Source organism: Phycisphaerales bacterium (assembly GCA_035627955.1).
Classification (GTDB): domain Bacteria; phylum Planctomycetota; class Phycisphaerae; order Phycisphaerales; family UBA1924; genus JAEYTB01.
Genome location: DASPKU010000001.1, coordinates 114,711 through 172,381 on the forward strand (window position 1 = coordinate 114,711; position 57,671 = coordinate 172,381).

Here is a 57,671-nt window from a genome sequence, read left to right on the forward strand (position 1 = left end):
TCATGCCACCACCCCCTGTCGGATGAGGTTGGCCGCCGCGGCGGTGCTGGCGAGTGTCTCGCGGAGCTTGGTGCGCCCGCGGTGCAGGTGACTCTTCACTGTGCCCTCGGGCATCTCCAGGTGCTGAGCGATCAGCCAGATCGGCCAGTCGTGCTGGTGGAACAGGACAATCACCTCGCGCTGCTCAAGGGTCAGCTGCATCAGTGAGCGCTGCACGGCGTCGCGCGTCTGGCACTGGTCCTCGGTTTCGTCCCAGCTCTGACCGATCCCGCAGCTGCGCCCGCTCACCTCTCCCACGCGCTCGCTGTCGCTCACCGGCCGACGCTTCTCGCAGACGTTCAGGAACACCCGCCGGGCGATCGTGAACAGCCATGTGGAAAAGCGGTACTGCGGGTCGAACCGGTCAAGGTTCGTCAGCACCCGAACGAAAGCTTCCTGCACGATGTCCTCGGCGACGTCGGCCCGCCCGCTCAGCCGCAGGATGTAGGCGTAGACCGAGGTCTGATGAAGCTTAATGAGCTCCCCCGCGGCCTCGCGGTCACCCGCCGCGGCTTCACGGATCAGCTTCTGCTCCCGGCGTTGGTCCAGAGACTTCATGCTTCACCCGGCCTTGCGGAGGGGGCCCCACGAGAACCCTGAACGAGTGTACCGCGTGCGGCGTGGACCGGTTGCAGCGGGTTCAAAGGCGATGGAGAAGAAAAAAAGCCCCCGGAGCTGAGGAGCTCCGGGGGCCGAGTTGCAAACCGGGATCAGGGAGTCAGGACTCAGCAGGCGCTGCCGCCCAGGACGCGGAAGAACGCCTCGATGTCCTGGTCGGTGCCGATGTCACCGTCGCCGTTGAAGTCGGACGTATCGCACGTCGCGCAGCAGGTGCCACCCAGGCAGGCGAAGAAGGCTTCGATGTCCTGGTCGGTGCCGCTGTCACCGTCGTGGTTGAAGTCCTGCGAGCCGCAGTTGCTGGCGCAGGGACTGGTGGAGCAGTCGGAACCAGCGCCACCCCAGACGCCGCCCTGCGTGGAGCAGTCGGCCTCGGTGAGCACCTGGCAGTACTGCGCGAGGCAGCAGTTGCCGGTGGCGGGGGCGCAGCCGGTGCCGTTGCCGCCGGTCAGCACGATGGTGTAGGTGCCGGTGTCGCCGCCGCCGGTGTCCCAGCTGGCCAGGGCGCCAGCGGCGCCGGGGCCGTCGGGCGACCGGACGCCGGTGAAGGGCGAGTTCGCCCAGATCAGCCCGCCGGAGCTGAGAGCGTCGGTGTTGTAATCGCTGATGGCGATGTAGTACTCGCCGGGGGTGAGGGCCTGAACGATCGGGCCGTCAATCTTCGAGAGGGCCGAAGAGGCCTGGTCGTCGTTGAAGGCCACGCCAGTCCCGTCGGCGCGGAACATGAACAGCTGCGAGTCGCCGAGGGTGCCGCCGCCCGTGGCGACGGTGGCCGAGAAGGTCGCGGGATCGCAGACGTAGATCTTCCACATGTCCACGTCGTTGCCGTAGCCGATCCCGCCGGTGATGGTGTCACCGGTGAAGGTGCCGGCGCCGGCGACGGTGTTCAGCGCGTCATCGACCCGGATCGCGATCGTGCCGTTGCCGGAGCGAGACTGCGCGTCCGTCGCGGTGAGGGCGACCGTGTAGCTGCCGACGGCCGTGCCGGAGGGCATGGTGTAAAGGTACGAGAAGACGTTGTCACCAGCCGTCGCGTCGCCGTTGGTGCCGTCGTCGTAGAGGGCCTGAGCCGGCGCGCCGCCGATCGCGGTGAGGTCGCCGGTAACCGTGATGCCGGTGCTCGTGGGGTTGATGCCAGGAGCGACGTTGGCGCGCAGGAGGGTGGCGGCGCCGGCGAGGGCCTCGACAGCCACACCGGTCACGACGGGGGGCGTGGGCTGGTTGTTGGGCTCGAGCGCGATGCAGAGGTTCCACTTCGCGTCCAGGCCGGAGTCGTTGAAGCTCTCGAAGGTCTCGATGGTCCAGGTGCCGGCGTTCGCGACGATGTTGCCCGGGATCGGGACCACGCGGTCAACCACGTCGAAGGTGTCCCAGCCGCCACCGGTGGTGGTGTTGGGCTGCACGTTGAACGCGGCGCCGCCAGGGGGCGTGATGCGCCACTGCGCCTCGGAGCGGTAGGTCGCGGTGGACTGGGCGTAGCACCGGCCGCTGATGTGCAGGGCCAGCACCGGATCGGAGCTGGTGAAGGTGAAGGTCTGCACCGAGTTGGTGGCGGTGCCCGCCAGGCCGTCGGAGTTCAGGCCGGTGAAAGACTGAGCCTCGATACCGGGGGGGCAGGAGGGCGGCGCGGTGCGAACATTGAGCGCGGGGAAGTTGCCGCCGCTCGTGCGGCTCTCGCCGTCCACAATGGTGAAGGGCACCGTGTAGCTGCCGGCGGCGCTGGGGGTGACAGAGGCGCCGAAGTTGTTGTCGCCCGCGGCGCCGTCGCCGTGCAGGCCGTCATCGAACAGGCTGATCACGCCGCCGCCGAGCGAGGTCGTGTCGGCGGACACGGCGAGATTCGTGCTGGTCGGGTTCACGCCGGGCGTGACCTGAACATTCAGCTGCACGTTGCTGCCGGCGTCAACGGTCCCCGAGGGGTTGCGCGTAGCGACGCCCGTGGGGTTGGTCGGCTGGGTGTTCTGGATCACCGTGAAAGCCACGAACACAATGTCGTACGCGGCCGCCTTGGTTGCCGCCACGGGGAAGCTGCCCAGCGGATCATTGATCACGAGGCCGCAGTTCACTGCAGCGGTCGTGTTGCTGTTGGTCATGACGTTGGGGAAGTCGGTGCGCGCCGCGCCGGTGGACCGATCGCCGGCCTCCACGGCCGCGCTGGTCGCGGTGTTGAAGTTGCTGACCGCGATGTAGTAATTGCCGGGGGCGAGCGTCTGGGTCAGTTGGCTCTGGGTGCCGGTGAGGGGGGCCGGAGCGTCGTCGCTCAGGCGCAGCAGGTTGAAGTTGCTGTCGAAGAGGAAGATCTCGGTGTCGTTCGAATGGCCCTGGCCGTAGGTGGAGATGGTAATGGCGCCATCAACCACGGTGGGGCCCGCGATGGCGGTCACCGGCTGGCGGTCGTACGTCGCGGTGTAGTTCCCGGTGGTGCCCGAGGCGCCCTGCATCCGGAAGAAGATCTCTTCCTCCTTGCCGAAGCCGTACCACTGCGACATACGGGCAGGGGTGCTGGCTGTCGAGGAGGTCTGAACGGTGGTGAGATCGGACGCGGTGCCCGCGGCCGGCACGCCCATCAGGGCAGCGCTGTGGCCGGCAGTACCGGTAGTGGTCACCACCAGGCGGTGGCGGTAGATGCCCAGCGCCGCCGCGGCGGTCTTAACGCGGAAGAAGTCCGCATTAGCGGTGCCCGCCCCGGTGGTCGTGGTGCCCGTCGTGAGACCGGTGAGGGTGTCACCGATGTTCACGAGGGTGGCGGGGGTGGCCGTCGCCTTCGTATTGTTGGGCTCGACCTCGGGCGTGCTCTGCGCACCGGCGTAACCGGCGAGCAGCATCGTCGCCGTGACACCCGTCAGGCTCTTCAGGAACGTCGTCTTCATTTTCAGCATCTCCCCAAAAAGGTTTGCAACCTGACCTCCGGCGCAGACGAATATCCGCGTCGGGGCCGACTCGTACGGCTAGATGTACCATCAACTGGCCCGCGGTGTCAAAGCAAAATAACGCTTCCTTGACCCACTTTTGGTCTTTTTTGCGCCTTGAGGTCCGCGTTCCGCTGCGCCGAAGGTTCTGAGACCAAACAACTTCCGTCTGGGCGCCGATCCCGGGCGTGGTTCCTTCTGCACCTGACGCAATCCAAAAAGAAAGACCCCCGCGCCTTCAGGTCGCGGGGGTCGCTGGTGTTTCTTCGGATCAGCTCAGCCGATCAGCAGGGGTTGCCGCCCAGGACGCGGAAGAACGCCTCGATGTCCTGGTCGGTGCCGAAGTCCCCGTCGCCGTTGAAGTCGCTGCCCTGGCAGAAGCAGGTCTCGCAGCAGGTGCCGCCCAGGCAGGCGAAGAACGCCTCGATGTCCTGGTCGGTGCCGCTGTCGCCGTCCCCGTTGTAGTCCTGCGGGCCGCACTCGTTGCCGGCGCAGGTCGGGCCGCAGACGGGTTCTGACACCCAGGTGAGCAACTGAGAAGCGAAGTTGAAGCCGGCGCTGGGGATGCTGTACGCCAGCGTTCCGTTCGCGTTCTCGATGCCGATGGTGCAGTCACCGCCGCTGGCGTCGACATTGGTCCCCTGACCGGTTCCGCTGGTGTTCACCGGCGAGCAGGGGCCGTAGACGAACTCGATGTTGTTGCTGCCCTCGTGCAGGATGACCTGGAAGGTCTCCGAGGTCGCCGGGAAGGCGCTGGCCTGACGGTACTGCGTGACGTTGTTCCACTCGATGATGAAGGTGCGGTTGGGAGCGGTCCCGAGCTCCTGCGTGTAGATATCGCCGCTGCCCTCGGCCGTGTTGATGGTGTTGTAGTCGTCCCACAGCGGGTAGATGGCGTTGTTGGGAACGGCGGCGGCAGGGATGCCGGTGTTCTGATAGGCCGTGCTCGGGGCGGCCACGAACTGCATGGTTCCGTTGGAGACCACGCCCACGCTCGTGTAGGAGTTACCGAAGAAGTTGAAGCTGAAAGGCAGGGTCACGGTCTGCGAGCAGTCGTCGCAGTTCGAGACGGTGGTGAGCATGGTGCCCGTGCCCGAGATCGACGAGAAGGTCGTCGGGCTCTCCGCCATCGTGTAGGTGATCCCGCCGCAGTCCGACCCATTGCCGCGGTAGGTGCCGCCGCCCTGGACGCAGTTGTACTCCGTGCTGATGGAGCAGACGCCCGCGGTGCAGCAGCCGCCCTGGGGCGGGGCGGTCAGGGTCATTGTGATCGCGCCCGTGCCCGTGCGGTTCTGGTCATCGCTCACGGTGAAGGGGATGCTGCGGGCGCCCGCCGTCAGCGGCTCGACCAGGGTGGCCTGGAAGCTGAACACGTTGTCACCCGCGGCGACGTCGCCATTGGTGCCGTCGTCGTAGAACTGCTGGGTCGAGGAGCCGTTGATGCTGGAGAGGTCGCCGGTGACCTCGAGGCCGGTGCTGTTGGGGTTGAGGCCACCGGTGACTGTCACGGTCAGCAGGGTGCTGGTCGTGATCTGCGCCGTCGCGGGGGTCGCGAGGCCCGTGCCGCGCGGGTTGGTCGGCGCGGTCAGCGGCTGCACCTGGAAGCGGACCCACTGCACATCGAAGAAACCGGGCTTGGTGAGCGGCACATCGACGGGGGAGCCCGTGACGTCAGTGAACCGCACGCCGATGTTCGTGGACGTCGCCGTGCTGCTGTTGGCGACGATGTTGCCGAAGTCGAGCACGTTGCTCCCGGTGGAGGTGTCATCGGACGCGGCGGGCTGGTCGTTGCTGGTGTTGAAGTTCGACCACGCCAGGTAGTACGTGCCGACAGGGAAGGTGCGCGTGAGGGAGTTGGGGGTGTCGTTGGCGAAGTCGGGCACCGGCGCGAAGTTCGCGTCAAAGACGATGAAGTCGACGTCCACAGTGTGGCCGGCGCGGTCAATGGTGATCTGCCCCTCTGCGAACGTGCCGGCGTCCACGGGCGTGATCCCCTCGCGCGTGTACGTGCCGGTGTAGGGCGCGGTCGTGGCGGTCGCGCCGGTCACGCGGTAGTAGAGCTCCTCCTGACGCCCGAACCCGTACCACTGCACGCTGCGCGCCGGCGTGGGGTTCGTGGCGGTCGTGGACGAGGTCTGGAACGCGATGTCGGAGTTCGTACTGATCACGCGACCGGTCTGGCTGAGGCCCCGGATGGTGCCCGTGTGCGAGTTGGTGGCGCTGTTGAGGGTGATGCGGTGGCGGTAGATGCCCAGCGGAGCCGTCTGGGTCTTGATGCGGAAGTTGTCGGCCGAGCCGTTGCCGGCGGTGACGGTGCTGGCGCCTGTGGTCGTTCCGGTGATGGCCTGGCCGGGCGCGAGCGACTGGATGAGGTTCGCGCGGATCTTGGTGTCGTTGTCCTCAACTTCGGTGTACACACCGCTGCCGTCAGCCGTCAGCGTTGCGGGCGGCGTCACCACGTTGAACGCGATGTTGCGGGTGGACGCAAGGTTCAGGCTGTTGGTGCCGGTGACGGCAAGGTTGTAGCTGCCCAGCGCGGTGCCGGAGGGAATCGTGTGTGCCAGCGAGAACACGTTGTTGCCGGGCACCGCGTCGCCGTGCGTGCCGTCGTCATACATGAGGGCGGTTGCCGAGCCGCCGATCGCCGAGAAGTCAATGGTCGTGACCAGGCCCTGCGACCCGCAGTTCGCCGCGGTGGCGGTGAAGAGGACCGACGCGTTGTCCCACCCGGAGCCCGGGGTCGCTGCCGCGGCAGAGAACAGGGGCGACTCGGTCGCCGTGCCGTAGTTGACATCGAGCTGCATGGCCCCGCCGGCGCCTGTGCCTCCGGTCACCGCCCAGGGCGTGCCGAAGTTATCGGGGTTGTTGCCGCCCGTCGCGTTGTAGCGGCAGATCGCGATGTAGTACTCGCCGGCGGGCAGGCCGCCGTCGCGTCCGTCGAAGGCGACGCCATCGGGGCCGTTCGCGCGTACCTGGCAGTTGGAGCCGTAGCTGAGCGCGCTGCCCACACCGGGGCCGTCGTCGTCGTCGAAGCTCGTGCCGACGGCGCCCGAGGCGAAGTTGCCGGCAGAGTCGTACAGCGCCATCTCCGTATCGATCGTGGTGGCGCCACCGTTGTGCGTACGGATGTCCAGGTAGTTTGTCGCGGTGCCCGTCTGCACAGCCACCGGCAGCGTGAGCTTGTACCACAGCACCGTGCTGGGCGAGATCGTGATCGCGCGGTTGATGTTGGTGGGGTTGGTAAGCGAACCGAAGTCTTCGTTGACGGTCGGCTGCGCGTACGCGGCGGCGGCCAGCAGCAGGGCCGCGGAGGCGCCCGCCTGACGGATCATCTTCTTGTTCATAACGACTCCCTCACGATGTAGGTTGTTAAGCGCGCGCGGACCCTCCGCGCCGAGGACATTGGTCTACCAGAAGGGGTCCGTGAGGTCAAAGAGTTTCCGGGCACATCGGCGCAGCGCGGAGTTATTCGCCGCTTCCGCCCCACGCGCGGGTGTGGAGGGCCGCTCGCCCGGGCTCCGCCTGCCAGGGGAGCATGGGGCGGGGCCACGCTGAGCGCACCCCGCGGGCGTCGGTGCGCACAATCCCCAGCCGCAGCGTCCCGTCGTGTTCCACCGCACCGGGGGGGGGATTGAACCTGAACGACCACCGATCGACGGCGCGCGTGACCTCGGTTTGCCCAGGCGAGGGGGCGAGTTCTGGTGGAAGGTTGAGGTCGGCGGGCAGCACATTCCGAACGCCGCCAGTCATGTCAATCCGCAAAATGGCCGTGGGTTTCCCCGGAGAACCGAAGTAGAGCATCACCGCCTCCCGCTTGAGCGTGTCTGGGTCAATCGCAGAGGGGAGGCGGCACTCGACCACCAGTTCCCAGCGGCGGGATTCCAGCCTGGACGGCGGCGCGGCCGGGTCGGGGGCGGGCCGGTGCAGCAGCGCCGCGGTGGCCCAGTCTTCTTCGGTACGCAGTTCGGCCAGGCCCTCCGGCCCGCGGAGCCAGGCCTGCATGCTGTAATCCCGGACGAGCGGCCCGATTGTCAGCCCGGGCGGCTGCACGGGCACGCGGTCGCACAGCACCGAAAGGCCGGTGGCGCTCCGCCCGATGTGCGCCCGCAGTTCCGCGGCGAGCACACCCGCGGTCTCACACCCCGGCACGGGCACGAGCAGCTTCAGCGAGCTCAGCGAGAGCAGCGGCAGGAAGTCAGAGTCTTCGCGCGCCTGCGACTCGACCCACACCCGCGTGGCGACGTCGCCGAGGTTGGCGAATCCGATGGTGGCCACGGGGGTGCGCCGTGCTTCATCAAGTACGCCGGAATCGTCAATCACCCACGCGACGCCGCTTGGTTGGTCCATGAGCCATGCCCGGGCGAGCTCGACGCGGCGCTCGGGCGTGATGCTCGCGTTTAGCAGGCTGGCGAGCAGCAGGTCGAGGGCCGCGTGGTCCAGCGGCCACGCGGGCGCGTGCACGCCCGCGCCGAAGTCGACGACTGCGGCGACGCGCTGCTTCAGTCGCCACGCGAGCTCGGGGTCGGCGCTCCACAGCCACGCGAGGGCGACGCGCCAGCGATCCTCATTCTGTCGGGCGATCGCCTCGATCACCGGGTCCTTGAAACCGACGGGCTCAGCGCCGGCGGGCCTAGGCGCGAGGCCATTGAACAGCAGCTTGTACCGCCAGCGCGTGAGCGGACTCTGAGCTTCCGAGGACACGCGCCGCAGCAGCCCCGGGTCAGCTCGGGCGCGGTCATCGGCAACGGCAGGCCACGGATTCAGCAGCGGCTCGGGCGCCTCCTCGTTAGGCACCGGCAGCAGCGAGACATCCGGCAGCCAGTTGAGCGCATAGTCGCGCCCGGCGACGGTCATTGTCTTTGCGTCGCTCTCGCGTGGCGTCTGCACCACCACCACCCAGGGGGACACGCCTTTCGCTGCATCCTTCGCGCGGATGGAGCCCCACGCGCCGGCAGCGGGCAGCCATGCCTCGCCATTGGCACCTTCCGAGCGGTTCACGAAGATGCGGAACACTTCGGCTTCGAGCCGCGTCCCGTCGTCGAGCGTTGCGCCCGATGGTGGGGGCTCGGCCTGCGGTGGCAGGGTCACAACGACCCGCGAGTCGCGGAACGCGTCCAGTCGCGGCAGCGCCGCGGGGTTCACCGCCTGCGGCGCGGCGCGAGGTCCGCTCGAGCATGCCGTGAGCATCACGACCACCGCGCCGAGCACAGCAGCGATCGCCGTCCGTATCACGCCCCCTCCAGCGGCAGCGTCGAGACCATGTTGGCGACTACCGTGTCGGCCGTGAGGCCCTCGGCGTGGCTCTCGAAGTTCATGATGAGGCGGTGCCGCAGCGCGGGGATCGCCACCGCCCGCAGGTCATCGGTCGACACGACGCTGCGGCCATCCAGGAGCGCCCGGCACTTGCCCGCGAGCACCAGGGCCTGGGCCGCGCGGGGCGAGGCGCCCAGCCGCACGAACTTATTGACCATCGGCGTGGCGTACTGCCCGCCCGAGCTCGTCGGGTGCGTCGCCAGCACCATCCGCACCGCGTAGTCCTGCACGTGCGGCGCGATCGCCACGCGCCGGATAAGCCGGCCGTGCGCCAGGATGGTGGGGCCGTCGAGCACCGGCCTGATTTCCGCTTCCGAGGCCGTGGTGGTTCGGTTGAGGATCTCAGAAAGGTCCGCCCGTCCCGGCGTTGTAGACAGCAGCTTGAAGAAAAAGCGGTCCAGCTGCGCCTCGGGCAGCGGGTACGTGCCTTCCTGCTCGATGGGGTTCTGCGTCGCCAGCACCATGAACGGCTCGGGCAGCCGGTGCGTCTTCCCGCCCACCGTCACGCTCCGCTCCTGCATCGCCTCCAGCAGCGCGGCCTGGGTCTTGGGCGTGGCGCGGTTGATCTCGTCGGCCAGCACGATCTGCCCGAAAATCGGCCCGGGCTGGAAGGTGAACCGCCGCTCCTTCCCGCCGCGCCCGTCGTCAAACTCGGCGACGATGGTGGTGCCGGAGATGTCCGCCGGCATCAGGTCGGGGGTGAACTGGATGCGCGAGAAGCTCAGGTTCACGCACCGCGCCACCGTACGCACCAGCAGCGTCTTGCCGATCCCGGGCACGCCCTCCAGCAGCACGTGCCCGCCCACGAAAAGGCAGGTCAGCACCCCGTCCACGATGTCCAACTGCCCGACTACCGCCCGCCCGATCTGCTCCTTCACCGCCGCGTAGTCGCGCCGGAACTTCTCCGCCGCCGCCTGCACTTCCTGGGGTGTGGCCGGGTCCGCGTACGCCTGAGTCGGGGTGGTCATCGGGGCGGATGGTAACCTCACGGCACCCGCGCATCTGTCCCCGAGATCCCATGGCTCCTCGGGGTGCCCCTCGCCCTATCCCCCAGCGCAACAAAAACCGAGACCTCCGCAGGTCTCGGCTCAGTTCTGGCTGGGAGCGGTCTTTACTTGTCCGCGACGTTCAGGGAACGGCCCGCGGCCCGCTTGCGGTTGATCAGCTTGCGGCCGTTCTTGGTCTTCATCCGGGCGCGGAAACCGATGGCGCGCTTGCGCTTGATGCGGCTGGTGCGGTGTGGGTAGTGCATAGAAACCTCGTCCTTGGCTCAGTTCAGGGCCGGAACAATAGACACCCACCGCAGCCCCGGCCAGCCCCTTCCCAAATCCCCCTGCAAATCCGCCCACCTATCCGCGGGGGTAAGGTACGCTCTTGACCGGGTCGCTATCCTCGACCCGTCCCTTGGTGGGGCCACTGCTCTCGCTTTCATGCCGCCCGCCCCGGCCCGTAGCCGGGTCCGCGAGTCGGCGTGCAAGCGCCAGCACTGGCCCGCCCTTCACGCCCCGGTGGGCCCTCCGTGCTCTATGGACGAATCTTCGCGCGCCAGGGTCGAGGCGCTCCTCGGCCACAACTTCAAGGACCCCGCCCTGCTCGAGCTTGCCTTGCGGCACGCCAGCACCGCCGATACACCGCTCTCCTCCAACGAGCGGCTCGAGTTCCTGGGCGACGCCGTGCTCGGCATGGTGGTGTGCGAGATGGTCTTCCGCCGCTACCCGGCCCTGCGCGAAGGCGACATGACCAAGATCAAGAGCCACGCCGTCAGCCGCGAGATGTGCGCTGTCCTCGCCCGCCAGCTCGGCCTCGAGCAGTTCCTGGTGCTTGGCAAGGGCATGCAGAGCGGCGCCGCCATGCCCCCTTCGCTCGCCGCGGCCGCGCTCGAGGCAGTGATCGGCGCGATGTACCTCGATGCGGGGTTCGACAAGACCGCGGAGTTCATCCGACCGCTGGTCACGCCTGTGGTCGAGAAGGCTGCGCAGAGCGGGCACCAGCAGAACTTCAAGAGCGTGCTGCAGCAGCACGCCCAGCAGGCGTTTGGGTCCACGCCCGCCTACCGCACGCTCGACGAGCAAGGCCCTGATCACAGCAAGTGCTTCAAGATCTGCGTCGACATCGGCGGCCGCCGCTTCGAGGGCTGCTGGGGCCAGACCAAAAAGAAGGCCGAGCAGGAGGCCGCGCTGGCCGCGCTCAAGGAGCTGGGCGTGGTGCAGGAAGGCCCCGAGGGTGAGCTGCGGATCGTTCCGGCGGTCACGTGAGCACGCGGCCGCTAGTTCCTCTTGTATTCGTTGGACACGAGCTTTCTGAGGACCGGGTCGATCTTTGTGGTGCTGACGGCGTCACTACCGGCCGTAACGAGCACGATCAGGCCATCCTTCATGGATCCTTGGGCGCCGTTGCCGACGTTCACGGACAGGTCTGGCAGCACGAAGTGCGTTCCGAGTTTCACGTCGGCGACGATTACCTCGCGCTTGAAGTCTCGTTCAAGAACGATGTAGGGGCTGTCGACGACGATGACGAAGTACGGCGGGCTCCCGCTCAGGTCTTTGAACCGGAGGCGCGGAGACTCGACTCACCTTTCTCCGCCGCGCCATGGGGCGAAGGCATCCCGTAGTGCACCGTCGCCGAGGACACGGTTACCCCTGAGACAACGGTTGTCCGGGTGGCCGCGCGCCGGTCGCACCCAGGCACCAGCAGGAGGCACAACAGCGGCCAGATAAACTTGGTCATCACTCTCTCACCGGTCGACGTCAGCCCGGCAGCGTACCCAACTACCCGCAAACGTGATCGGCACCGCGGGGCGGGCCGTTATGCTGGTGGGCGGGAGGCCTCATGCTCGCACCGATCCTGCTCGCGCTGCTCGGCGTCATGCTGCTAGGTACGCTGCTCATCGTCCTGGGCGTCCGCGGCAAGCGCCTCAACGACCACCCCACCTGCCGCTGGTGCGGGTTCGACCTCGAGAACATCTACCCCGCCAACGTGACATGCCCCGAGTGCGGCGCGGGGCTGAAGCGTGAGAAGGCGGTGCGGATCGGGCAGCGACGCAAGCGGCCGGTGTTCATCCTCTCGGGTGTGCTGTTCGTGCTGATGCCGCTGGCGCCCATCGGCGTGGTGCTGTTCGCGTCGATCACCGGGACCGACGTCAACCGCTACAAGCGGCTGGGCCTGCTGCTGTGGGAGGTCGACCGCGTCGACAGCAAGAGGGCGGCCCTGATCGCCGGAGAGTTCTTCAACCGTCTTGCTGCGGCGAATGTCGACATCGCCCAGGAGCAGCGCATCCTCGCGTACACACTCGACCGCCAGGCCGACCCTGCGCGGGCGTGGGGCAAGGAGTGGAGCGACGTCATTGACCGCGTGCGGCTGAATGGGCGGTTGATGAAGCAGGACGAGCAACGGTTCCTGTCCCAGTCGGTCCTCCCCAAACTCAAGGCCCGCCCGCGCGTGACTGCCGGGGACGTCTTCCCGGTGGGCGTTGCGCACGAGCTCCGCGCGGGGGGCGACCAGGCCATGGCCTCCATCTGGCTCGAGACCGCGACCATCAATGGCGAGAAGCTGAACAGGACGTGGCCCGAGCCGGGAAGCGAGAACATCTTCGGTGCCGCGGCCGCGCCCAACATGCCGCTGGCTCACATCATGATCATGCCGCAGGCCGCGGCATGGGGAATGCCGCAGAACAACACCTCTGTCGCCGTGTTTCGCACCAAGTCGGACCTGCCCCCCGGGCCAGCGGTGATCGAGCTCGAAGTGCTGGTCTACGTGGAGAAGTGGACGTCAGCGGTGGGGGTCATGAGCTTCGGGGCGGGCAAGCCGAAGCCGACCTCTCCGCGTGTCCGCAAGGTGAAGCTGAGTGTGCCCGTGGAGGTCATGCCGGCGGGGGTGGCGAGCGTCGAACGAGTCCCCGCGAGCGAGCAGCTCGCGGCGGAGCTTGCGCAAAAGCTCCGCCCCTCACACTTCACCGTCAACCGCCAGCTCTTCGGCAGCTACGTGCACGCCGACTTCAGCATCGGCGATCTGCCCGTGCCCATCGTTTTCGACGTCATCGCCCGAACCCACAACCACGTGGAGGGCGTGAGCAAAGAGGTGAACCTGGGTACGCTCAGCAGCGGCGCGGCTGACTTCCAGGGATACGCGGGTTCTCCGTGGGGATCAGACGGCGCGACCCGGACCCTGTGGTACAGCGGCCGCCTCCCGAAGGGGAAAACCATCGACCTCGTACTCCGGCCTCGCCCGGAGCTTGCGCAGCGCACGCTCGACCTCACCCGCGTCTACGAGGGTGAGGTGATCATCCGCGGGGTGCAGGTCGACGGCGGTCCCAAGCCGGTCGTCACCAGCGTGCAATCGGCGATCCCCAGCGATGACGAGTCCGATGATGCCGAGACTCCTGGGGCGGACCAACCCTGACGCCGACCACGATCGATCAGCTCCTGCCCTTCTCCGTCAGCGCCTTCTCGATCGTCTCGGCCAGCTTCTTGCCCTTCAAGTCCCCGCCGGTGGCGATGATCTTGCCGGTCGTGCCATCCACCAGCACGGCCTTGGGGATCGACTGCACGCCGTACATCTTCGCCACCCGCGCGTCCCAGTAGCCGCCGTCGTACACGTGCGGCCACGGCATTTTCAGCTCCTTGGCCTTGTCCGCGATCTTCTGCTCGGCGTTGGGTCGGTCCAGGCTCACGCCCAGCACCGCGAAGCCGCGGTCGTGGAACTGCTCATACGCGGCCACTACGTTGGGCATCTCCTTGATGCAGGGCGGGCACCACGTCGCCCAGAAGTCCACCAGCACGATCTTGCCCTTGTAGTCGTCGGGGAACTTGACCTTCTTGCCGTCCAGCAGAGTCGCCTCAAACGCGATCGCCTGCTTGCCGGGGCTGAGGTCAACGGTCTTCTCCTCAACGGCCGCCTCCATGACCTTCTCGCTCTTCTTGACCGCGAACGAGAGCCCGTCCTTGCTGACGTCGGCCACTTCCCAGATCGTGCCGTCGACTTTGAATGGCTTGCTCGTGTCGAACGTCTCCGTGCGCTCCCACTTGCCGTTGCCGTTGACGTCGATGGCGATCTTCGTGCCCTTGGCCGTGAAGTCCCCGCCCGCGCGGTCGTCCACCAGCATCGCCTTGTATGCCTTGTCCGCGAGCTTCACCTCGCCCTCGGTGGCGTAATCGCGGTAGAACAGCAGCTTGTCGGCCAGGGCCGCTCGCTTGGTGTCAGAGGGGTCGAAACGGTACATGCTCAGGCGCAGCTTGTAATCCGGGGCGGCCTCGATCATGCCGCCGCCCGAGTACATCGTGTACGTCTTCTCGTCCTCGCCCTTGCTCTCCTTGCCGGTCCACTCAACCTTGGGATCGTCCGTGAGGTCGCCATTGCCGTTGCTGTCGATGTACAGCTTCGCGGGCTGCCCCGCCGGCTCATCAACCACCACGAAGAACGCACGCTCGCCTTTCACGGTGAGGGGCAGCTTGCCGAACATCGGCGCCGTCACGCCCTCGGGCAGCTTCTTGATCTCCGCCGGCTTCTCCTTCGAGAGATCCACCCGCACCGGCGAGTAGTAGCCGAGTTCCTTGGAGACCCCCTCGGACTTCAGCTTCATCGTGACCGTGCCCTGGCCATAGGCCAGGCCCGCGGCCGACACGAGAACGAGAGCAGTGAGAGCAAGAGTGCGCATGCGAAAACCTCCAGGTGCAGCCTACCTCAGACCTTCGCCCGCCGGTAGGCCTTCACCAGAAACACCACCACGGCCACCAGCACGACGACGCCGAGCATCCTTCCCACGGTGCGTCCTCCGCCGCGAGCCTCATGAAGAGCCCCGGCGGGCGCGAGTGTACAGAAAGCCCGTCAACCCCGTGCAGGGCCGCGTCTTAGCGCCGCCGGCGCGCCACCGCGAGCCCGCCCAGCCCCAGCAGCAGCGCCGAGGCTGGCGCCGGGACCGTCGTGTGCATCGAGAAGTCGTCCAGAGCCCACAGCTTCGCGTTGTTCACGCCCCCGGAGGACTCAAAGAACAGCCGGTTGAGGTCCGCCATCGGCGCGGCCAGCGGCGCCCCGCTCAGCAGCACCGAGTAGTTCGTCGTGAAGCCGTCGTAGTACCCGGCCGTGACGGTCTGGGCCGCCAGGTCCAGGCGGATGTCCCAGCGCGAGTACACGCCGCCCGCGGCGATGGCCGTCAGCGTGTAACTGCCGGTGTTCTTGAAGGCCACGTAATCGGTCGTGGTGCCGGGCTGGTGGATGCCCACGCTGAAGCCGACGTTCCCCGCGCTGTCCACGAACTCCACGGTGTCACCGATGGTGCCCGCACCGATCCCGCCGCCCTCGCCCGTGCCAAACAGCTGTGGGCGTGTCCAGAAGCTGACGGTCACAGTTTGCCCCGCGGTCATTGCCGGTGACACGCCGTTGAGGTCGCGGGCGTCGAGCCGGTACCCGTACTTGAGCGCCGGGCCGCCCCAACCGTCGCAGCCGGTGGTGATCATCATGCCGTTGGAGCCACCCATGCCCACGCCGCCGTGACCGGTGGCGTAGGCCGTGTTCCCGCCGTTGAAGTTCGGGTACATGGTGCCCTGGATCCCGTACCACAGCCCCGAGCCCGGCGTGATCGCCGTCTGGCTGCCCCCGGGACCGCCGTTGTTGGTGCCGTACTGGCCCTCGTTCCAGTGCCGCACCTCGGAGAGGAACCCGCCGTAGCCATCGCCGGCCTCGAAGCCGCCGAGGTACGCGTGAGCGCCGGCGGAGAATGCCAGCACCGGCGCGGCGAGCGCGCCCAAATGAATAACGCGGTTGAACGTGAAGCGCATGTCTGTCTCCCTCTCGGAGCGGTCAGGCCCCGAATATGCGGGCGCGGAAAGCCCGTGCTGGGGAGACTACCAGTTGTTCTGGCCGTGTAAAGACCAATGAACGACGGCCCGGTCGTCAAACCGGGCCGTCGCAAGTCATCGCTCAAAGGTCGCGCGTGTCGCGATCAGCAGGGATTCCCGCCCAGAACACGGAAGAACGCCTCGATGTCCTGGTCGGTCCCGGTGTCGCCATCGCCGTTGAAGTCCGCCCCGCCGGCGTAGCAGGTGGGGCAGCACGTTCCGCCCAGGCACGCGAAGAACGCCTCGATGTCCTGGTCGGTGCCGAAGTCGCCGTCGCCGTTGAAGTCGGATGTGCCGCACGCGGTGGTCGGCGTCCCCGCCAGCGCCGTCACGCTCGTCTCCGGGCTCTCGGCAGTGGGGGGCTTGAACAGGCCGATCGCCACCTGCCCCTCACGCGGCGGCACATTGGCATCGAACCGGAAGTTGTACAGCGTGCCCCAGCGGATCGCGTTGGAACTGTTGCCCAGCGTGGCCGCGTCATAGGGAGCACAGGCCCAGCGGACCTCACCGCCGACCTTGCTGCCCTCCCAGTTCGCGGGGTTGAGTGCCGTGTTGGGGTAGGGCTCGCCCGAGTGCGCGAACACGCCGTGGAAGCCGATGTTGGTCACCGTCGCCCACGATGCCACCGGCACCGTGAACGAGCCGCCGCAGCGGTCAGAGTTGTCGTTGTACACGGCGTACTCGTAGTGCCAGGTGCCGTCGCCGTTGTCGGTCACCTTGCTGCCCACGATGAAGCGGCTGTTGATGCCCGCGCTGCTGACGCTGCGGTCCACGTGCACCGCGTTGCTCAGCTGCACGCTGGGGTCCAGGTCCTTCCACGCGTGGATGCCGGCCTTGTACCGCACGGTGTTGCCGGCGAAAGTCGGCGTTCCGCCCGCGAGGCTCGCAGGGCTCACGAGGCGGTACGAGTGGTTGTTCCACGCGTTGATCGCGGGGGAGGCGCCCGTCGTGAACCGCGCGTCGTCCTGCGTCACATAGTGGCCATCGACGACGTACGTCGCGCCCGGGTTGAGCGCGGGCGTCACATCGTTCGTGTACACCTGCAGGCGTCGGCCGATCGTGGCCTGCGCTGCCGGCGGGGTCATGTACGGCGCTGGCGGGGTCGTGAACGGGTGCGGGTAGTAGCCCGTCGCCGCGTTTACGTGGCTCCGCGGCCCCAGGCTGCCCTGGCTGCCGTTGAGGCCCGAACCGTACAGGTCCGAGCAGTTGACGCCCAGCTGATCACCGCCCATGGGGGGCGGCTGGCACGTGGTGGAGCAGAACTGGCTGTTGGTCGACACGAAGCCGTGCTTGAGCCAGCTCTGCCCGATCTGCTCGAAGCGCCCGTCCTTCAGCCGGTACATGTTCTGCGCGATTGTCGGGTGCTGGTTGCTCTGGTACCCGGGCGTGCTGTTGTGATCGATCCACAGCACCGGCACATCGCCCAGGTTGCAGGCGTTGGTGCCCACGGAGTACGCGCTCACGTTGACCGTGGCCGCCCCGGGATCGACGTCCACGGTGCCGTACGCGCTCATGTCGCTCAGGTCGCCGACGTATACATCGGGCCCGGCAGTGGGGCAGGCGGTCACATTGAAGCTCAGCTGCCCGTTGAAGGACCGCGACTGCGCGTCCACCACTGTGAACGGGATCACCTTCGTGCCGATAGCGGTCCCCACCGGCACGCTCGCAGCGAAGCTGAAGCGGCCGTCATTCGCGGTGGCGTCGCCGTGGGTGCCGTCGTCGTAGAAGGCCTGCTCCGCCGATCCGCCGATGGTCGACAGATTACCGATCACCGCCATCCCCGTGCTCGGCGGGTTGAAGCCCGAGCTCGTCACCACGCTCAGCACCGTCGAGCCCGGCGCGCTGCACGCAAACACGTTGCTCGGCTGCGCGCTGCCCGTCCCCTGCGGCGGGATCGGGTCGTTCGTGCACGTGAAGGTCAGCTTGAGGCCCGGCGTGAGGGTCGCGGTGTTGCACGAGAACTGCGTCACCGGGAACTGCGTGTGCTGGATGCCCGAGGTCGCGCTGACGCCCGCCTGCGCCCCCTCGCCGTAGATGAACTCGACTTTGCTGCCGTCCTCGAACAGCCGCACCTCGAAGTTGCAGTTGTTGCTGGTGCCGCGGTAGATCGTCCGCCACTCGATGTTGAGCACGCGGTTGGGCGCGGTGCCCTCGATCGAAGTGAACACGCCCAGCGTGCCGTTGTTGCCGGTGGCGATGTTGGTCCGCAGGTCGTCCCAGTGCGGCAGCACCGCGACGCCCATGGCCGACGCCCGCAGGCACGAGTTGATCCACGTCGTCACATTAGTGGTGAACTGGAGATTCCCGTTGGCGCCAACGTTCGCCTGCGTGTACGTCTGGCCGTAGAGGGTCACGGGGAAGGGCAGTGCGAGCACGGTCGTGCCGTCATCGCTGTGGTTGCCGATGTCGGTGGTCCCGGGCACGATCGTCGCGCCCGTGGACGTTGTGAGGTTGAAACCGGTGCACTGCGCGCTCACCGAGCCCGCCGTGCCGGCCGCCGCCGCCAGCGCCGCAACAAACCAACGTCCGCTCATGACCGTCTCCTTCGCAAACGAGCAATACCCACGCCCGGAACCGGGCCCCGACGACGACCGCAACCAACCCCGCTGGATGCAGTCTACCTCGGCCATTGGGGTGCGCACAGACGAAAAAGGGCCCGGTCCTGCGACCGGGCCCTTCACTCATGCATTCAGGACCTGAGGATCAGCAGGGGCTGCCCCCCAGCACGCGGAAGAACGCCTCGATGTCCTGGTCCGTCCCGATGTCGCCATCGCCATTGAAGTCGGCGCCGCCGCTCCAGCACGTCGGGCAGCAGTTGCCGCCCAGGCAGGCGAAGAACGCCTCGATGTCCTGGTCGGTACCGCTGTCACCATCGCCGTTGAAGTCCTGCGGGCCGCACTGGCTGGGGGGCGCCAGCGGGGCCTTCACCGCCGCCGTCACGCTCGTCGCCGGGCTGGCCGCGGTCGCGGGCTTGAAGAGGCCAACGGTCACCGGCGAGTCCTGCGGCGGGCGGTCGCAGTCGAAGCGGAAGTTGTACATCGTGCCCCAGCGGATCGCGTTGGAGCTGTTGCCCTGCGTGGCCGCGTCGTAAGGAGCGCAGGCCCACTTCACCTCGCCGCCGACCTTGCTGCCCGCCCAGTTGGCGGGGTTGAGCGCCGTATTGGGGTAGGGCTCGCCGGAGTGCGCGAACACGCCGTGGAAGTCGATGTTCGTCACGGTGGCGCTCGGATCAACCGGCACGCTGAACGAGCCGCCCGCGCGGTCGGAGTTGTCGTTGTACACGGCGTACTCGTAGTGCCAGGTGCCGTTGCCGTTGTCCGTCACCTTGCAGCCCACGATGAACCGCCCGCGGATGCCCGTCGGGTGGATGCTGGTGTCGAGGTAGGTCGCGTCACCCAGGATCACCGTTGGGTCCAGGTCGCGCCAGGCGTGGATGCCGGCCTTGTACCGCACGGTGTTGCCCGCGAACGTCGGGTCACCCGCGCCGCCCAGGCTGGAGGGGTTCACGAGCCGGTACGAGTGGTTGTTGAACGCGTTGACGGCGGGGTTGCCGCCGTTAGCCCACTGCGCGTCGTCCTGAGTCACGTAGTGGCCGTCAACGATGTACGTCGCGCCGGCATTGAGCGCCGGCAGCACGTCGTTGGTGTACACCTGCAGACGCCGGCCGATGGTCGCCGGTGCCGCCGGTGCGGTGAAGGGGTGCGGGTAGTAGCCCGTCGTCGCGTTCACCTGGCTCCGCGGCCCGAGGCTCCCCTGGCTGCCGTTGAGCCCCGCGCCGTACAGGTCGGAGCAGTTCACGCCCAGCTGGTCGCCGCCCATGGGGGGCTGCACGCAGCTGTTGGAGCAGAACTGGCTGTTGGTCGACACGAAGCCGTGCTTCAGCCAGCTCTGCCCGATCTGCTCGAAGCGGCCGTTCTTGAGGCGGTACATGTTCTGCGCGATGGTCGGGTGCTGGTTGCTCTGGTAGCCCGGCGTGCTGTTGTGGTCGATCCACAGCACCGGCACATCGCCCAGGTTGCAGGCGTTGGTGCCAACCGAATAAGCGCTCACGTTGACGGTGCCGGGGCCCGGGTCAACATCGACGGTGCCGTACGAGTCCATGTCGCTCAGATCGCCGACGTACACGTCAGGGCCCGAAGTCGGGCAGGGCTGCACATTGACGGTGATCACACCGCTCGTGCTGCGGCTCTGCGCGTCCGAGAGCGTCCACGGGATGGTCTTGGTGCCCACGCTCATGCCAGACGGCAGCGAAGCCAGATAGCTGAAGTTGTTGTCGCCGGCGGTCACGTCGCCGTGCGTGCCGTCGTCGTAGAACGACTGCTCCACCGATCCGCCGATCTGGGCGAGGTTGCCGACGACGGTCATCCCCGTGCTCGCTGGGTTGAAGCCCGGCGAGGCCTGCACCACCAGGCGCGTCGTGCTGTTTGAGCACGCGCCCACCGTGGAGGGCGAGGCCGTGCCCGAGCCCTGCGGCGGCAGCGTGCCGTTGCTGCAGGTAAGGGTGAGCTTCAGGCCGGCGGCCAGCCCGGCGCTGTTGCACACGTACTGCGTGGCGGGCATGCTGGTGTGCTGCGCGCCGACAGTCGCGCTGTTGTTCTGGCCCGGATTGGCGCCATAGATGTACTCGACCTGGCTGCCGTCCTCAAACATCCGGATCTGGAAGTTCAGCGACCCGCCGCCCGAGTAGTACAGCGCCCGCCACTCGACGTTGAACACCCGGTTGGGGGCGACGCCCGTCACCGAGGTGAAAATCCCCAGACCACCGTTGGTTCCGTCGGGGTTGTTCGTGCGCAGATCATCCCAGTGCGGCAGCAGCGCGACGCCCATGTTCGCCTGCGGAAGACAGAAGTTCGTGTACGCGTTGCTCGCCGTCGTGAACTGCATCGTGCCGTTGCTGGACACCGTCGCCGTGTTGTACGAGACGCCGTAGAGCAGCACCGGGAACGGAAGCGCGATGTTTGTCACCACGTCATCGCCGTGGTTGCCCACGTCGGTCGTGCCGGGGACGATCGTCGCCCCGGTCGTCGACGACACCGAGAACCCGGTGCACTGCGCGTTGACCGCCTGCGCCAACCCCGCCGCGGCCACCAATGACAGCGCCACGCCCACATGATGCTTCTTCATGCCACGAACTCCTCTTTTTGCGCGACCCACACAATGACACCACGAAACGCCCCGGAGCCGGGACGGCGGGACACCGGAATGACCCCCTGAGTCGCCTTGCGCGCCCCGCAACTCCGCTCAAGGCTCACGCCAGCATAACTGCCGGCTCAAAAAGCACAACCCGCCCCGCCCCGTTTCCCCGGACCGGCATGCGGCGCTCAACCCCCGCTTTCACGTTTCCGGACTTCTCAGCCGCTCACACCCAAACCTGTACGATCAGGTTGGGCTCCCGCCCTTGCTTGCCGGTCCAGTCGCCCACCGTCGTGTTCACGAGCTTCACCTCGTACTGCGGGTGTGCGTCCAGCCACTCATTGATCTGCTGGTCCATGAACTCCAGCGACTCATTGTTGAGCTTGCAGTGGAAGCTCTTCACGTGGATCGCGCCCTTTCCCGTGACGTTGGGCGACCGCTTCCACTTGTCCTCATGAGAGCCCTTGCTCCCCAGCCGCTGCTCGAATGCCTGGATCTTGGGTGATCCGGCATCGAGCCGCACCGAAGGGGGCGCGGGGGTCGCGGTGCCGCCATTCGCGGCCGGGGCATCGGGCGAACGCAGGGGACCAGAGTCGTGAGGCATCGGGCAGCTCCCTTCAGGATCGGGGCGACAGGCACAGAACGCGCCAGACCGAAACGCACACGCAAGTCGATCACCAACATACCGCGCCGGGCCGGCGCGTCGAGGCTTTCCCGAACTATCGGCCCGGCACCCGGTCGAAGCTGAACACCCACGTGGTCCCTTCATCTCGACCCACAAATCGATGCTCCACCGCCCCCGCCCCATCGAACCGCACGACTACCTCCATCTCGCCAGCCCTTTCGACAACCGACAGGCATTCCCCACTCGCCACCCGCAGGACCCGCCCGCGCCCGCCGCTGACCGGCCCCTCATACTCGAGGTACTCCCGCCGGTGGTCCGGCGTCCGCACGGCCGCAAACTCCTGCGGCTCCGATAGATCCAGCGCCTGAAGGATCCGAAACGACACCAGCTTCCCGCCCGCCTCCTGCGGGCGCTCAAACATCCAGTCGTAGTGATCGCTTTCCCCCATCCCAGCCTCCCGGGGGATCGCGTGATGCCACAGAATCACACAGCGAGCCACCGCTTCATACTCCTGCCTGTCGGATGCAGCCCGCACCCTCCGCCAGTCGATAAACTCGCCCCCGCGTGCCCAATTATCGCACGCCCAGCCGCGACGGACGCGGCCTTCCCAGGAGTGACGGATCATGAACCCGCGCAAGACTTGCCTCTGCCTCACCCTCGCCCTCCTCGCGGCAGTGGGGGGCTGCACCAACCAGCGTCCCCTCCACATCGTTAAGGAAAACGCCGAGTTCGCCGCCCAGCACTCCCGCTACGACGTCGCGAAGACCGACTACGAGGAGTACGTCCGCCGCAAGCCCGATGATGTCGAGGTCCGCTACGCCTACGCCCGCACCCTCATCGACGCCGGCGAGCCCAAGGCCGCGATCTACGAGCTGAACACCTGCCTCGACGTCTACCCGCTCAACGATACCTACCTCGACGCCCTGTGCGAGGCCATGTACAAGGCCGGCGAGCGTGAAGCCCTCACCGCACTCCTTGCCCGCAACGCCAGCGAGCGCGGGCGCGTTTCGGACTTCCTCCGCCAGGGTATCTACGCCGCCAAGATCGGCAACGCCGACGAAGCCCAGCAGGCTCTCAAGACCGCCGCGAAGCTCGATGGCGGCAAGACGGTCGCCCCACAGCGCGCCCTCGCCGACTTCTACGGCAGCCTCGGCGACCGCCCCAAGCAAGTCCGCCACCTCCGCATGGCCTACTTCATCGAGCCCGCAAATCCGGACACCCTCAAGGAGGTCCGACGCATCGGCGAAATCCCCGGCCCGAGCTTCGCGCTCGCCCCGGACGATGTCGTCCTGACCGCCGAGCCTGTGAAGGACTGAGGCCCAAGTCTCCATTGACCCTTCGGCAGCTCGCTTCTATCCTTCCATCCGGATAAACGGATGAAGCGTGCCGACTCTGCCAACCTCACCCGGGTCACGGACCGCCTCGCGGCCCTTTCCGACATGACACGCCTCCGCATTCTCCGCCTGGTGGAGTGCGAGGCGTTGTCCGTTGGCGAGCTGGCCCAGGTCGTGCAGCTGCCCCAGTCCACCGTGAGCCGCCACCTCAAGGTGCTGGCCGACGCCGCATGGGTGGTCCGCCGCTCCGAAGGCACGGCCGGGTTCTATCGCCTCGTCCTGGACGACCTGCCCACCGAGTCGCGCTCGCTCTGGCTCGCCGTGCGCGAGCAGATCCCCGGCACGCACGAGGTCGAGGAAGACCAGCGCCGGCTCCGCTCCGTGCTCGCGGAGCGACGCACCGACAGCCTCAGCTTCTTCGGCCGCTTCGCGGGCGAGTGGGACCACCTCCGCAACGAGCTCTTCGGCGCCCGCTTTACCTCGCTCGCCCTGCTCTCGCTGATCCGCAGCGACTGGACCATCGCCGACCTCGGCTGCGGCACCGGCAACGCGTCCGAGCTGCTCGCGCCCGTCGTCGAGCGCGTGGTCGCGGTGGACGTCTCCGGCCCGATGCTCGAGGCCGCGCGTGAACGGCTGAAGGACGCGCCCAACGTGACTTTCGTCGAGGCGGTGGCTGAGAAGCTGCCGATCCCCGACCGGACAATTGATGCCGCCGTCGCGGTGCTCGTCCTGCACCACATCGCCGACCCCGGCGCATTCCTCACGGAGGCCGCCCGCATCCTCCGCGCCGGGCGTGCGGGCGGCACGCTGCTCATCGTGGATATGGTGGAGCACGACCGCACCGAGTACCGCCAGACCATGGGCCACCAGCACCTGGGCTTCTCTCATCAGAGCATGACCAGGCTGCTCAAGTCCGCCGGCTTCGCCGACGTCAACTACCGCGAACTCCCCACCGAACCCGATGCGAAAGGCCCTGGCCTGTTCGTCGCGACCGCTCGCATCAACTGAGCATTTCCGCTTTCTGGTTTCCGCTTTCCGCATTCAGGAGCCCCCATGACCGCCACCGCCTCGCCGTCCAAAACGCTGAAGCCCTCCATCCACCAGTCCCTCGACTACAAAGTCGCCGACCTCACCCTCGCCGAGCTCGGCCGCAAGGAGATCCGCCTCGCCGAGCACGAGATGCCCGGCCTGATGGCGCTCCGCGCCCGCTACAAGGGCCAGAAGCCCCTCGCGGGCGCACGCATCATGGGCTCCCTGCACATGACCGTGCAGACTGCGGTGCTCATCGAGACCCTCGTTGACCTCGGCGCCAGCGTCCGCTGGGTTTCGTGCAACATCTTCTCGACGCAGGACTCCGCCGCCGCGGCCGTTGTGGTCGGCCCGAGCGGCACCATCGACAACCCCAAGGGCGTGAGCGTCTTCGCCTGGAAGGGCGAGACGCTGCCCGAGTACTGGTGGTGCACCGAGCAGGCCCTCCGCTGGCCCGACGGCGGCGGCCCCAACCTGCTGCTGGACGACGGCGGCGACGCCACGCTGCTCGTGCACAAGGGCGCCGAGTTCGAGAAGGCCGGCAAGGTCCCGGACTTCAACGCGAGCACCGACCCTGAGGAGTGGGGAGTGATCCTGGATCTGCTCCGCGATGAGCAGAAGAAGAACCCAGGCCGCTGGACCAAGGTCATCGCCGGCATCAAGGGCGTCTCCGAGGAGACCACCACCGGCGTGCACCGCCTCTACGAGATGCAGAAGGCCGGCACGCTCCGCATGCCCGCCATCAACGTCAACGACTCCGCGACCAAGAGCAAGTTCGACAACCTGTACGGCTGCCGTCACTCGCTCGTCGACGGCCTCAACCGCGCCACCGACGTCATGCTCAGCGGCAAGGTCGCCGTGGTGCTCGGCTACGGTGACGTGGGCAAGGGCTGCGCCCAGGCCCTCCGCGGCCAGGGCTGCCGCGTGATCGTCACCGAGATCGACCCCATCAACGCCCTCCAGGCGGCGATGGAGGGCTACCAGGTCGCCGTGCTCGAGGACGTGGTCGAGACCGCCGACATCTTCATTACCGCGACGGGCAACAAGGACGTCATCACCGTCGAGCACATGCAGAAGATGAAGGACAAGGCGATCGTCGCCAACATCGGCCACTTCGACAACGAGATCGACATGGCCTCGCTCTACAAGGGCGTTGAGAAGGGCGGCGTCAAGCGCGTCAACATCAAGGCCCAGTACGACGAGTTCGTATTCAACGCCGGCGGCAAGAACGAGAAGTCCATCCTCGTGCTCGCCGAGGGCCGCCTGATGAACCTGGGCTGCGCCACCGGCCACCCCAGCTTCGTGATGAGCAGCTCGTTCACCAACCAGACCATCGCGCAGTTGGACCTGTGGCTCAACGCCAACAACAAGCCCACCCTCAGCGGCTTCCGCTACGAGACCGGCAAGGTCTACACCCTGCCCAAGAAGCTCGACGAGGAGGTCGCACGCCTGCACCTCGAAAAGCTGGGCGTGAAGCTCACCCGCCTCAGCCCCGCTCAGGCCAGCTACCTCGGCGTCAGCCCCGACGGCCCCTACAAGGCCGACCACTACCGCTATTGAGCTTGCCGCCGGCCGCGCCCTGACGGTCGTGGCCATTGCAGAAATCCAGCCGAACCGACCGCCGGCGGGCCCAAATACCCGCCGGCGTTCTTTATTTACTGGACGCCAAGCCGCTTGTCCGATCACCCCGGCGTGGTACATTGTTTTCCGGGTGGCGCTCGCTACCCGTCTACCCGCTCCGGGCCATGCGTGATCCAACCCGGGACGGCCTCGCGTTTCTCCAAGGGGTGCACAACATGCCCGCGCGCACGGTCCGTCGTTCTCCCGCATTCACGCTGATCGAGCTGCTGGTGGTCATCGCCATCATCGCGCTGCTGATCGGCATCCTCCTGCCCGCGCTCGCGAAGGCGCGCAAGGTCGCGAGGATGGACATCTGCCTCAGCAACATGCGTTCCATGGGCGTGGGCTTGCAGGCCTACGCCATGGACAAGCGCGGCAGCCTCGCCGCGTTCTCGTGGAAGACAGGCCAAGGCCAGAGCTTCTGGGCCGACCTCAACACCGCCGCCATGGAGGGCGCCCCTCAGGCCCACGCCGCGCAGGCGGTGGACATCGCCCGCCGCTGGCTCAAGAACCCGACCATCCAGCCGGTCACCGACCGGATGCTCACCCGCAACTTCTCCTACATGGTCCTCGTGGACGGCGGCTACTTCGGCGATGGCTTCCCGGAGAAGGCCGTCGCCTGTCCCGATGATCGGGACACCCTCGTCTGGCAGAAGAACTTCGTTAACAACCCCACCAACATCACGGCCGGCACGGTCGACCCCGACCCGGCCGCGTCGCCTGCGTTCAAGCAGTTCCTCCCCTTCTGGTCCACCTATCAGGCCGTCCCCTGCGCCTTCTCCGACCAGACCGGCCCGAGCAGCATCTACCAGGCCAGCGGCCAGGCGGGGTACCACCTGCTGTATTACTACATCCCCGGCAATGGGCCGACCGCGACGGTCTTCAACACAACCCGAATGGACATGATCAACTTCCCGTCGCAGAAGGTCTACGTCTTTGACCTCTTCGACCGCCACAGCCATAAGAACACGATCTTCCACGCCTACCCGCAGGCGCGCCAGCCGCTGCTCATGTTCGATGGCTCGGCGAATATCCGCACCACCCGCGACTCCAACAAGGGCTGGAACCCCACCACGCCCACCAGCATGGCCACCACCACCTACCAGTACTGGCCAACCGTGGGTGAGCCCCGCACCGTCTCTGGCAACGCTGCCGACACCGTCGAGGGCTATTACCGCTGGACGCGCCGCGGCCTCAAAGGCGTGGACTTCGCTGGCGGCGAGGTGCGGTAAACTGCTAGGATGTCAGGGGGTCGTCAGGAGTATCCCATGAACCGGCGTGCCTTTACCCTGATCGAGCTCCTCGTCGTCATCGCCATTATCGCGCTGCTGATCGGCATCCTGCTGCCCTCCCTCGCCTCCGCCCGCAAGGTCGCGCGGATGGATGTATGCATGAGCAACATGCGGCAGATGGGCACCGGTCTCACCGCCTACTCGGTCGATGCCCGCAACTCCCTGGCGCAGTTCTCCTGGAAGCAGGGCACGCACCAGACGCAGTACGCCGACCTGCGCACCTCCGGCAGCGCCACCCAGGCCCACATCAACCAGGCGCTCGACATCGTCCGGCGTCACCTCAAGAACAACCAGCCGATGTTCACCGGGCGCATGATCGCCCGCAACTTCTCCTACCTCGTCCTCGTGGACGGCGGCTACTTCGGCGACAAGCTTCCCGAGCGTGCCGTCGCCTGCCCCGACGACAAGGATGCCATCACGTGGCAGAACAACCTCGTCAATAACCCCACCAACCCGCTCGCGGGCACGCTCGACCCTGACCCCACCGGCGAGCCCGCGTACAAGCAGTTCCTGCCCTTCTGGTCCACCTACCAGGCGGTGCCCAGCTCCTGGAACAACCTGACCGGCACCAACGGCATCCGCCAGGCCAGCGGCGCCATGGGCAACCACCTGCTCTACACCACGCCCACGACAACGCAGTTCACCAGCGTGCGCATGGACCAGGTCACGTTCCCCTCCCAGAAGGTCTACATCTTCGATCTCTTCGACCGCCACAGCCGCAAGAAGACCATCTTCCACGCCTACGCCGACGCCAAGCAGCCGCTGCTGTTCTTCGATGGCTCCGTGCGGTTTCTCCGCACGGGCGACGCCAACAAGGGCTGGAACCCCCTCACGCCCGACAACATCAACGCCATCACCAGCTATCTCTACTATCCCAGCCCGGCCGAGCCGCGCACCCTCAGCGGGGCCCCCTCCGAGACGGTGCTGGGCTACTACCGGTGGACCCGGCGGGGCATCAAGGGTGTCGATTACGGCGGCGGCGAAGTTCTTCGGTAAGTCGCGGTCCGGCAGGAGCATACGAACAACCTGCGACCGCCCCATGCAGGTGGCCTCATGGTTTTCCTGCATCCAAACCCAAACACGCCCAGTATCTGTGGATAAGACTGCGCTTGCTCTAGCGGCCTGATGCAGTACACTGGTCGAAGGCGGGGATCCACCCGCGATCGCGCCCTTTCCAGTTCTTGGAAGTCAGGGGTGACATCAATGAAGAACAGCACTTCTAGAGGGACTGCCATGCGATCCAACGTTCCGTTCCGCCGCGCTTTCACGCTGATCGAGCTGCTCGTCGTGATTGCCATCATCGCGCTGCTGATCGGCATCCTGCTGCCCGCGCTCAACAAGGCCCGGTGCTCCGGCCGCATGGCCGTGTGCCTGGCCAACCTCCAGCAGCACGGCGTAGCGACGCACAACTACGCCGCCGACTACCTGGACAAGATCTACTCCTTCTCCATTACCTCCAGCACCGAGGACGCCATCCTGAAGCTGCCGGCTGATCTTCAGGCACTGGCCCGCACCAACGACACCGGCGCTGCCTCGGCCCAGGCTGTCGACATCATCCGCCGGCGTGGCGGTCGTGAAGACCTCATGGGCATCGACCGCTGGATCCCCCACGTCATGTACTCGCACCTGGTCCTTCAGGACTACATGACCTCGCGCCTCCCTGAGAAGATGGTCGCCTGCCCCGAGGACAAGAACCGCCTCCGCTGGCAGGACTGGCAGGCCTTCGAGCGCAACGAGTTCGCTCCCCTCCAGGCCGACCCCTCCGTCAACAACAACAAGCGCTGGCCCTACAGCTCCAGCTACGAGATCGTCCCCGCCTCCTACGCACCCGACACCAAGGGCACCCGCGGCACCTGGATCCAGGGTGATTACTACAACACCTTTGCCTACACGCCCGGCTCCCTGTCTTCGAACCCCACCGGCATCCTCGGCAAGCGCAAGCTCTCCGAGGTGGCCTTCCCGATGAACAAGGTTCAGATCTACGAGAATGAGTCCCGCCACTGCCGCAAGGTCCCTGTCTTCTTCGCCGCGGACGGCGTTGAGGTCGCGATGCTGTTCTTCGATCAGCACGCCAAGATGATGAAGACCAACGACATCAACCCCGGCTTCAAGCCCGAGAACCCCAGCAACCCCTTCCCCACCCTCATCGAGTACGACCGCACCGGCGGCGGCTTCAACCCGCCCTCCCCGTGGGACGCGCCCAGCGAGGACCTCATGCCGCCCAACGGCTTCCAGGGCAAGATGCGCTGGACCCGCGGCGGCCTCAAGGGCAACGACATGCGTGGCACCGGCAGCGTGAACACCGAAATCCGCACCACCGGCTGGCAGTAAGTCGCTGATCTACCCAGGATCGACTGAATCCGAACGCCCTGCCCCCGCGGCAGGGCGTTTTTCTTGAGCGCTCAGCCAGGGCTGCACGCCTCCCCCGCGGCGCTTATGCTCTGCCCCTACGGGAGGGAACCAATGACCAAGCCAGCCAAGATCGCGCTCCGCATTGTCGCTTCGCTCGCCCTGCTGATCATCGTCGGGCTCGTCATCACGCTCGTGATGATCGACTCGGTTGCCAAGACCGGCGTCGAGAAGGGCGGCACCTATGCCCTGGGCGTGAACACCGGGCTCGATAAGGCCAGCATCGGCCTCACTTCGGGCAAGTTCGGCCTCTCGGGCCTCAAGGTCGACAACCCGCAGGGCTTCGAGGGCAAGTTCCTCGCGCTGGGCGACGGCGCGCTCGAGGTCAGCCTCGGCTCACTGATGAAGGACACCGTCGTCGTGCCCCGCTTCGCCCTCACCAACGTCGAACTCGACCTCGAGCGCAACAGCAGCGGCGCCAACTACAACATCATCCTGAACAACCTCAAGAAGCTCGAGTCCGCGGAGAAGGGTGACAAGGCCAAGCCCGCCGAGGACCGCCCCGGCAAGCAGTTCAAGATCGGCGAGATTGTCATCTCGAACGTGACAGTGCACCTGGACCTGCTCGGCGGTCCCTCCGGGGCCACCAAGCTCACGATCCCCATCCACGAGATCAAGCTCACGAACGTCGGCAGCGACGGCTCGGGCGTAGATATCGCCGAGCTCTCGTCCACCATCCTGCAGGCGATCCTCGCCGCGGCCGTGGACAAGGGCGGCTCCCTCATCCCCGCTGACGTCATGGGCGACCTCAACGCCGGGCTCTCGCAGCTCTCCGGACTCGCCGACGTCGGCGTGCAGGCCATTGGCAAGGTTGGGGATCAGGTCACCCAGCTCGGGGGCCAGCTCGGCAAGTCATTGGGCGATGCCACCAAGGGGGTTGGGGACGCGACCAAGGGCGTCGGCGACGCCGTGAAGGGCATTGGGAACATCTTCGAATCCAAGGACAAGAAGAAGTAGCCGATATGGGTGGGGTGTCACGAACCTGTCTTTGGGTCGTGATCCATGCACGACTTTACCGGACCTCTGGCATCCATCCGTTCATCCGGATATACTGCTGAAAGGCCATACCAAGTCCCTCGGCGAGCCTCCCAATGCACATCCGCGACATCTTCGCCGAGCAGCAGACCACCTTCAGCTTCGAGTTCTTCCCGCCCAAGTCGGAAGCCGCGGCCAGCGAGCTGTTCTCCAACATCGCCGAGCTGGAGAGCCTCCGCCCCACATTTGTCTCCGCCACCTACGGGGCCGGCGGGTCCACCCGCGAACTCACCCACGAGCTGGTCGTCAAGCTGAAGACGACCACCACCCTCGACCCCATCCCGCACCTCACCTGCGTCTGCCACACGCAGCACGAGATCGATGAGATCCTCCTCCGGTACGCCAAGGCCGGCATCACCAACATCATGACCCTGCGCGGCGACGTCCCGAAGAGCCATGACGGCGACCCCTGGAAGGACTTCCGCTACGCCGCGCAGCTTGTCAAGCACATCAGGAAGTTCAACGACCGCTCGCTGCACAAGGACCGTCGCGGCTTCGGCATCGGCGTCGCGGGCTACCCGGAGGGCCACTGCGAGACCCCCAACCGCATGGTCGAGATGGACCGCCTCAAGGCCAAGGTTGATGAGGGCGCCGACTTCATCGTCACGCAGCTGTTCTTCGACAACCGCGACTTCTACGACTTCCGCGCCCGCTGCGAGCTCGCGGGCATCCGCATCCCGATCATCGCCGGCATCATGCCGATCACCTCGGCCGCAGGAATGCGGCGCATGGCCGAGCTGGCGCTGGGCGCCCGCTACCCCGCCCCGCTGATCCGCGCGATCAACCGCACGGGCGGCGAGGAGGAGGCGGTGCGGCGCGTGGGCGTGCACTGGGCCACCGAGCAGTGCCGAGATCTGCTGGACCACAACGTCGCTGGCATCCACTTCTACACGCTCAACCGCTCGACCGCCACCCGCGAGATCTACGCCACGCTCGGCGTGAAGGACTCCCGCGCTCTCCGCGCGTGATGCTGCTGCACTGGCTCCCATTGCGTGCCATGGCGACGTCTTCGTCGCTATGTCCTGCCTCCACTACACTGCACGCGTGAACACCCGCGCCGCCATCGTCATGCTCCTGCTCGCCCTCGCCATCGGTGGCGGTGCGTTCTTCGCGCTCCGCCCCCGCCCCGAGGCCGCGCCCGAGCAGCGCACCTGGCTCGCCCAGCTCGACCCCGCGACGATCGACACCATCACCATCCGCTGGAACGACAACCAGCAGGCATTGCTCGAGAAGACCGCTATGACGGACCTCTGGCTGCTCCGCCAGGGCAGCAGCGCCTGGCCCGTGAGCGCGCGGCGCGTGGGCGCCATGGCCACGCTCCTCCGCGATGTCGACAGTGCGCCCGCGACGGAGAAGGGCGCGACCGACGGGGCCACGGTCACCTTCCGCACGGGCAGCACCGACCGCACGATGTCGATCTCTTCCGGCGTGCTCGGCGGGCGCGCGATCGTCCGTGTGCACGGTGAGCCCGACGTTTACCGCAGCGTCGACGCCCAGATCGCCCGCCTCTTTGAGAAAGACGGCGTCCGCGCCTGGCGCGAAGCCGCGGCCTTCAACACCGGTGACTTCTCCCGCATCCGCCTCCAGACCATCGGCCGCCAGATCATTCTGGCCCGCAACGCCGGGCGGTGGGGAATGCAGGTGCCCGTCGCCGCGCCCGCCGACCAGGAGCGCTGCCAGCAGCTCGCCGGCCAGCTCCCGCGCATCACGCTCTCCCGGTTCATCGATCAGCCGCCCGGGAATGACGACGCGCTCGGCCTCGCCGCGCCCGAGGCACTCATCGACACCGAGACCGACTTCCGCACCGTGGTGAACGGCGACGTGCAGCGCCGCACGCTCCTGCAGCAGCTGAAGGTTGGCGGCCCCGTCGACCCCTCCGGCAAGCTCCACTACGCGAGCCTGCGCGCCGAGTGGCTCGACCCCGCCACGCGCTCCGTCACCCCCGCGTGGGGCCCGGTCCTCGCGGCCATCCCCCGCGAAAGCCTCGATGCCCTCTCCGCCGAGAGCACGCAGTACCTCTCCCGCCTCTCGGTGCAGACCGCCGCCGCCGATGTCGCCCGCCTGACCATCTACCGCGACGACAACGCCCTCAAGGATGAGCGTCCCCCCGCGGCGGTGCCCGACCGCAGCGTTCAGATTGAGCGCTACCTGGAGGAGTGGCGCATCCGCCCGCCGGGCTCGATCCTCCGCGGCCCCTCGCCCACCGAATCCGCCGGCATCGAGTACCTGCTCCGCACGCTGTGCGAGCTGCCCGCGGAGGCGATCGGGCGCGAGGCCCCGCAGGGAACGACCGTGGTCGCGCGCCTCAAGGTCGACGCCACGGGCGCTGGCGAGGACATCGGCGTCGGTATCGCTTCGGTGTCGCCGCCAGCGGACAAGGGCACGCCGCGCCCGGACCCCAAGCCCGCGCTCGTGCTCCGCGTCGGCGGCATCTACCGCGTGTACTTCCAGCAGCCCGCCCTCGACGCGGCCCGCTGGATCGCCGACGCGCTCCCGCCCGAGGGATAAGAAGCCCGACTGATAGGAACCCCGACCGTCAGGGAGGGGACAGCCGCGCCCCGCGGCTGTGCTGTCTTGGCCGCCGGATACCACGCGGCGAGGCGTCGCGTACCGCTCCCTCACGGTTGCGGTTCTTACCCGCTCAGCGCCGACGCTACCTCATGCAACGTCGTCACACCCTGCTTCACCTTCGCGAAGCCGTCATCGAGCAGCGTCGCGAGATCCCCGTCGGCCCGGGCCTTCGCGGCGATCCGCGGGCCGTTCACCCGCTCCATCACCATCGCCCGCACCTCGTCGCTCACGGTGAGCAGCTCGTACACGCCCAGCCGCCCGCGGTAGCCGGTGTTGCGGCAGTTGCGGCACCCCTTGCCCCGCACCAGCGTCTGCCCGTCGGCAAGCGCGAACTCGCGCGGGAACTCCGCCCGCTCGATGGCGGTGGGGGTGTACGGCTCGGCGCACAGCTTGCACACCCGCCGCACCAGCCGTTGCGCCATCACGCCCTCGAGCGAGGACGACACCAGGAACGGCTCCACGCCCATGTCGAGCAACCGCGTCATCGACCCCGCCGAGTCGTTGGTGTGCAGCGTCGAGAACACCAGGTGACCCGTGAGCGACGCCTGCACGGCCGTCTCCGCCGTCTCCTTGTCTCGGATCTCACCGATCATCACGACGTCAGGGTCATGCCGCAGGATCGACCGCAGCCCGCTCGCGAAGTCCAACCCCACCTTGTGGTTCACCTGGATCTGGTTGATCCCGGAGATGTGGTACTCCACCGGGTCCTCGACGGTGATGACCTTGATCTCCTCGCTCACGATGCGGTTGAGCGAGGCGTACAGCGTCGTCGACTTCCCGCTGCCTGTCGGCCCGGTGACCAGCAGGATCCCGTGGGGCCGGTTGATGAGCCGGTCCCAGCGGTCGCGCACGCCCGCGGGCATGCCGAGGTCATCCAGCGACATCAGCACCGCAGTTTTGCTCAGCACGCGCAGCACCACGCCCTCGCCGAAGAGCATCGGGATGACGCTCACGCGCAGATCAAACTCCTGCGGCGGCTGACCCGCGACCCGCGTCTTGAACGTGATGCGGCCGTCCTGGGGCTTCCGCTTCTCGGCGATGTTCAGGTTCGCCATGATCTTGAGGCGGCTGATGATCGCCAGCGCAAAGCGGTGGATCGTCGGGGGCGTGTTCGCCTTCTGCAGCACGCCGTCGATGCGGTAGCGGATGACCAGCTCGTGCTCGTAGGGCTCGATGTGGATGTCCGTCGCCCGCTCGCCGATCGCCTCGGTCAGCAGGTCGTTGACGAGCTTGATGACGCTCGCCTCCTGCGCCTGCTCGATGTCCGCGCCCTCGGCGTCGGGCTTGGCCTCGATGGTCCCCGCCGCCCGGTCCATCGCGTCCAGCGTGTCGCCGCCGACGCCGTAGTGGGCGCGGATGAACCGCGTCAGCTCCTCCTCGTCGGCGAGCACGAGTTCGATGGACGCGCCCGTCAGCAGCCGCAGCTCATCGACAACCGAAAAGTCGGAAGGGTCGCACGTGGCCACCGTCAGCGTGCCGTTCTCCTTGCGGATCGGCACGCACCGCTGCTTGAACACCAGCTTGCTCGGCAGCGCCCCCAGGACCCCCGCGTCAACCTCGGTCGCCCCGAGGTCGACCACCGGCAGGTGGAACTGCTCGCCCACGGCCGCGAGCACCTGCGAACGGCTCGCCATCCCCAGGCGCACCAGCACGCGGTCCAGCCGCTCGCCGCTGGCGCGCTGCTCGGCCACGGCCCGGTCCAGGTCCGGGCGGGTGAGTACGCCGCGTTCAACGAGGTAGGTGCCCAGGGCCATCGGTGATCAGTGTACGTCCCGCGTCAACCCCGGAACCGGCGGTGCCGGTGCGACGGTGTGCCGCCGATCCGCGCGTCCGAGAAGCCTCACGTTCCTGCGTGCTGGCCCTTTGCCGCACGCTCCGCCGCGCGGTTCTTGTCCCAGATGCCCCAGATGATGCACGCGAAGGCCAGCAGGCGCGGGATGTAGACGTAGAAGGTCGTCTCGTCGGTGGGCCCCGTCTTCTCCGGCGTGGTGATCACCGCCTGCGCCAGCCACCCCAGTGCCATCAGCCAGAAGGCCATCGCGAAGATCATGAAGAGCCTGTCGCGCGTGCCCGACCAGAATCGGAAAAAGTACAGCCCGATGGCCGTGGAGCAGGCCACCGCGATCCCCAGCATGAAGTGGATGTACTGCCCCATCAGCCCTCCCGGTCCTTGGACGTGATCAGCGCCCCCAGCATCACCACCAGCCCGACGGTCGCCACCCCGATACGCCACGCCCGCAGATCGACCTCTGTCGGCAGCACAATGCGGTCCACCACCAGGAGGATGCTGTTGAGCGCCAGGGCCGTGAAGCACAGCGCGCTGAACAGCAGCAGTCGCGATTGACTCTTCAAGTACGCCCGCGCCAGCAGTACCGCGCACATCATCGCCGTGAGCGCGCACAACACGTACACCACGTGCGGCAGGAACTCAACCATGAGGCTGCCCTCCCTTCTCGTCCTGATCCGATCCGGCGTCCGGCCCCTGCTGGGGCGGCCCGCTCGGCGGCGGCTCCTTCCGCAGCCTGAACGCATCCGAGAAACTCTGCAGCGCCCGGTTGGGCTTTGTGTAGATCAGCGTGACGACCGCGACCGGGTGCGACTGGTAGGCCCGGGCAAGGTCCTGCACCGTCGCGTGCGTCACCGGGTCGGCGCCGTAGCGGTAACCGCCGGACACCCCAGAAACCTTGACCGCCAGGTGGTACTGGCTCAGCAGCTGCAGCTGCGAGTTGGTCCACGGCTCGGTCACGCGCAGCTCCTTCGCGAGGCTGTGGCTGGTCCACACCTTCGCGGGGTCCCGAAGCAGCAGCAGCAGCACCTCGAGCTGCGCCACTGACTCGATCCGCTCGAGGATGAGGTCACGGACATCGGGTTGGAGTGGCTGGGGCTTCACGGTGCTGTCAGAGCGAAACCAAACCCACGTGGCTTGAAAAGCCGGCCTGCCCCCAGGCGTCGCAACTCTACCGCCCGACCCCCGCCGCGTGAACCCTCATGGGAAGAAAAAGTTTCCTCTCGCGGAGGCGCGCGGCACGCAGAGAAGTGCAAAGACGAGAACTCGTGCGAGCAGTCAGGCCCCGGCCACCGGTTCTCGCATTCCTCCGCGCCTCCGCGAACTCCGCGAGAGGAAAGTCCTCACGCCGGGTACGTCGCGCTGGTGCGGTCCGTCTCCCACACCGTGATTTGCCGCAGCGCGACCCCGCGCGCCTCCGCCGCCACGGCCTCGCGCAGCAGCCCGAAGAACACCTTGGCGATGTTCTCGACCGACGGGTTTACGCCCCCGCGCTCCACGCAGAACTCCTCCGTGTCCACGTTGAGGTGCTTGTGGTCGAAGCGGTCGATGATCGCCCGCTGTGCCACGCGCTCGAGCGTCTGCAGGTCAAACCCCACCCCCGCCGCGTCCCCGACCGGCACCTCCACGCACGCTTCGAACTGGTAGTTATGGCCATGCCCGCTGGGGTTGTTGCACTTGCCGAACAGCTCGCGGTTCTTCTCCGGGCTCAGTGTGGGCACGTTCAGCCGGTGCGCGGCCGCGAAGTCGAACCGCTGCCGCAGCAGCCCCACAGCCCCAACCTGTCCGTCCCTCGTGAGCATTTCCACAGAATAGGTGGGGCTGAGCATCCACCGCACCGACTCCAGCCGCACCGTCCCATTGGGCCCCCGCCTCGCCTCCTCCACGATCTCGCGCTCCAGCCCCGGCAGCGCCCGCGCAAGCAGGGCCAGTGGGTCCACCAGCGCATTGTTTGCGCACGCCTCTTCGACCATTGGTAACACCGCCCGCCTGACGGACTTATCCACGGCCTTGATGTCAATCAAGTAACCGGAGGCCCCGTCCACCTCGCCGCGGCATGACACCAGGAACTCGTAGTGACGCCCCAGTCCCACCATTGACGGCGCTCCCGCGAAGCCGTTGGGGCTCTGGGGAATCTGGGCGCCCGGGGGGTTGATCGCGACTCGCACGGCTCGGGTCAGACGCAGCATTGAAAGACTGTATAGACTTCCCCCAACAAGACGGGCCGTGTGAACCCCTGTGTCTTGCATCTCGTGGGCCGCGAGGCCCCAAACAAGGAGAACGGAACATGAAGAGCGTTGCGATGCTGGCCCTGGTGGCGATGATCGGTGTGTTCGCGGTTGGCTGCGAGAAGAAGCCCGCCAACAACACGACCACCCCGGCCAAGCCCACCAATACCACGCCGGCACCCTCCAACACCACCCCGCCGCCCGCGCCGACCAACACGACCCCGGCTCCGGCCCCGGCCAACTAAGTCTTCACTGACTGCTGCCGCCGCGAGCCGAGAGGCCCGCGGCGTGCTTTATGCCCACCACATCCGGACGTCCCCTGACCAGCCTGGCCCTCGCCGGGTTCGTGTGCGTGATCCTGACCGCCGGTTCGGGGGCCGTCGCCCAGCCGACGCCCGGGCCTCCGCCCGCGCCGCCGGGCGACAAGCCGGCGCAGCCCGCGACGCCGCCGCAGACGAAGCCAACCGAGGAACCCGCACCGCCCGCCGTGAAGCCGGAGCGCAAGCCGCACCCCGCGCGGGACGATTCCGGGAAGCCAGAGGATCGAACGAGGCCCGAGGTCGCGCCCGACGGCAAGGGTGTGGACGTGTTCACGGAGAAGCCCGAGGACAAGAGCAAGAAACCGGAGAACACCGTGTCGCCCTACGTGCTCAACCACACCGTCAAGGACATCAGCGGCAAGGACGTCGACCTCTCCACCTACAAGGGCAAGGTGGTCGTCATCGTCAACGTCGCCAGCCGCTGCGGGTTCACCGCCCAGTACGAGGGGCTGCAGGAGCTGTACGACTCCCGCAAGGACAAGGGCCTGGTCGTGCTCGCCTTCCCCGCCAACGACTTCGGCAAGCAGGAGCCCGGCAGCGAGGCCGAGATCAAGGAGTTCTGCGAGACCAAGTTCAAGGTCACCTTCCCCATGTTCAGCAAGGTGACCGTCAAGGGCGAGAACAAGCACCCGCTCTACACCCAGCTCGCGGCCCAGCCCAAGCCGATCGGCGGCGAGCCGAAGTGGAACTTCACCAAGTTCGTGGTTGACCGCAGCGGCAACGTCGTCGCCCGCTTCGATGCGGAGAAGACCTACGTCGGCACCGCGCAGCTGGAGCCGGGGCTGATCAAGAAGGTTGACGAGCTGCTCGAAGTGAAGCAGTGAGCGCGGTGATCCCGGTTATCGGCGGAGTCCGCCCGCGGCTTGAGCGAGATGGACCTGCAGGTCCAGGAGTCGGGTGGCGCGGTGTTTCGGGGGCCGCAAACAGCCGCAGGTTAAGCCATGACAACCGTTGTACAAGCCACGACAACGGCTGTTGAGGCCTCAACAGCCGCAGGTTAAGCCACGACAACCGTTGTACAAGCCACGACAACGGTTGTTGAGGCCTCAACAGCCGCTGGTTAAGCCACAACAACGGTTGTAGAAGGCTCAACAACGGCTGTGGAAGGCTGAACAATCGTTGTGGGCGGGCCCACGGAACCCGACAACCGCTCCCGGGCCCCATGTGCGGCGGTTTTATCGGGGCCGCACGCCTTGCGCTCAGGCGCTCCCCCGTGCGGGCGCCCGCCGCTCCTCTTCTCCTCCACTCCTTCATTCCGCCACTTCCCACTACACTCCCCCCGTGCCCACTTTCGAGTACCAGGCCCTTTCGTCCGGCGGGAAGAAGGTCGCGGGCGTCCTCGCGGGCGCCAGCGAGCAGGCGGTGCTTGCGGAGCTCGAGACCCGCCGCCTGGTGCCCGTCTCCATCCAGGAGCAGTCCGGCCCCGGAGCGGTGCTCGGCTTTTCCAAAAAACGCAAGGTCGCCGACCGCGCCCTGGGCACCAGCTACACGCAGCTGGCGGACCTCATCCGCGCGGGCGTGCCCCTGCTGCGGGGGTTGAAACTGCTGGCCAGCCGCCGCAGCAACCCCACGCTCGCGGCCGTGTTCAAGGATCTGGCCGAGGGCGTGGAGAAGGGCTCGGACCTGGGGGCAGCGATGTCCCTCATGCCCACCGTCTTCCCGCCCGTGCACGTGGCCATGGTCCGCGCCGGCGAGAAGGGCGGCTTCCTCGAGGACGTGCTCGAGCGGCTGGGCGTGCTTGTGATCAAGCAGGCGGAGCTGCGCAGCAAGGTGATCGGCAACATGGTGTACCCCATGCTGCTCATCCTGCTGGGCGCGGGCGTGGGCGTGGCCATCTTCGGCTTCTTCATCCCCCAGTTCCGCCCCATGTTCGCCAACTTGAAGGGCGGGCTGCCGGTGCTCACCCGCATCGTCTTCGCCATCAGCGACCTCATCGGCAAGTACGGCCTCGTCACCGCCGCAACCCTCGCGGTGGGGGCCTTCGGCGTGTGGCGCGCCCTCCAGCGAGAGGATGTCCGCGAGCGCCTCGAACGCATGCGGACACGGATGTGGGTCATCGGCCCGCTCACCCGCGGCTTCGCCACCGCCCGCTTCTGCCAGCTGCTCGGCACCATGCTCGCCAACGGCGTGCCCATGCTCGCGGCGCTCAAAATCGCCAAGGACGGCACCGGCAACATCCTGCTCACCCGCGCCATCGAGAAGGCGGCGGAAGAGGTGCAGGCCGGCCGCCCCCTGGCTCAACCCCTCGCGGAGTCTGGGCTGCTGGACGACGACGTGATCGAGATGATCGCGGTGGGGGAGTCGGCCAACAACCTCGACGCCGTGCTGCTCAAGGTGGGTGAGTCGATCGAGACGCGCCTGGACCGCATGCTCGCGGCCGCCGTCCGTCTCATCGAGCCGTTGCTGCTGCTGGGCATGGCGGGCGTGGTCGGCATGGTCGCCGCGGCCGTCCTCATCCCCATGAGCAAGCTGAGCAGCTCGCTCGGATAGCTTCTGTGGGTACCCCGCCGCTCCGCGGCGGCTCTTCTCGTTGGACGAACCACCCGCAGAGGAGCCGCCGCGGAGCGGCGGGGTACCCAAACCTTTCATCTCCCACCCGGAATCTTCTTCAAATTCCCGAGCGCGCCCCGGGCCCCGGCAGTATTATGAACACTAACCTCACGCGGGCGCCCGATCGGGCGTTGTTCCCCGTGCGGTTTGCGGTACACTCGCGGCCCCGCCGGGCACGAGGCGCGGCGTAAGTCAGCCAGCGGAGATTCAACTGATGGAGCGTCAGGCTGTTAGCACCCGTTTCCGGAGCCTCAGGTCCACTCGCGGGCTCCGCCGCGCCTTCACCCTCATCGAGGTCATGATCGTCATCCTGATCGTCCTGGCCCTGGGCGGCCTGGTCGCCTGGAACCTCATGGGCACGAAGGAGGAGGCCGACGTCAACCTCGCCAAGATCCAGATGGACCAGATCGGCGAGGCCCTCAAGCAGTTCCGCTTCCGCCACAACCGCTGGCCCACCGACGCCGAGGGCATCGCCGTCCTGTGGGACAAAGAGAAGATGACCGAGGAGAACGACCTCAAGACCTGGAAGAAGCTCCTCGAGAAGCCCGTCCCCAAGGACAAGTGGGGCAACGAGTGGGGCTACCGGCAGGTCAGCGAGCACGGCGACGAGTCCCAGTTCGACCTGTGGTCTTACGGGCCCGACCGTCAGGAGGGCACCGACGACGACATCGTTTCCTGGGAGACTGAGACCGACAGCGGCACAACGGCCGATAGTGGGAGCAGCTCCTCGTCAAGTAGCGGCAGCGGCTCCGGCGGCGGGAACTAAACCCCCGTCGGCGGTGTCTGAGTGAGTGAACGCAGGGGTGGCGGCAGCGGCGGGCGGGCTCGGAATGGAGGCTCGGTCATGAAGCGCGGGTTCACGCTCATCGAACTGATGATCTGCATCGCGGTCCTGGTGGTCATCGCCGCCCTGGTGATGCCGTCGATGGACTCGATGAACGACTCCACGCGCTTCCGCACCGCCTGCGATCAGCTCTCGTCGGTCGCCTCCGTCTGCCGCGCGGAGGCCCGCCGCACCGGCAAGCCCGTGGCGGTGGTCGCGACGACGAACCAGGACGGCACGCAGTCGATCGTGAGCGTGCCGCTGGGCGACGCCGCCGAGGCCCCCGCAGGCACCACGCTCGAGGTTGACTCCCGCGTGCTCATGGTGATGCCCAAGGGCATCTCCATCCATGCTGACGTGGATGGCGCTGACGTGATCGAGCCCGCGCCCGACCAGGAGGTCAGCATCGACCCGGTCGACGAGGCCACCCAGTCACTCATCATTTACTGGGCCAACGGCGCGGCCACCGCGCAGGCCCCCATCAAGGTCAAGGGCCCCGGCGGTCGCGTCGCCGGCGCCAAGGTCAACTCCTTCACCGGCACCGTCACCGTGTCCGAGGAGCCCGCCGAGACCGCCGCCACCGTCGCCCAGGCCGATGACGAGGGCGGCGAGCCCGAGACCTCCGGCGACGAGCCCGCGGAGACCACCGCGGCCAATGACACCACCGACAACGACGACACGCGCAGGCCCGACGTGTCGATGGACCCGTGACGGCGTTCGCCGCTCACGCGCTGGAGTTCGCATGTCGAGGACGGCACTGACCAACCGAGCACGCCGGCGGTGGGGGAGGGGTGCCATCCTGCTCGAGTGCGTGCTCGCCCTCGCCTTGTTCGTGGCCGCGGGGCTGACGATTATGGGCATGATGGACCGCGCCGCGTCATCGGTGGCCGACACTCGCGACTACGAGATTGCCGTGGACGTCGCCCGCAGCGCGATGGCCCAGATCGAGGCCGGCATCGCCTCGCCCGAGACCCTCAACGGCCCCGTCCCGCAGTGGCGCGACGCCATGGACGCCACCTTCGATGATGACCTGCCCGACGAGAGCGGCTGGAACCTGGAGATCACCACCGAGCCCAGCCAGTTCGACGGCCTCACGAAGGTCAGCGTCCGCGCCTTCCGTCAAGACCCCGGCTCCGAAGACGAACTCGTCTCCTACACCCTGCACCAGCTCGTGCGCCTCACCGAGGGAGGTGCAAGTTGAGCCAAGCACACTCCCGCCGCGCGTTCACGCTCATCGAAGTCCTTATCGCCCTCTCCCTCATCCTCTTCCTCAGCGGCTCGCTCCTCTCCTACCTCTATTCGCTGCTCGAGCGCCGCGACACGCTTACCAAGGCCGCCGCCCAGCAGTCCGCCGCGGCCTCGATCTTCGAGCAGCTCGAGCACGACCTCGCCACCACCTTCGCCTCCGACGCCTCCGGCACCGCCGGCGTCAAGGGCGACGAGACCTCGCTCACCGTCCGCTGCCGCGGGACCAACCTCCTCTCCCGCGGCGCCGACCTCACCGATCTCCAAGGCTGCGAGCTGCGCTTCAGCGGCGGCACGCTCACCGCACGCCGCCTCTCCCAATCCCCCGGCAGCTTCGAGACAGTGGCCGACGGCGTCGAGCGCCTCCAGCTCCGCTACTTCGACGGCACGGAATGGCTTGAGTCATTCGACAGCGCCCGCACCGGCGAGCTGCCCGTCGCGATCGAGGCGTCGCTCTGGTTCGGCGAAGCCGCGCCCGCCGGCGACGAAGGCGCGCCCGCCCCAGACGAGGCCCCCCGCGCCCCCGACCGCACCCGCACCATGGTCGTGCCCGACGGCCCCGTCGCCGCGTGGAAGGCGGGCGCCTCATGACCCGCGCCGCAAGCTCACACCAAACGCTCGCTAACAAGGCCCGGCGCGCCGCCGTCCTCCTCGCCGTCATGCTCATCATCGTCATCGCCGCGCTGGTGGGCACGTCCGTGCTCTATACCGCCGACGCCCAGCGCGGCAGCGCGACCCTTACGCTCCAGCAGGCCCAGCTCCGCGCCGTCGCGTGGTCGGGCGTGCAGGGCGCCATGGCCCAGCTCGCGAGCCAGCGCGACGCCCTCCTCCGCGCCGAGGCCCCCGCGCTCACGACCGAATGGTCGCTCTTCGAGGGCTCCACCTCCGGCGACATCCGCCTCTCCCCACTCGACCCCAGCCAGCCCGACGCGGCAACCTCCGTGAGCGAGTCCGCCAAGCTCGACCTCAACACCGCCACCGCCCCCATGCTCGCCAAGCTCCCCGGCCTTTCCGATGAGCTCGCCGGCAAGGTCCTCGCCGCCCGGGGGCGCGAGTTCGGCGCCCCCGAAGAGCTCGCCCGCGTCCAGGGCCTACCCGCCTCCATCCTCCTCGACGTCCCCGACGACGCCACCGCCCGCACCGCCACCCCCGCCCCCCGCGGCCTGCTCGCCCTCACCACCACCTTCGCCTTCGACCCCAACCTCGCCCCCGACGATCAGCCCAAGGTCAACCTCTCCGGCGGCTGGTCCGAGGAGATCAAGACCGACCTCACCGCCCGCTTCCCCGAGCTCCTCAAAACCCTTGAGCCCATCCTGAGCAAGGCCGGGAAGCTCGCCAGCGACTCCGCACTCATCGCGGTTCTCCGCCGCAACAACATCCCCGACAAGGACTGGGACGGCATCCTAGCCGTTATCACCACGACCGACGAGCAGTACAACCGCGGCCGCATCGACGTGAACCTCGCGCCTGTCGAGGTCCTCGCCGCGATCCCGGGCCTGGACCGGCCCGCCGCCGAGAAGATCGTCGATGCCCGCGCCCGCGTCGGGTCCACCGAGCGCGCGAAGCTCACCTGGCCACTCACGCAGGGGGCGCTCACGCCCGAGCAGTTCGAGAAGGCCGCGCCCTGGCTAACCACCCGCTCGCTCCAGTGGCGCGTGCGGGTGGAGGCCCGCCTGCGCACCGCCGCCGCCCGTGAGCCGCGCCTGGGCTCCACCCTGGAAGCCGATGACGACACGCTTGACCCGCCGGGTATGGTGTGGGAGGCGGTCATCGATGTCTCCGACGCCCGCCCGCGGGTGGCCTACCTTCGCGATGTCACGCACCTGCCGGGGCTTGCCCGCCAGGCGCTGGCCAACGAGCAGGCGCAGGAAACAATGATCGCGTCCACCCCCGCCGATTCCGGCGTGGGCGGCAATGGGGGGGCGGTATCGGACGTTCCGCCCGTTCAGCCATCGGACCGCACGAAGTCAAAGGCCGACGCCAGCGTCGGGTCGATGAAGCGGAACACGCTCAAGGTTGACGGCGGCCTCAACCTCGGCGGCAGCAGCAAGCCCGCCGGCGGCACGGGGTCAGAAGACTCCGCGTCACCGCCCGCAGATGATCAGGGAACGGAGACAGCTGGGGATGGCAGCGGCGGGGGCTCTCCCCCGCCAACCTCGAAGGACCGGCGGATCGGCCGCTGGCGGGGCAGGAAGGAGTAGGGGTATGGGGTCCAGGGAAGTCACCATCATCGAGCTCGACGGGGCACGCCTCAGCGCCCTGTCTGCCAACGTCACCGCGGGCGGCGTCGACATCGCCCGCTGGCACACCGCCACGCGCCCGGAGTCCGTGGCGCCTGACAACGCCAAGGCTGTGGGCGAGTGGCTGGGCAAGGAACTCAAGGACGCCGGGATCCCGCGTTCCCGCGTCATCCTCGCGATGGCCCGCAACGACGTGGTCTTGAAACCCCTCACGCTGCCCGCCAGCGACGACCTGAACGAGGCCTCCATCGCCGGCGCTGTCCGCCTCCAGATGGTCCGTCAGCTCACGATGTCCATGGATGGCACGGCCATCGACTACATGATCATGCCGGGCCGCGCTCAAGGCACCATCGGCGTCATCGCCGGCGCGATGCCCGGCCACCGCGTGCAGTGGGCCCGTGACGTCGCCGCCGCCGCGGGCTGCAAGCTCAAGCGCATCGGCCTTCGCTGCTCCGGCGCCGCGGCCCTGCTCGCCGAGCTCTCCCAGCGCCGGTCCGGCCCTGTCCTTGGCATCGCCGTGGGCGCCACCACCACCGAGTTCGTCATCGTCGAAGACGGCCAGATGATGCTCGCCCGCGTGGCCGAGCTGCCCCGCCCGGAGAGCGCCTCTGAGTACGAGGCCTTCGTCCAGCGCCTCGCCGTCGAGGCCAAGCGCACGTGGATGAGCTACCGCTCCGCAACGCCCGGGCTCGAGGTCGATCTGGTTGCCGTGCTTGGCGACGGCGAGCTCGCCCGCGAGGTTGCCTCCGCCTGCGGCAAGGGCCTGGGCGTCCCGGGCGAGATGGTCCCGCTCCCCTCGTTGGCAGCCCGCTCCTGCAACGTACCAGAGGCTGAGCGTGGCACCATGGCCGCGCTCGCTGGGCTGCTCATCGAAGGCGTCGTCGGCAAGCCCGGCCTGGACTTCGCCAACCCGCGGAAGGCCCCCGACCTCGCCGCTCGCCGCCGCCAGGGCGTCCTCGCGGCCGCGCTCGTGCTCATCGTGGTCGGCGGCTTCGGCCTGGTCGCCTCCAAGAAGTCCCTGGGCTCCATGCAGGCCAAGCTCGACACGCTCCGCGCCGAAGAGGGCCGCCTCAAGAGGAACCTCGACCAGTACCTCGCCCTCCACGCCCGCGTGAACCACATCGAGCAGTGGAAGAACGCCCGCGTGGACTGGCTGCCGCACATCCACAAGCTGAGCGAGACGCTGCCCAGCCCGCACGACTCGACGACCGACGAGATCAACGGCAAGTTCCTCGCTTCCACCTTCTACGACCCCAAGGGCAAGTCGCAGTACCCCGGCGGCGAGTGGACCACCCGCGTACAGACCGTGTTCAACCTCGACGGCAAGGTGGACAACCGCACCATCGCCGCGGGCCTCCGCGAGCGCATCCTCTCGGACAAGATCTACACCGTCGAATCCCGCGGCCCCGACGTGCCCGACCGCTACGCCATTGAGCTCGCCACGCACCTGCCCCGCCCGGAGCTGCCGCCACCGCCGCCTGAGAAGCAAAAGCCCGCACCGAAGAAAGCCGCGACGCCCGAGGTAAAACCTGAAGCGAAGCCTGAGAACAAGACCGCCGATGCCGCCACGGGGGTGAAGCCATGAGCACCGCCCGCATCCAGCTCCTCGTCGGCGCGGCCCTCATGGCAGGGATCGGCTACTGGGGCTTCCACTCCATCTACGCCGCGCCACGCCGCGACCTCCAAGAGCAAATCGACCAGACCAGCGCGAACATCGACACGATGAAGCGGACGCTCCGCGCTCAGGTTGAGCTCCACGACCGCGCCAAGGCCCTCCGCACCGCCACCCTGGGCGGCAAGCAGGATCAGGTCGAGCACCGGTTCCGCACCGGCCTCTCGCGCCTGGGCGAGCAGGAAGGCCTGACCAAGGTCGTCGTCGACCACGGCCAGCCCCAGTCCACCACCAGCCCGCTCTTGTCGACCAAGGGCATCCCCACACCCCTCAAGCAGAACATCCGCAAGCAGCCCGACTTCCAGACCATCCGTGGCACGCTCAAGGGCATCGGCACGCTGGAGGAAGTCTGCAAGGTCGTCGCCACCGCCCAGTCGCAGTCCTGGCTGCATCGGGTCGACGGCTTCTCCATCAAGCCCGTCGGCGGCGAGCGCAACCAGTTTGAGCTCAAGCTCGACGTTGCCACGCTCTACCTGCCGGACCTGCCCGGCGGCGACGGCCCCGAGCCTGTCATCGTGCAGCCCCCGGCCGTTAACGAGCCGCTCTGGCGCGCGGTCGCGAGCAAGAACGTCTTCAAGGCCCCGCCCGCGCCCGCCCCGGGCGTCGAACCGGTGCGCCCCGTCGAGGTCGCCCAGGCCCCCGCGACGCCCCAGCCCGCGCCCCCGCCCCAGGTCTTTGCCCCCTACGACGACTGGAAGCTGACGGGCGTGATCATCAGCGGCGAGCGTTCCGAGGCCCTGTTCTTCAACACCCGCACGCTGGCCAAGCTCACCGTCGAGGAGGGTGCCCAGATCCTGGACGCCGTGTTCGTCGAAGGGCTGGGCGAGAAGGCGGTCATCGAGATCGCGGGCAAGCGCTTCGAAGTGTCCAATGGCCAGACATTGGCCGCGCGGAAACCCGTGTAGGTCGGTATATTGGCTCTGGTTTGTGTTCCCTAACCGGCGGTCAGGACGGCGCCGGTGCCTGACAACGTGATCCTTCGTTCGCGAAGGTGGAGGGTGGAGATGCCCCGGACCCCAGCACGATCCTCAACTCGCACGCACGGCGCACCGCCAAAGCTGCTCCTCGCGGCCTCGATCCTCGCCGTCGCCGGCCTGCCGCTCTCGCTCGCGCACGCGCAGAACGCGCCGCAGCAGCCCGCCCAGCCCGCCGCCAACAGTCATCCCGCCCGCATCGGCCCCGCGACACCCGCCGAGAAGCCCAAGGACGCCCTGCGCTTCAACTTCAAGGACGCGCCGATCGATCAGGTGCTGGACTTCTTCGCGCGCGAGTCCGGCGTCCCCATCATCTTCGAGGCCCCGCCGCCCCAGGGCACTATCACGTTCGTCAGCTCCGCCACGTACAGCTTCGACGACGCCCTCTCCATCTTCAACCTCAACCTCATGCGCTTCGAGGTGCACCTCCGCCACGAGGGCCAGTACCTCTACCTCGCGACCCTCAAGGACTCGGTCAAGAAGCCCAACGTCGTCGTCAACCCCGGCAACCTGCCCAACATCAAGCCCGACCAGATCATCACCGCGCCCATCCCGCTGGAGAACGCCAAGGCCGACCTCGTCGCCGAGCAGATCAAGTCCATGCTCAGCCAGTTCGGCGGCGTGGTGGCCGTGCCCGCGCAGAACATGGTGATCGTCGTGGAGAACGCGGCCCAGGTCCGCCGCATCCGCGAGGTCATTTCCGCCATCGACGCCGTCAAGCCCGTCGACTCCGCCTTCCGCCTCTTCCCCCTCGCCCACGCCCAGGCCGACGGCGTGCTTTCCGCCCTCAAGGGTCTGGTCGGCGAGCGTACCAAGACCGTCATCGTGGACAAGGACGGCCAGCAGCGCGTCGTGCAGGACCTCGCCGTGCAGGGCCTCAGCCTGGTGGGCGACCCGCGCACCAACTCGATCATCGCGGTGGGCCCCGCCGCCCGCATCCGCACCGTCGAGGAGCTCATCAAGCTGCTCGACGTCCCCGGCAACCCCGTCGCCGGCGGCGTCGAGTCGCAGATGACGACCTTCACGCTGAGCGCCGTCACGCCCGAGGAGGCGGCGAAGCAGCTCAACGCCCTCTACGCCACGGTCGATCCCAAGCAGAAGCCCATCGTGCTGCCGCTGAGCGGTGCGAACAAGGTGACGGTGGTGGGGTCGCGCGACCACGTCTCGCGGGCCTCGGTGCTGCTGTCCGAGCTCGACAGCGGCGTCATCCCAGACCCGCAGAACCCCGGCATGACCCGCCCCGGCGTGCCCTTCCACCGCGCCGCGACGATCAGCCTGAAGTTCGCCGCGCCCGCGACCATCGAGGGCCTGCTCACCCGCCTGCTCACCCAGAAGCAAATGCAGACGGTGAAGTTCGCCTCCGCGCCCGACTCCCGCAGCATCGTCATCTCGGGCATGGACCAGGACGTCACCTGGCTCGAGTCCCTCGTCCGCGCCCTCGACGTCGCCCCCGACGCCGACAAGGACGTGCGCATGGTCCGCGTCGCCAAGGGCGACCCCGCGGGCGTGCTCGCTAAGGCCACCACGCTCTACCAGCAGACGGGCCGCGCCGAGAAGGACGCGGTGACCACCGCCCTTGACGCCGACTCCCGTACCATCACGCTGATCGGCACCAAGGGCGCCCTCACCACCTTCCAGCAGCTGCTGACCACGGCCGAGCAATCCGCCGCTGTCGACCAGGAAGTCCGCCGCTTCACCCTTACCCGCGCCATCCCCTCGGTGCTCTCGGCCAAGGTCGCGCGCCTCTCCCGCCCCCTGCTCACGCCCACCGACGGCGCCGCCTACGTCGAGCCCACCTTCGAGCCCGCCGACGACATCAGCACGCTGATCGTCCGCGCCCAGCCGCAGCAGTTCGAAGCCCTCGCCGGCCTCATCCAGCAGCTGGATTCGCAGACGCCCCTCGAGCGCTCCCTCCGCATTGTGCCCGTCGCGACCGAGAAGGCCGCGCAGGTCAAGGACAAGGCCCTCGCCATCTACCAGGCCCAGGCCGCGAGCCTGCCCAACGCCCAGCCCATCGACGTCACCGTCAACGAGCAGGCCAACTCACTCATGGTGATCGCCGACGCCGAGGGTATGGCCCGCTTCACCCGCATCCTCGATGAGCTCCAGAAGCAGGCCGGCCCCGCCCGCGAGGTCCGCCTCATCGAGCTCAAGCTCGCCAAGGCCTCCGAAGTCACCGACTTCCTCCGCGGCATGGTTAAGTCCAGCGAGTCCATGATGATCAAGGGCGGGCCCGAGCCCGTCTTCGAGACCGTGGACGCCACCAACTCCATCATGGTCGCCGCCCAGCCCGCGCAGTTCGCGGTCATCGAGTCCCTCGTCCGCGGCCTCGACGCCCGCCACTCCGCCGACCGCCCCCCCATGCGCATCCTGCGCCTCCGCAGCACCGACGCCGCCAACCTGGCGTCCATGCTGCAGACCTCCTTCGACCAGCGCCCCATCGAAGAACGCACCAAGAAGCCGGTCACCATCCAGGCCGACCCCGGCACCAACACCCTGATCGTCAACGCCGCCGACGAGGTGATGCCCGAGATCGAATCCGTCATCGCCAAGCTCAACGAGCAGGTGACCGACGACGCCGGGCGGGAGATCCGCATCTTCCCGCTCAAGGTCGCCCGCGCCGACGAGCTCGCCCGCACGATCGACCAGATGTACCCGCAGCCGCCGGTGCCCCTCGACCCCCGCACCCGCGCCCCGCGACCCGACCTCCAACCGCCAAAGGAAGTCACCGTCCGCGCCGACATCGGCACCAATGCGCTCATCGTGGACGCACCCGCCAAGCGCCTCGCCGGCTTCGAGGCCCTGGTCCGCAGCCTCGACCAGCAGAAGCTCGGCGAGAGCGTCACGCTCCGCACCTACAAGGTCGAGCGCGCCGACCTCAACTCCGTCGCCACGACCATCCGCAACCTCGCGGTCTCCGGCTCGTTCTCGACAAACGGCCCGCTCAACGCGCCGGTCGCGGTTTCCACCGAGAACTCCACCCGCACGCTCATCGTCAGCGGGCCCCCAGCGATTTTCGAAAAGCTCGAGGAGACCCTCAAGACCCTCGACGCCGCTCCCGCCCTCCCCGCGACGGAGATGAAGCTCTACGCCCTGGAGAAGGCCCGCAGCGAGCGCCTCCAGCCCCTCGTCGAGCGCATCCTCACGCAGAAGGCCCGCGAGCTCGACCCCGCCCTCGTCAACACCAGCACCCGCGTCGTCGAGGTCACCGGCGACGCACCCTCCAACACGCTCATCGTCAACGCCCCGCGCAACGTGATCGCCATCGCCGACGGCCTCGTCAAGGCCCTCGACCAGCAGGCCGCGGCCACCGCCGTTGAGGTCCGCGTCTTCCGCCTGGGCAAGGGCGTTTCCACCACCGTCGGCCCCGCCGTCGCCTCCGCCATCCAGGCACAGGCCGTGCCCGGCGAGCCCGCGGTGTCCGTCACCCCCGAGGCCGTGAGCAACACGCTCGTCATCGTCGGCACGTCCGCGCAGCTGGAGAAGGCCGCCAAGCTCATCGAGGAGATGGACACCACCGCCGACAAGGACGGCGTCGGCGTCAAGACCATCACCCTCAGGAACGCCCGCGCCGAATCCCTCGCCCCCGTGCTCGAGAGCGTCCTCCGCAAGGAGTCCGCCCTCGACAAGCTCCCCGAGTGGGCCCGCATGCAGGCGATCGCCCGCGGCGCCACCGACGGCCCGCAGGTCCGCGTCATCGCAGAGCCCGCGCTCAACTCGCTCATCGTCAGCGGCCCCCGCAACGTGATCGAGGTCGCCGAGCAGGTCGTCGCCGAGCTCGACATCGACCCCGCCCAGCGCGCCGGCGAACGCGGCGTCCGCGTCATCACGCTCCAGAACTCCGACGCCGCCACCCTCGCGCAGAACCTCCAGGCCGTCTTCGCGGAGGAGACCAGCAAGGACCCCGCGCCCACCATCCGCGTCGACACGCAGTCCAACTCGCTGATCGTCCGCGCCACCCCCGCGCAGATGGCCCAGGTCGACGAGCTCACCAAAAAGCTCGACGCCGCGGCCGTGAACGGCTCCCGCCAGATGCGCATGGTCAGCGTCGACAGGTCCCGCGTCGACGCCGAGCTCCTCGCCACCACCCTCAAGCGCATGCTCGAGCAGCAGGGCGCGGGCGTCAAGGTCGAGGTCATCTCCGCCGAAGAGCTCCTCAAGCAGAACGGCAACGGAAAAAAGTCCACCCACGCCGACCCCGCCGATCGGGGGTCCCGAAGTCAAGGACTGAGTAATTCAAGCACATGGGTACCCCGCCGCTCCGCGGCGGCTCCTGCCGGCGCGCCCAACGCAGCCTGGTTCGCCATTCTCGCCACCACCATCGGCGCGCAACCCGAAACCCCCGCCACAACTCCCACCGCCGCTACACCCGACAAGCCTGCCTCCGCCGCCCCGGCGCAGCCGGAGGACGAAGACACCGGCATCACCATCGCCGTCGACAAAGCGAGCAACTCCATCATGCTCGTCGGCTCGCCGCGCCTGACCGACCGCCTCGCCACCCTCGCGGCCCAGCTCCAGCAGCAGATGCCCGCCGAGCCCACCGGCGTCCACGTCATCTCACTCCCAACCACCACCGACCTCGACGCCCTCGCGAATCTCCTCCGCACCACCACGCAGCAGATCGGCCGCCTCTCGCTCACCAACCCCGGCGGCTTCAGCGGCCCCGTCAACATCCTGCCCGACCCCGCCGGCGCCGCCCTCATCGTCCTCTGCAACGACACGGACTTCGCCACGGTCGGCAAGCTGGTCGCCACCCTCGCCGGCAACACCGCCGCGTCCGCCACCACTGTCAAGGTCTACCCCCTTACCAACACCTCGCCGCAGAAAGCCATCACCAGCCTCCGCGACCTCTTTTCAGCGAACCCCAGCTCGCGCCAGGCCCAGCGCATCCGCGCCCTCGACATCACCGTCCCGGGTGCAAGCGGCCCCGTCACGAGCCGCATCAACCCCGACTCGATCCGCATGACCCCCGACCCCGGCGGCACCTCGGTCATCGTGGCCGCGCCGCAGGAGGCCTTCACGCTCATCGATTCCCTCATCGAGACCCTCGACCAGAGCCCGGTGAAGGACCGCCTCGCCATCCGCCGTTACGAGCTCAAGAACGCCCGCGCCACGCAGCTCAGCCAGACGCTCCAGCAGCTCTTCGACGCCCAGCGCCAGGGCCCCGGCGCGCAGGACCTCCCGCAGGCCCGCTTCGTCGCCGACGACCGCACCAACTCCATCCTCGTCACCGCCAGCAGCCCCCAGCACCAGGACGTGCTGCGCCTCCTCGAGACCGCCGACGCCTCGCAGGACCAGGAGGGCCTCGAGCTCGCCATCATCACGCTCCAGCAGGCCTCCGCCTCGACCGTGCAGCGCATTGTGGACGAGGTCGTCGTCGGGCGTGACCCCGCCAAGCGCGACCGCATCCGCATCTCCGCCCAGGACGGCAGCAGCCTGCTCGTCGTCCGCGCCCCCAAGGACGACGTCGCCGCCGTCAAGTCCATCGTCGCCCAGCTCGATACCGCCGAGACCAGCGGCCTGCCAGTCAAGTCCATCAAGCTCGAGCGGGCCGACGCCGCCACCGTCGCCCAGGCCTTGCAGAAGTTTTTCCAGGACCGCGCCCAGGTCTCCTCCCGCCCCGGCGTCCGCGCCCCCAACCGCGTGGCCGTCGTGGGTGACAAGCGCACCGGCACGCTCATCGTCTCCGCCAGCGACGAGGACTTCGCCACCGTGCAGTCCCTCGTGCAGACCTTTGACACCCCCAGCCCCGCGCAGGACTTTCAGTTCAAGGTCGTCCCGCTGAAGCACGCCCGCGTGAGCGACGTCTCCACGCTCATCAAGAACGTCGTCGACGAGATGCGCTGGGAGTCGGCCGTCTCCGGGCGCGGCGGCGACCAGGACCGCGCTCTCTACGTCCAGACCAACGAAGCCACCAACGGCATCGTCCTTGTCGGGCGCGGCGACGCGATCGCGCAGGCCGAGCGCGTGATCGCCACCCTCGACACGCCGCCCGAGCAGCGCGCCGCCACCGTCATGCGCAGCGTGGTGGTCAAGTCAGCCGACGTGCAGGCCCTCCGCACCGTCCTCCAGAAGGCATTCGCAACACCCAACTGGTCCATGTGGCGTGGCCAGGACCCCGCGGCCATCACCGTCGAGGTCGACAAGTCCCGCCGCGCCCTCATCCTCCTCGGCAAGCAGGAGCGCGTCGAGCAGGCCCTGGCTTACGTCAAGGAGCTCGACACCGGCCCCGAGACCGGCGGACACAAGATCGAGTCCATCACGCTCAACCACGCTCAGGCCGCGCGGGTGAGCCAATCGCTGAAGCAGTTCTTCGCCGACCGCGCCCGCAACCAGGGCGTCGAGCCCTCCGTCAGCATCGTGGGTAGCCAGGACGGCAACGTTCTTATCGCCAGCGGCCCCGACGAGGACATCCGCACTTTCAAGGACATGGTCGCGCAGATCGACCAGCCCGACGGCGGCAAGGACCGCCGCATCGAGGTCTTCGTCCTCAAGAACGGCATCGCCCGCGACACCGCTGATGCTCTTCGCTCCATGTTCGCCCGCGCCCAGCGTGCCGACGAGCAGGTCATTATCACGCCCCAGCCCTCCACCAACTCCCTGATCATTTCTGCACCGGCAGCGATCTACGACAACGTCGTCGCCCTGCTGCAGCAGCTCGACGCCGCGCCCAAGGGCGACGAGACCAACATCGAGACGGTGGCGCTCACCACCGCCCGCGCCAGCGAGGTGGCCGGCTCGCTCACCCGCGCACTGCCCCCGCACGTCAAGGTCATCATCACCCCCGTCAACCGCAGCAACTCCCTGCTCCTCACCGGCAGCAAGGAAGCCATCGCCATCGTGATGGAGGAGATCAAGAAGCTCGACACTCAGCCCGTCCGCACCGGCCTCACCTTCCGCCGCTTCCGCATCGCCAACGCCGACGCGACCGACGTCGCATGGACCGTCGAGAAGATGCTCGAGGCAAGGCCCAAGAACCCCACCGACGGCGACGCCTCCATCGACTACTCCCGCCAGGACAACACCGTCACCGTCTACGCGCCCGCCGACCAGGTCGAGGAGATCGAGAAGATCGTCCGCGAGCTCGACCAGCCCGCCGGCGAGGAGCGCTCCACCGAGTTCATCAAGCTCCAGTTCGCCAAGGCCGAGGGCGCGGCGACCGCGCTCAAGAACTTCTACGGCCGCTCCGCGCCCGAGGCCTCCACGCCGGGCGCCCGCAGTGTGACCATCATCTCCGACCCCGTCTCCAACTCGCTGGTCATCCGCGCCGATAAGGACCAGTGGCCCGGCATCCGCGCCCTCATCGAGAAGTTCGACACCAAGGACTACGACACCGCCCGCCAGCTCGCGGTGATCCCGCTGGAGCACGCCGACGCGGCCAGCGTCGCGCGAGCCCTCAACGACGGCCTCCGCGCGCCGCTCGAAGAGCAGCTCCGCCAGGCCCAGGCCCGCGCCCAGCAGAACCAGCGCAACCAGGGCAACAACAACCAGCGCCCGCAGTTCAACGAGCCCGCCCTGCTCATCACCGCCGAGGGCCTGCCCACCGTCTCCGCCGAGCCGATGACCAACGCCGTCATCGTCTTCGCCAGCAAGCCCGACCTCGAGCGCATCCAGACCATCGTCAAGCAGCTCGACACCGCCGGGTTCGAGAGCATGCCCCTGCCGCGGATCATCCCGCTCAAGAGCGGCAAGCCCTCGGCCATCGCCTCCAACATCCGCGAGCTCTACCTCAACAAGCAGCCCAACCAGCGCTCGCAGGGACCCAAGTCCGTCATCGTGATCGGCGATGACACCTCCGGCGCCCTCATCGTCCGCGCCGACGACGAGAAGTTCGCCCAGATCAAGGCCCTTGCTGAGACTCTCGAGCAGCAGGGCCAGATCGGGCGCGTCGTCCCCCACGTCGTCGCCCTCAAGAACGTCGCCGCGGGCCGCCTCCGCACCACCCTGCTCGCCACCTTCACCGAGACCGCCAAGAGCCAGGGCGAGACCCTCGCCGTCGAGGTTGACCGCACCAGCAACTCGCTCGTCATCGCCTGCTCGCCGCGCCTGCTCGAAGAGATCAAGCGCGTTATCGCCGAGCTCGACGCCGCCAACCTCCCCGCCGCGGACCCCGCCAAGCCCGACGCCTCCCCCCTCTCCGCCGCCTTCACCATCATCGACATCAACAACAACGCCCCCGCGGACCTCAAGAAGGTTCTTGACGACATGGGCCTCACCAAGCCCCAGAACCCCGATCAACGCGGCCTCGTCTCCGAGCAGGTCACCATCGTCCCACTCAGCAGCCGGCGCGCCCTCGCCGTGCTCGCCAGCCCCGCCGACGCCCGCGCCGTCGAGTCCCTCGTCCGCGCCCTCGACGCCGAGCCCGTCGATGCCCAGCAGCAGCTCGCCGTCATCCCGCTCAAGATGGCCTCCGCCAAGCCGCTGGCCGACACGCTCTCCGCGATGCTCAAGCCCACCGACCCGGCTTCGCAGCAGGGCCAGACCGGCCCCGCCCGCGCCCTCGCCGAGCAGGTCCGCCGCCTCGCCCTCACCAAGAACGGCGTCAACCCTAACCCCGCCACTATCGACCTCAGCAAGCCCATCCGCATCATCCCCGATGTGGACAGCAACGCCCTCATCATCGCCTCCACGCAGGCCAACCTCGACGCCATGCGCGAGGCCGTCAAGCTGCTCGACACGCTGCCCGTCGGCGACGCCGTGCTCGTCCGCATCTTCATGCTCGAGAACGCCAGCGCCCCCCGCGTCAAGGCCGTGATAGACCAGCTCTTCGCCCAGGGCGAGGCGCTCCGCCGACTCCCCGGCACCCGCCGCCAGGGCCTGCCGCCGACGACTACCGGCCAGGCACTCGCCGGCGAGATCGCCGTGAGCGTGGACGAGCGCACCAACGCCATGGTCGTCGCCGGGCGTGAAGAGGCCGTCGCCCTCGTCGAGGTGCTCGTCAAGGACCTCGACAGTGACCGCGCCAGCAAGTGGATCGAGCCCCTCATCATCCCCCTCCAGCACGCCGACGCGGCCACCATGGCCCGCAACCTCAACAACATCCTCGTCCGCGGCCTCGCCGCCACGCCCGAGGCGGTCGGCATGCAGAAGCAGTGGGGCCGCCTCCGCATGCTCGCGGAGAAGCAGGCCGCGGCACACGCCCCTGCTCAGCCCAATGCCCAGCCCAACGGCCAGCCCGCGCTCGCTCCGCAGGTCGCGGCCGCCGACTGGGTGCAGGCCGACCTCTTCGCCCCCCTCAACGGCCTCTCCATCACCGCCGACGAGACGCTCAACATCCTCATCGTGGTCGGCAGCCCCGCCAACAACCAGATCGTCCGGCAGCTCGTCGGCATGCTCGACGTCGAGGCCGCGTCCGCCGCCAACACCGTCCGCGTCTACCCCCTCAAGCACGCGGCCACCGAGCGCGTCCTGGGCGTCGTCCGCGACATCTTCCGCCAGCGCGAATCCTCCCCCGACCAGCGGCCGGAGGACCGCCTCATCGTCTCCGCCGACGCCCGCACCAACTCGCTGATCGCCAGCAGCAGCAACAAAACCTTCGCCATCCTCGAGGGCCTGCTCAAGACCCTTGACACCGAGCAGACCAACTTCTCCGTTGGCCTGCACGTGGTGCCCGTGACCGCTGGCGACGTCCGCCAGCTCGCTCCGCGCATCGACCGCCTCATGCGCGACCGCATCCAGGCCGCGGCCCGCGTCGGCAGCGTCACCAGCCCCCTCGACGCCTTCTCCATCGAGCCCGAGCCCATCAGCAACCTGCTCATCGTCGCGTGCAGCAACGAGAACCTGCAGGTCGTCAAGGAGCTGGTGAACGCCCTCGCCGAGGGCGCCGACCGCATCGCCAAGGGCGAGCGCATGGACATCATCCAGCTCACCCGCTCCCGCGCCGCCGAGATCATCCCCAGCCTCAACTCGCTGTACATCGACAAGGAGGTCGCCAAGCGCGGCCAGGGCGCCGTCTCCGCCACGCCCAACGAGCGCCTCAACGCCGTGGTGCTCTCGGGCACCGAGCAGGACCTGATCGAGCTCCGCGCCCTCGTCAACAAGCTCGATACCGCCGAGGTGCTCGCCCGCCAGCAGATCAAGTGGATCGAGCTCAAGAGCGCCAGCGCCCCCGAGGTCGTGCGGCTGCTGCAGAGCGTCCTGGCCGGCCGCCCGCTGTCCGGCACGCAGGGCCGCCAGGCGATGAAGGTCCAGTTCCTCCGCGACAGGCTCGTCGACACGCTCTCTCGCCCCGGCTACAAGCCCACCGAGGCCGACATCGATGGCGCCATCAAGGACCAGGTCACCCTCAACGCCGACCAGCGCACCAACTCCATCTGGATCACCGCTCCCGAGCCCATCGTCGCCCTCCTCACCGAGATGATCGAGGACATCGAGGCCTCCTCCGCGGGCGCCCGCAAGATCGAGTACTTCAAGCTGCTCAACGCCGACGCCCGCCAGATGGCCGAGGTGCTCCGCGACACCTTCAACCTCCGCCAGCAGGGCAACTCCCTCGTCCTCGTGCCGCTGGGCCAGCAGCCGACCACGCCCACCGACCCCAACGCCCCCATCGACCCCAACGCCCAGCCCCCCGTCGGCGGCGTGCCCAGCGGGCCAAGCGGCCCCATCGGCATCGGCGACACCGCCGTGACCGTCACCGAGGACGAGCGGCAGCAGCTCTCTATCGCGGTGGACGCCCGCACCAACACCCTCATCGTCTCCGGCACCGCCGACTACATCGAGCTGGTCAAGAAGCTCGTCACCGAGCTCGACAGCATCGAGGCCAACGAGCGCGAGCGCCGCGTGTACTCGCTCCGAAACGCCAAGGCCAAGGAGATCGAGACCACCCTCAAGAGCTACTTCAGCGACGAGAGCAACGCCCAGCGGGCCACCCTGGGCCCGCAGCTCAGCGGCTCGCTGGTCCGCCGCCTGGAGGAAGAGGTCACCGTCGTCGGCGACGAGAAGTCCAACAAGCTCGTCATCTCGACCAGCCCGCGCTACATGAACACCGTGCTCTCGATCATCGACGAGCTCGACGCTTCGCCCCCGCAGGTCATGATCCAGGTCCTGCTCGCCGAGATCACCCTCGACAATACC

At 67.9% G+C, this 57,671-nt stretch carries 40 protein-coding genes (2 of these 40 cut by a window edge); 22 read left to right on the top strand and 18 right to left on the bottom strand.

Features of this window, described 5'->3' with window-relative positions:
- Positions 1-4, bottom strand: partial view of a hypothetical protein gene (locus VD997_00510; protein ID HYE60449.1) — the start only. Its footprint begins 917 nt before the window's first position; only the first 4 of its 921 coding nucleotides appear in the window; the start codon lies at positions 2-4; the stop codon falls past the left edge of the window.
- Positions 1-597 carry a sigma-70 family RNA polymerase sigma factor gene (locus VD997_00515; protein HYE60450.1) on the bottom strand — a complete coding sequence of 199 codons (597 nt, stop codon included), beginning with the start codon at positions 595-597 and terminating at the stop codon, positions 1-3. Before VD997_00515 ends, VD997_00510 begins: the two co-directional genes overlap by 4 nt.
- 167 nt (positions 598-764) lie before the next feature.
- On the bottom strand, positions 765-3,527 hold the full coding sequence (locus VD997_00520; GenBank protein HYE60451.1) for a DVUA0089 family protein: 2,763 nt from the start codon (positions 3,525-3,527) through the stop codon (positions 765-767).
- Between the two features lie 323 nt (positions 3,528-3,850).
- A complete protein-coding gene (locus VD997_00525) occupies positions 3,851-6,910 on the bottom strand; it encodes a hypothetical protein (protein HYE60452.1) in 3,060 nt (1,019 codons plus the stop codon).
- A 121-nt stretch (positions 6,911-7,031) separates the two neighbouring features.
- Positions 7,032-8,798, bottom strand: a complete 1,767-nt coding sequence (locus tag VD997_00530) for a hypothetical protein (protein HYE60453.1) — start codon at positions 8,796-8,798, stop codon at positions 7,032-7,034.
- The gene (locus VD997_00535; protein HYE60454.1) at positions 8,795-9,847 is read right to left on the bottom strand and encodes an AAA family ATPase; all 1,053 of its coding nucleotides are present in this window, start codon (positions 9,845-9,847) and stop codon (positions 8,795-8,797) included. The genes VD997_00530 and VD997_00535 overlap by 4 nt, the downstream gene beginning before the upstream one ends.
- 143 nt (positions 9,848-9,990) lie before the next feature.
- Positions 9,991-10,131, bottom strand: coding sequence for a 50S ribosomal protein L34 (rpmH, locus tag VD997_00540; protein HYE60455.1), 141 nt, complete (start codon positions 10,129-10,131; stop codon positions 9,991-9,993).
- 274 nt (positions 10,132-10,405) lie between these two features.
- On the opposite strand from rpmH, the gene rnc reads away from it, so the two are divergent.
- Complete coding sequence (gene rnc, locus VD997_00545; protein ID HYE60456.1) at positions 10,406-11,134, top strand: ribonuclease III; 729 nt, start codon at positions 10,406-10,408, stop codon at positions 11,132-11,134.
- A 574-nt stretch (positions 11,135-11,708) separates the two neighbouring features.
- Positions 11,709-13,277, top strand: a complete 1,569-nt coding sequence (locus tag VD997_00550) for a hypothetical protein (protein HYE60457.1) — start codon at positions 11,709-11,711, stop codon at positions 13,275-13,277.
- A gap of 16 nt (positions 13,278-13,293) precedes the next feature.
- Here VD997_00550 and VD997_00555 read toward each other — a convergent pair whose 3' ends face one another.
- The 6 genes from VD997_00555 to VD997_00580 all read right to left on the bottom strand — a co-directional run bounded on the left by VD997_00555 (position 13,294) and on the right by VD997_00580 (position 21,918).
- Positions 13,294-14,532 (bottom strand): TlpA disulfide reductase family protein, encoded by a 1,239-nt coding sequence (locus tag VD997_00555; protein ID HYE60458.1) that lies wholly within the window; start codon positions 14,530-14,532, stop codon positions 13,294-13,296.
- 193 nt (positions 14,533-14,725) lie between these two features.
- Positions 14,726-15,652, bottom strand: coding sequence for a PEP-CTERM sorting domain-containing protein (locus tag VD997_00560; GenBank protein ID HYE60459.1), 927 nt, complete (start codon positions 15,650-15,652; stop codon positions 14,726-14,728).
- 164 nt (positions 15,653-15,816) lie between these two features.
- A complete protein-coding gene (locus tag VD997_00565; GenBank protein ID HYE60460.1) occupies positions 15,817-18,246 on the bottom strand; it encodes a choice-of-anchor X domain-containing protein in 2,430 nt (809 codons plus the stop codon).
- A gap of 169 nt (positions 18,247-18,415) precedes the next feature.
- A complete protein-coding gene (locus VD997_00570) occupies positions 18,416-20,836 on the bottom strand; it encodes a hypothetical protein (GenBank protein HYE60461.1) in 2,421 nt (806 codons plus the stop codon).
- Between the two features lie 235 nt (positions 20,837-21,071).
- Positions 21,072-21,449, bottom strand: coding sequence for a hypothetical protein (locus tag VD997_00575; protein ID HYE60462.1), 378 nt, complete (start codon positions 21,447-21,449; stop codon positions 21,072-21,074).
- Between the two features lie 115 nt (positions 21,450-21,564).
- On the bottom strand, positions 21,565-21,918 hold the full coding sequence (locus VD997_00580) for a hypothetical protein (protein HYE60463.1): 354 nt from the start codon (positions 21,916-21,918) through the stop codon (positions 21,565-21,567).
- A 175-nt stretch (positions 21,919-22,093) separates the two neighbouring features.
- Here VD997_00580 and VD997_00585 point away from each other — a divergent pair, with 175 nt between their 5' ends.
- The 9 genes from VD997_00585 to VD997_00625 all read left to right on the top strand — a co-directional run bounded on the left by VD997_00585 (position 22,094) and on the right by VD997_00625 (position 32,697).
- Complete coding sequence (locus tag VD997_00585) at positions 22,094-22,786, top strand: tetratricopeptide repeat protein (GenBank protein ID HYE60464.1); 693 nt, start codon at positions 22,094-22,096, stop codon at positions 22,784-22,786.
- Positions 22,787-22,846: 60 nt separating this feature from the next.
- Positions 22,847-23,812 (top strand): metalloregulator ArsR/SmtB family transcription factor, encoded by a 966-nt coding sequence (locus tag VD997_00590; protein HYE60465.1) that lies wholly within the window; start codon positions 22,847-22,849, stop codon positions 23,810-23,812.
- A gap of 45 nt (positions 23,813-23,857) precedes the next feature.
- Positions 23,858-25,393 (top strand): adenosylhomocysteinase, encoded by a 1,536-nt coding sequence (gene ahcY / locus VD997_00595; protein HYE60466.1) that lies wholly within the window; start codon positions 23,858-23,860, stop codon positions 25,391-25,393.
- Between the two features lie 236 nt (positions 25,394-25,629).
- Positions 25,630-26,685 carry a prepilin-type N-terminal cleavage/methylation domain-containing protein gene (locus VD997_00600; GenBank protein ID HYE60467.1) on the top strand — a complete coding sequence of 352 codons (1,056 nt, stop codon included), beginning with the start codon at positions 25,630-25,632 and terminating at the stop codon, positions 26,683-26,685.
- Positions 26,686-26,721: 36 nt separating this feature from the next.
- On the top strand, positions 26,722-27,741 hold the full coding sequence (locus tag VD997_00605; protein ID HYE60468.1) for a prepilin-type N-terminal cleavage/methylation domain-containing protein: 1,020 nt from the start codon (positions 26,722-26,724) through the stop codon (positions 27,739-27,741).
- Positions 27,742-27,978: 237 nt separating this feature from the next.
- Complete coding sequence (locus VD997_00610; protein ID HYE60469.1) at positions 27,979-29,076, top strand: prepilin-type N-terminal cleavage/methylation domain-containing protein; 1,098 nt, start codon at positions 27,979-27,981, stop codon at positions 29,074-29,076.
- A gap of 132 nt (positions 29,077-29,208) precedes the next feature.
- Positions 29,209-30,111, top strand: coding sequence for an AsmA family protein (locus VD997_00615; protein ID HYE60470.1), 903 nt, complete (start codon positions 29,209-29,211; stop codon positions 30,109-30,111).
- Positions 30,112-30,245: 134 nt separating this feature from the next.
- Positions 30,246-31,157 (top strand): methylenetetrahydrofolate reductase [NAD(P)H], encoded by a 912-nt coding sequence (metF, locus tag VD997_00620; protein HYE60471.1) that lies wholly within the window; start codon positions 30,246-30,248, stop codon positions 31,155-31,157.
- Positions 31,158-31,233: 76 nt separating this feature from the next.
- Positions 31,234-32,697 (top strand): hypothetical protein, encoded by a 1,464-nt coding sequence (locus tag VD997_00625; GenBank protein HYE60472.1) that lies wholly within the window; start codon positions 31,234-31,236, stop codon positions 32,695-32,697.
- A gap of 125 nt (positions 32,698-32,822) precedes the next feature.
- Here the strand turns inward: VD997_00625 and VD997_00630 are convergent, their stop codons facing one another.
- The 5 genes from VD997_00630 to VD997_00650 all read right to left on the bottom strand — a co-directional run bounded on the left by VD997_00630 (position 32,823) and on the right by VD997_00650 (position 36,735).
- Positions 32,823-34,514 (bottom strand): ATPase, T2SS/T4P/T4SS family, encoded by a 1,692-nt coding sequence (locus tag VD997_00630; protein HYE60473.1) that lies wholly within the window; start codon positions 34,512-34,514, stop codon positions 32,823-32,825.
- A gap of 86 nt (positions 34,515-34,600) precedes the next feature.
- Positions 34,601-34,915, bottom strand: a complete 315-nt coding sequence (locus VD997_00635; protein HYE60474.1) for a DUF5985 family protein — start codon at positions 34,913-34,915, stop codon at positions 34,601-34,603.
- The gene (locus VD997_00640) at positions 34,915-35,196 is read right to left on the bottom strand and encodes a DUF5985 family protein (protein HYE60475.1); all 282 of its coding nucleotides are present in this window, start codon (positions 35,194-35,196) and stop codon (positions 34,915-34,917) included. Before VD997_00640 ends, VD997_00635 begins: the two co-directional genes overlap by 1 nt.
- Positions 35,189-35,650, bottom strand: coding sequence for a hypothetical protein (locus VD997_00645; GenBank protein HYE60476.1), 462 nt, complete (start codon positions 35,648-35,650; stop codon positions 35,189-35,191). The genes VD997_00640 and VD997_00645 overlap by 8 nt, the downstream gene beginning before the upstream one ends.
- A gap of 239 nt (positions 35,651-35,889) precedes the next feature.
- The gene (locus VD997_00650) at positions 35,890-36,735 is read right to left on the bottom strand and encodes a 6-carboxytetrahydropterin synthase (GenBank protein HYE60477.1); all 846 of its coding nucleotides are present in this window, start codon (positions 36,733-36,735) and stop codon (positions 35,890-35,892) included.
- Between the two features lie 98 nt (positions 36,736-36,833).
- On the opposite strand from VD997_00650, the gene VD997_00655 reads away from it, so the two are divergent.
- From VD997_00655 to VD997_00705, 11 genes are all read left to right on the top strand, one after another.
- Entirely contained in the window at positions 36,834-37,019 is a 186-nt protein-coding gene (locus VD997_00655) for a hypothetical protein (GenBank protein HYE60478.1), read from the top strand.
- 401 nt (positions 37,020-37,420) lie between these two features.
- Positions 37,421-37,918: a glutathione peroxidase gene (locus tag VD997_00660; protein HYE60479.1), complete on the top strand. Its 498-nt coding sequence runs from the start codon at positions 37,421-37,423 to the stop codon at positions 37,916-37,918.
- A 457-nt stretch (positions 37,919-38,375) separates the two neighbouring features.
- Positions 38,376-39,584 (top strand): type II secretion system F family protein, encoded by a 1,209-nt coding sequence (locus tag VD997_00665; protein ID HYE60480.1) that lies wholly within the window; start codon positions 38,376-38,378, stop codon positions 39,582-39,584.
- Between the two features lie 274 nt (positions 39,585-39,858).
- A complete protein-coding gene (gspG, locus tag VD997_00670) occupies positions 39,859-40,410 on the top strand; it encodes a type II secretion system major pseudopilin GspG (GenBank protein HYE60481.1) in 552 nt (183 codons plus the stop codon).
- A gap of 78 nt (positions 40,411-40,488) precedes the next feature.
- A complete protein-coding gene (locus VD997_00675) occupies positions 40,489-41,178 on the top strand; it encodes a prepilin-type N-terminal cleavage/methylation domain-containing protein (protein ID HYE60482.1) in 690 nt (229 codons plus the stop codon).
- Positions 41,179-41,209: 31 nt separating this feature from the next.
- Entirely contained in the window at positions 41,210-41,668 is a 459-nt protein-coding gene (locus tag VD997_00680; protein ID HYE60483.1) for a hypothetical protein, read from the top strand.
- A complete protein-coding gene (locus tag VD997_00685; GenBank protein HYE60484.1) occupies positions 41,665-42,303 on the top strand; it encodes a prepilin-type N-terminal cleavage/methylation domain-containing protein in 639 nt (212 codons plus the stop codon). Before VD997_00680 ends, VD997_00685 begins: the two co-directional genes overlap by 4 nt.
- Entirely contained in the window at positions 42,300-43,913 is a 1,614-nt protein-coding gene (locus tag VD997_00690; protein ID HYE60485.1) for a helix-hairpin-helix domain-containing protein, read from the top strand. The genes VD997_00685 and VD997_00690 overlap by 4 nt, the downstream gene beginning before the upstream one ends.
- Before the next feature lie 4 nt (positions 43,914-43,917).
- Positions 43,918-45,537, top strand: coding sequence for a hypothetical protein (locus tag VD997_00695; GenBank protein HYE60486.1), 1,620 nt, complete (start codon positions 43,918-43,920; stop codon positions 45,535-45,537).
- Positions 45,534-46,529, top strand: coding sequence for a hypothetical protein (locus tag VD997_00700; GenBank protein HYE60487.1), 996 nt, complete (start codon positions 45,534-45,536; stop codon positions 46,527-46,529). The genes VD997_00695 and VD997_00700 overlap by 4 nt, the downstream gene beginning before the upstream one ends.
- Positions 46,530-46,628: 99 nt before the next feature.
- Positions 46,629-57,671: the 5' portion of a secretin N-terminal domain-containing protein gene (locus VD997_00705; GenBank protein ID HYE60488.1), read on the top strand. It continues 987 nt past the right edge of the window; the window shows 11,043 of its 12,030 coding nt (coding positions 1-11,043); the start codon lies at positions 46,629-46,631; its stop codon lies beyond the right edge, outside the window.

What these genes read in the sequence shown, in the direction of transcription:
- VD997_00515 (HYE60450.1), bottom strand. Translation starts at nt 597, where the DNA reads ATGAAGTCTCTGGACCAACGCCGGGAGCAGAAGCTGATCCGTGAAGCC.
- VD997_00520 (HYE60451.1), bottom strand. Translation starts at nt 3,527, where the DNA reads ATGAAGACGACGTTCCTGAAGAGCCTGACGGGTGTCACGGCGACGATG.
- VD997_00525 (HYE60452.1), bottom strand. Translation starts at nt 6,910, where the DNA reads ATGAACAAGAAGATGATCCGTCAGGCGGGCGCCTCCGCGGCCCTGCTG.
- VD997_00535 (HYE60454.1), bottom strand. Translation starts at nt 9,847, where the DNA reads ATGACCACCCCGACTCAGGCGTACGCGGACCCGGCCACACCCCAGGAA.
- rpmH (HYE60455.1), bottom strand. Translation starts at nt 10,131, where the DNA reads ATGCACTACCCACACCGCACCAGCCGCATCAAGCGCAAGCGCGCCATC.
- rnc (HYE60456.1), top strand. Translation starts at nt 10,406, where the DNA reads ATGGACGAATCTTCGCGCGCCAGGGTCGAGGCGCTCCTCGGCCACAAC.
- VD997_00550 (HYE60457.1), top strand. Translation starts at nt 11,709, where the DNA reads ATGCTCGCACCGATCCTGCTCGCGCTGCTCGGCGTCATGCTGCTAGGT.
- VD997_00555 (HYE60458.1), bottom strand. Translation starts at nt 14,532, where the DNA reads ATGCGCACTCTTGCTCTCACTGCTCTCGTTCTCGTGTCGGCCGCGGGC.
- VD997_00560 (HYE60459.1), bottom strand. Translation starts at nt 15,652, where the DNA reads ATGCGCTTCACGTTCAACCGCGTTATTCATTTGGGCGCGCTCGCCGCG.
- VD997_00565 (HYE60460.1), bottom strand. Translation starts at nt 18,246, where the DNA reads ATGAGCGGACGTTGGTTTGTTGCGGCGCTGGCGGCGGCGGCCGGCACG.
- VD997_00570 (HYE60461.1), bottom strand. Translation starts at nt 20,836, where the DNA reads ATGAAGAAGCATCATGTGGGCGTGGCGCTGTCATTGGTGGCCGCGGCG.
- VD997_00575 (HYE60462.1), bottom strand. Translation starts at nt 21,449, where the DNA reads ATGCCTCACGACTCTGGTCCCCTGCGTTCGCCCGATGCCCCGGCCGCG.
- VD997_00580 (HYE60463.1), bottom strand. Translation starts at nt 21,918, where the DNA reads ATGGGGGAAAGCGATCACTACGACTGGATGTTTGAGCGCCCGCAGGAG.
- VD997_00585 (HYE60464.1), top strand. Translation starts at nt 22,094, where the DNA reads ATGAACCCGCGCAAGACTTGCCTCTGCCTCACCCTCGCCCTCCTCGCG.
- VD997_00590 (HYE60465.1), top strand. Translation starts at nt 22,847, where the DNA reads ATGAAGCGTGCCGACTCTGCCAACCTCACCCGGGTCACGGACCGCCTC.
- ahcY (HYE60466.1), top strand. Translation starts at nt 23,858, where the DNA reads ATGACCGCCACCGCCTCGCCGTCCAAAACGCTGAAGCCCTCCATCCAC.
- VD997_00600 (HYE60467.1), top strand. Translation starts at nt 25,630, where the DNA reads ATGCCCGCGCGCACGGTCCGTCGTTCTCCCGCATTCACGCTGATCGAG.
- VD997_00605 (HYE60468.1), top strand. Translation starts at nt 26,722, where the DNA reads ATGAACCGGCGTGCCTTTACCCTGATCGAGCTCCTCGTCGTCATCGCC.
- VD997_00610 (HYE60469.1), top strand. Translation starts at nt 27,979, where the DNA reads ATGCGATCCAACGTTCCGTTCCGCCGCGCTTTCACGCTGATCGAGCTG.
- VD997_00615 (HYE60470.1), top strand. Translation starts at nt 29,209, where the DNA reads ATGACCAAGCCAGCCAAGATCGCGCTCCGCATTGTCGCTTCGCTCGCC.
- metF (HYE60471.1), top strand. Translation starts at nt 30,246, where the DNA reads ATGCACATCCGCGACATCTTCGCCGAGCAGCAGACCACCTTCAGCTTC.
- VD997_00630 (HYE60473.1), bottom strand. Translation starts at nt 34,514, where the DNA reads ATGGCCCTGGGCACCTACCTCGTTGAACGCGGCGTACTCACCCGCCCG.
- VD997_00635 (HYE60474.1), bottom strand. Translation starts at nt 34,915, where the DNA reads ATGGGGCAGTACATCCACTTCATGCTGGGGATCGCGGTGGCCTGCTCC.
- VD997_00640 (HYE60475.1), bottom strand. Translation starts at nt 35,196, where the DNA reads ATGGTTGAGTTCCTGCCGCACGTGGTGTACGTGTTGTGCGCGCTCACG.
- VD997_00650 (HYE60477.1), bottom strand. Translation starts at nt 36,735, where the DNA reads ATGCTGCGTCTGACCCGAGCCGTGCGAGTCGCGATCAACCCCCCGGGC.
- VD997_00655 (HYE60478.1), top strand. Translation starts at nt 36,834, where the DNA reads ATGAAGAGCGTTGCGATGCTGGCCCTGGTGGCGATGATCGGTGTGTTC.
- gspG (HYE60481.1), top strand. Translation starts at nt 39,859, where the DNA reads ATGGAGCGTCAGGCTGTTAGCACCCGTTTCCGGAGCCTCAGGTCCACT.
- VD997_00675 (HYE60482.1), top strand. Translation starts at nt 40,489, where the DNA reads ATGAAGCGCGGGTTCACGCTCATCGAACTGATGATCTGCATCGCGGTC.
- VD997_00680 (HYE60483.1), top strand. Translation starts at nt 41,210, where the DNA reads ATGTCGAGGACGGCACTGACCAACCGAGCACGCCGGCGGTGGGGGAGG.
- VD997_00690 (HYE60485.1), top strand. Translation starts at nt 42,300, where the DNA reads ATGACCCGCGCCGCAAGCTCACACCAAACGCTCGCTAACAAGGCCCGG.
- VD997_00695 (HYE60486.1), top strand. Translation starts at nt 43,918, where the DNA reads ATGGGGTCCAGGGAAGTCACCATCATCGAGCTCGACGGGGCACGCCTC.
- VD997_00700 (HYE60487.1), top strand. Translation starts at nt 45,534, where the DNA reads ATGAGCACCGCCCGCATCCAGCTCCTCGTCGGCGCGGCCCTCATGGCA.